The sequence below is a fragment of the Flavobacterium amniphilum genome, from assembly GCF_023634845.1.
GTDB classification, from domain to species: Bacteria; Bacteroidota; Bacteroidia; order Flavobacteriales; family Flavobacteriaceae; genus Flavobacterium; species Flavobacterium amniphilum.
In genome coordinates this window covers 1-54693 of the sequence record NZ_JAMLJL010000014.1, presented here as the reverse complement: position 1 = coordinate 54693, position 54693 = coordinate 1, and the positions used below count along the sequence as shown (strand labels likewise).

General features: G+C 35.7%; 73 protein-coding genes (1 of these 73 only partly in view). 40 read left to right on the top strand and 33 right to left on the bottom strand.

What is annotated here, in order from left to right:
* Positions 1 to 292, top strand: the 3' portion of a protein-coding gene (locus NAT51_RS15095; RefSeq protein ID WP_250600094.1) for an ion channel. Its footprint begins 665 nt before the window's first position; the window shows 292 of its 957 coding nt (coding positions 666–957); its start codon lies off the left edge, out of view; its stop codon occupies positions 290 to 292.
* On the opposite strand, the gene NAT51_RS15090 is transcribed toward NAT51_RS15095, so the two are convergent.
* Both NAT51_RS15090 and NAT51_RS15085 read right to left on the bottom strand, forming a co-directional pair.
* Positions 293 to 835, bottom strand: coding sequence for a YceI family protein (locus tag NAT51_RS15090; protein WP_250600092.1), 543 nt, complete (start codon positions 833 to 835; stop codon positions 293 to 295).
* 30 nt (positions 836 to 865) lie between these two features.
* Complete coding sequence (locus NAT51_RS15085) at positions 866 to 1216, bottom strand: hypothetical protein (RefSeq protein ID WP_250600090.1); 351 nt, start codon at positions 1214 to 1216, stop codon at positions 866 to 868.
* Positions 1217 to 1313: 97 nt separating this feature from the next.
* Between NAT51_RS15085 and NAT51_RS15080 the strand changes: the two genes are divergently transcribed.
* Genes NAT51_RS15080 through NAT51_RS15070 form a run of 3 tightly spaced genes read left to right on the top strand, consistent with a single transcriptional unit; the run spans position 1314 to position 3451 of the window.
* The gene (locus NAT51_RS15080; RefSeq protein WP_250600088.1) at positions 1314 to 1844 is read left to right on the top strand and encodes an ankyrin repeat domain-containing protein; all 531 of its coding nucleotides are present in this window, start codon (positions 1314 to 1316) and stop codon (positions 1842 to 1844) included.
* 2 nt (positions 1845 to 1846) lie between these two features.
* Positions 1847 to 2602 (top strand): T9SS type A sorting domain-containing protein, encoded by a 756-nt coding sequence (locus NAT51_RS15075; RefSeq protein WP_250600086.1) that lies wholly within the window; start codon positions 1847 to 1849, stop codon positions 2600 to 2602.
* 6 nt (positions 2603 to 2608) lie between these two features.
* Positions 2609 to 3451, top strand: coding sequence for a DUF5777 family beta-barrel protein (locus NAT51_RS15070; RefSeq protein ID WP_250600085.1), 843 nt, complete (start codon positions 2609 to 2611; stop codon positions 3449 to 3451).
* A 61-nt stretch (positions 3452 to 3512) separates the two neighbouring features.
* On the opposite strand, the gene NAT51_RS15065 is transcribed toward NAT51_RS15070, so the two are convergent.
* The 7 genes from NAT51_RS15065 to NAT51_RS15035 form a co-directional block, all read right to left on the bottom strand.
* Positions 3513 to 5552 (bottom strand): FG-GAP-like repeat-containing protein, encoded by a 2040-nt coding sequence (locus tag NAT51_RS15065; protein ID WP_250600083.1) that lies wholly within the window; start codon positions 5550 to 5552, stop codon positions 3513 to 3515.
* 36 nt (positions 5553 to 5588) lie between these two features.
* Positions 5589 to 6722 (bottom strand): hypothetical protein, encoded by a 1134-nt coding sequence (locus NAT51_RS15060; RefSeq protein WP_250600081.1) that lies wholly within the window; start codon positions 6720 to 6722, stop codon positions 5589 to 5591.
* Between the two features lie 158 nt (positions 6723 to 6880).
* The gene (locus NAT51_RS15055) at positions 6881 to 7231 is read right to left on the bottom strand and encodes a cation transporter (RefSeq protein ID WP_250600079.1); all 351 of its coding nucleotides are present in this window, start codon (positions 7229 to 7231) and stop codon (positions 6881 to 6883) included.
* Positions 7232 to 7259: 28 nt separating this feature from the next.
* On the bottom strand, positions 7260 to 7808 hold the full coding sequence (locus tag NAT51_RS15050) for an acyl-CoA thioesterase (protein WP_250600077.1): 549 nt from the start codon (positions 7806 to 7808) through the stop codon (positions 7260 to 7262).
* Positions 7808 to 8185, bottom strand: a complete 378-nt coding sequence (locus NAT51_RS15045; RefSeq protein ID WP_250600075.1) for a 6-phosphogluconate dehydrogenase — start codon at positions 8183 to 8185, stop codon at positions 7808 to 7810. The genes NAT51_RS15050 and NAT51_RS15045 overlap by 1 nt, the downstream gene beginning before the upstream one ends.
* A gap of 3 nt (positions 8186 to 8188) precedes the next feature.
* Complete coding sequence (gene rmuC / locus NAT51_RS15040; protein WP_250600073.1) at positions 8189 to 9559, bottom strand: DNA recombination protein RmuC; 1371 nt, start codon at positions 9557 to 9559, stop codon at positions 8189 to 8191.
* A gap of 65 nt (positions 9560 to 9624) precedes the next feature.
* Positions 9625 to 10038: a hypothetical protein gene (locus NAT51_RS15035; RefSeq protein ID WP_250600071.1), complete on the bottom strand. Its 414-nt coding sequence runs from the start codon at positions 10036 to 10038 to the stop codon at positions 9625 to 9627.
* A gap of 67 nt (positions 10039 to 10105) precedes the next feature.
* Between NAT51_RS15035 and NAT51_RS15030 the strand changes: the two genes are divergently transcribed.
* Positions 10106 to 10675 carry a pseudouridine synthase gene (locus NAT51_RS15030; protein ID WP_250600069.1) on the top strand — a complete coding sequence of 190 codons (570 nt, stop codon included), beginning with the start codon at positions 10106 to 10108 and terminating at the stop codon, positions 10673 to 10675.
* 34 nt (positions 10676 to 10709) lie between these two features.
* Positions 10710 to 11174, top strand: coding sequence for a tRNA (cytidine(34)-2'-O)-methyltransferase (locus NAT51_RS15025; RefSeq protein WP_250600067.1), 465 nt, complete (start codon positions 10710 to 10712; stop codon positions 11172 to 11174).
* Positions 11175 to 11319: 145 nt separating this feature from the next.
* On the opposite strand, the gene NAT51_RS15020 is transcribed toward NAT51_RS15025, so the two are convergent.
* The 19 genes from NAT51_RS15020 to NAT51_RS14930 all read right to left on the bottom strand — a co-directional run bounded on the left by NAT51_RS15020 (position 11320) and on the right by NAT51_RS14930 (position 24542).
* A complete protein-coding gene (locus tag NAT51_RS15020) occupies positions 11320 to 11808 on the bottom strand; it encodes a phosphoribosylaminoimidazolesuccinocarboxamide synthase (protein WP_250600065.1) in 489 nt (162 codons plus the stop codon).
* A gap of 167 nt (positions 11809 to 11975) precedes the next feature.
* On the bottom strand, positions 11976 to 12416 hold the full coding sequence (locus tag NAT51_RS15015) for a hypothetical protein (protein ID WP_250600063.1): 441 nt from the start codon (positions 12414 to 12416) through the stop codon (positions 11976 to 11978).
* 83 nt (positions 12417 to 12499) lie between these two features.
* Positions 12500 to 13291, bottom strand: a complete 792-nt coding sequence (locus tag NAT51_RS15010) for a tetratricopeptide repeat protein (RefSeq protein ID WP_250600061.1) — start codon at positions 13289 to 13291, stop codon at positions 12500 to 12502.
* A gap of 113 nt (positions 13292 to 13404) precedes the next feature.
* Entirely contained in the window at positions 13405 to 13815 is a 411-nt protein-coding gene (locus tag NAT51_RS15005) for a hypothetical protein (protein ID WP_250600059.1), read from the bottom strand.
* Between the two features lie 18 nt (positions 13816 to 13833).
* On the bottom strand, positions 13834 to 14349 hold the full coding sequence (locus NAT51_RS15000; RefSeq protein ID WP_250600057.1) for a hypothetical protein: 516 nt from the start codon (positions 14347 to 14349) through the stop codon (positions 13834 to 13836).
* A 7-nt stretch (positions 14350 to 14356) separates the two neighbouring features.
* Complete coding sequence (locus NAT51_RS14995) at positions 14357 to 14800, bottom strand: tetratricopeptide repeat protein (protein ID WP_250600055.1); 444 nt, start codon at positions 14798 to 14800, stop codon at positions 14357 to 14359.
* 4 nt (positions 14801 to 14804) lie between these two features.
* A complete protein-coding gene (locus tag NAT51_RS14990) occupies positions 14805 to 15134 on the bottom strand; it encodes a hypothetical protein (protein ID WP_250600053.1) in 330 nt (109 codons plus the stop codon).
* Between the two features lie 27 nt (positions 15135 to 15161).
* Complete coding sequence (locus tag NAT51_RS14985; protein ID WP_250600051.1) at positions 15162 to 15671, bottom strand: hypothetical protein; 510 nt, start codon at positions 15669 to 15671, stop codon at positions 15162 to 15164.
* Positions 15672 to 15757: 86 nt separating this feature from the next.
* Complete coding sequence (locus NAT51_RS14980) at positions 15758 to 16471, bottom strand: ubiquinone biosynthesis protein COQ4 (protein WP_250600049.1); 714 nt, start codon at positions 16469 to 16471, stop codon at positions 15758 to 15760.
* Between the two features lie 16 nt (positions 16472 to 16487).
* Positions 16488 to 17078: a hypothetical protein gene (locus NAT51_RS14975; protein ID WP_250600047.1), complete on the bottom strand. Its 591-nt coding sequence runs from the start codon at positions 17076 to 17078 to the stop codon at positions 16488 to 16490.
* Positions 17079 to 17128: 50 nt separating this feature from the next.
* Positions 17129 to 17626, bottom strand: coding sequence for a hypothetical protein (locus tag NAT51_RS14970; RefSeq protein ID WP_250600045.1), 498 nt, complete (start codon positions 17624 to 17626; stop codon positions 17129 to 17131).
* Positions 17627 to 18158: 532 nt separating this feature from the next.
* Complete coding sequence (locus NAT51_RS14965) at positions 18159 to 18542, bottom strand: hypothetical protein (RefSeq protein WP_250600043.1); 384 nt, start codon at positions 18540 to 18542, stop codon at positions 18159 to 18161.
* A 113-nt stretch (positions 18543 to 18655) separates the two neighbouring features.
* Positions 18656 to 19243, bottom strand: coding sequence for a GNAT family N-acetyltransferase (locus NAT51_RS14960; protein WP_250600041.1), 588 nt, complete (start codon positions 19241 to 19243; stop codon positions 18656 to 18658).
* Between the two features lie 135 nt (positions 19244 to 19378).
* Positions 19379 to 20473, bottom strand: a complete 1095-nt coding sequence (locus tag NAT51_RS14955) for an alpha/beta hydrolase (RefSeq protein WP_250600039.1) — start codon at positions 20471 to 20473, stop codon at positions 19379 to 19381.
* Positions 20474 to 20628: 155 nt separating this feature from the next.
* Entirely contained in the window at positions 20629 to 21765 is a 1137-nt protein-coding gene (locus tag NAT51_RS14950; protein ID WP_250600037.1) for a helix-turn-helix domain-containing protein, read from the bottom strand.
* A 108-nt stretch (positions 21766 to 21873) separates the two neighbouring features.
* A complete protein-coding gene (locus tag NAT51_RS14945) occupies positions 21874 to 22254 on the bottom strand; it encodes a hypothetical protein (protein WP_250600035.1) in 381 nt (126 codons plus the stop codon).
* Between the two features lie 216 nt (positions 22255 to 22470).
* The gene (locus tag NAT51_RS14940) at positions 22471 to 23019 is read right to left on the bottom strand and encodes an SMI1/KNR4 family protein (RefSeq protein WP_250600033.1); all 549 of its coding nucleotides are present in this window, start codon (positions 23017 to 23019) and stop codon (positions 22471 to 22473) included.
* Between the two features lie 184 nt (positions 23020 to 23203).
* Positions 23204 to 23950 (bottom strand): DUF2625 domain-containing protein, encoded by a 747-nt coding sequence (locus NAT51_RS14935; RefSeq protein ID WP_250600031.1) that lies wholly within the window; start codon positions 23948 to 23950, stop codon positions 23204 to 23206.
* Positions 23951 to 24113: 163 nt separating this feature from the next.
* On the bottom strand, positions 24114 to 24542 hold the full coding sequence (locus NAT51_RS14930) for a hypothetical protein (protein WP_250600029.1): 429 nt from the start codon (positions 24540 to 24542) through the stop codon (positions 24114 to 24116).
* Between the two features lie 348 nt (positions 24543 to 24890).
* Here NAT51_RS14930 and NAT51_RS14925 point away from each other — a divergent pair, with 348 nt between their 5' ends.
* The 28 genes from NAT51_RS14925 (at position 24891) to NAT51_RS14790 (ending at position 42823) form a co-directional block, all read left to right on the top strand.
* Positions 24891 to 26120 (top strand): site-specific integrase, encoded by a 1230-nt coding sequence (locus NAT51_RS14925; protein ID WP_250600027.1) that lies wholly within the window; start codon positions 24891 to 24893, stop codon positions 26118 to 26120.
* Between the two features lie 299 nt (positions 26121 to 26419).
* Positions 26420 to 27316 (top strand): hypothetical protein, encoded by an 897-nt coding sequence (locus NAT51_RS14920; protein WP_250600025.1) that lies wholly within the window; start codon positions 26420 to 26422, stop codon positions 27314 to 27316.
* 526 nt (positions 27317 to 27842) lie between these two features.
* Positions 27843 to 28016, top strand: a complete 174-nt coding sequence (locus NAT51_RS14915; RefSeq protein ID WP_250600023.1) for a helix-turn-helix domain-containing protein — start codon at positions 27843 to 27845, stop codon at positions 28014 to 28016.
* Positions 28017 to 28168: 152 nt separating this feature from the next.
* A complete protein-coding gene (locus NAT51_RS14910) occupies positions 28169 to 29935 on the top strand; it encodes a hypothetical protein (protein WP_250600021.1) in 1767 nt (588 codons plus the stop codon).
* 14 nt (positions 29936 to 29949) lie between these two features.
* Positions 29950 to 30174, top strand: coding sequence for a hypothetical protein (locus NAT51_RS14905; RefSeq protein WP_250600019.1), 225 nt, complete (start codon positions 29950 to 29952; stop codon positions 30172 to 30174).
* A gap of 1 nt (position 30175) precedes the next feature.
* Complete coding sequence (locus tag NAT51_RS14900; protein ID WP_250600017.1) at positions 30176 to 30517, top strand: hypothetical protein; 342 nt, start codon at positions 30176 to 30178, stop codon at positions 30515 to 30517.
* 12 nt (positions 30518 to 30529) lie between these two features.
* A complete protein-coding gene (locus NAT51_RS14895) occupies positions 30530 to 30793 on the top strand; it encodes a hypothetical protein (protein ID WP_250600015.1) in 264 nt (87 codons plus the stop codon).
* Between the two features lie 18 nt (positions 30794 to 30811).
* Positions 30812 to 31024, top strand: coding sequence for a hypothetical protein (locus tag NAT51_RS14890; RefSeq protein WP_250600013.1), 213 nt, complete (start codon positions 30812 to 30814; stop codon positions 31022 to 31024).
* A complete protein-coding gene (locus tag NAT51_RS14885; RefSeq protein ID WP_250600011.1) occupies positions 31017 to 31268 on the top strand; it encodes a hypothetical protein in 252 nt (83 codons plus the stop codon). The genes NAT51_RS14890 and NAT51_RS14885 overlap by 8 nt, the downstream gene beginning before the upstream one ends.
* Before the next feature lie 134 nt (positions 31269 to 31402).
* Positions 31403 to 32257, top strand: a complete 855-nt coding sequence (locus NAT51_RS14880) for a transglutaminase-like domain-containing protein (RefSeq protein ID WP_250600009.1) — start codon at positions 31403 to 31405, stop codon at positions 32255 to 32257.
* Between the two features lie 11 nt (positions 32258 to 32268).
* Complete coding sequence (locus tag NAT51_RS14875) at positions 32269 to 32997, top strand: hypothetical protein (protein ID WP_250600007.1); 729 nt, start codon at positions 32269 to 32271, stop codon at positions 32995 to 32997.
* A gap of 11 nt (positions 32998 to 33008) precedes the next feature.
* Positions 33009 to 33602, top strand: coding sequence for a hypothetical protein (locus NAT51_RS14870; protein WP_250600005.1), 594 nt, complete (start codon positions 33009 to 33011; stop codon positions 33600 to 33602).
* A 37-nt stretch (positions 33603 to 33639) separates the two neighbouring features.
* Positions 33640 to 34209: a hypothetical protein gene (locus NAT51_RS14865; RefSeq protein ID WP_250600003.1), complete on the top strand. Its 570-nt coding sequence runs from the start codon at positions 33640 to 33642 to the stop codon at positions 34207 to 34209.
* Between the two features lie 58 nt (positions 34210 to 34267).
* Positions 34268 to 34642: a hypothetical protein gene (locus NAT51_RS14860; RefSeq protein WP_250600001.1), complete on the top strand. Its 375-nt coding sequence runs from the start codon at positions 34268 to 34270 to the stop codon at positions 34640 to 34642.
* 2 nt (positions 34643 to 34644) lie between these two features.
* Complete coding sequence (locus NAT51_RS14855) at positions 34645 to 34905, top strand: hypothetical protein (RefSeq protein ID WP_250599999.1); 261 nt, start codon at positions 34645 to 34647, stop codon at positions 34903 to 34905.
* Position 34906: 1 nt separating this feature from the next.
* A complete protein-coding gene (locus tag NAT51_RS14850) occupies positions 34907 to 35716 on the top strand; it encodes a hypothetical protein (RefSeq protein ID WP_250599997.1) in 810 nt (269 codons plus the stop codon).
* A 10-nt stretch (positions 35717 to 35726) separates the two neighbouring features.
* On the top strand, positions 35727 to 35912 hold the full coding sequence (locus tag NAT51_RS14845) for a hypothetical protein (RefSeq protein WP_250599995.1): 186 nt from the start codon (positions 35727 to 35729) through the stop codon (positions 35910 to 35912).
* Positions 35913 to 36055: 143 nt separating this feature from the next.
* Positions 36056 to 36553, top strand: a complete 498-nt coding sequence (locus NAT51_RS14840) for a hypothetical protein (protein WP_250599993.1) — start codon at positions 36056 to 36058, stop codon at positions 36551 to 36553.
* A 2-nt stretch (positions 36554 to 36555) separates the two neighbouring features.
* The gene (locus NAT51_RS14835) at positions 36556 to 36978 is read left to right on the top strand and encodes a hypothetical protein (RefSeq protein WP_250599992.1); all 423 of its coding nucleotides are present in this window, start codon (positions 36556 to 36558) and stop codon (positions 36976 to 36978) included.
* A gap of 2 nt (positions 36979 to 36980) precedes the next feature.
* Complete coding sequence (locus tag NAT51_RS14830; RefSeq protein WP_250599990.1) at positions 36981 to 37694, top strand: hypothetical protein; 714 nt, start codon at positions 36981 to 36983, stop codon at positions 37692 to 37694.
* Positions 37694 to 37837: a hypothetical protein gene (locus tag NAT51_RS14825; protein ID WP_250599988.1), complete on the top strand. Its 144-nt coding sequence runs from the start codon at positions 37694 to 37696 to the stop codon at positions 37835 to 37837. The genes NAT51_RS14830 and NAT51_RS14825 overlap by 1 nt, the downstream gene beginning before the upstream one ends.
* On the top strand, positions 37834 to 38457 hold the full coding sequence (locus tag NAT51_RS14820) for a glycoside hydrolase family 19 protein (protein ID WP_250599986.1): 624 nt from the start codon (positions 37834 to 37836) through the stop codon (positions 38455 to 38457). Before NAT51_RS14825 ends, NAT51_RS14820 begins: the two co-directional genes overlap by 4 nt.
* Before the next feature lie 11 nt (positions 38458 to 38468).
* Positions 38469 to 38768 carry a hypothetical protein gene (locus NAT51_RS14815; protein WP_250599984.1) on the top strand — a complete coding sequence of 100 codons (300 nt, stop codon included), beginning with the start codon at positions 38469 to 38471 and terminating at the stop codon, positions 38766 to 38768.
* 111 nt (positions 38769 to 38879) lie between these two features.
* On the top strand, positions 38880 to 39422 hold the full coding sequence (locus tag NAT51_RS14810; RefSeq protein ID WP_250599982.1) for a hypothetical protein: 543 nt from the start codon (positions 38880 to 38882) through the stop codon (positions 39420 to 39422).
* The gene (locus NAT51_RS14805) at positions 39413 to 39883 is read left to right on the top strand and encodes a hypothetical protein (protein WP_250599980.1); all 471 of its coding nucleotides are present in this window, start codon (positions 39413 to 39415) and stop codon (positions 39881 to 39883) included. Before NAT51_RS14810 ends, NAT51_RS14805 begins: the two co-directional genes overlap by 10 nt.
* Before the next feature lie 6 nt (positions 39884 to 39889).
* On the top strand, positions 39890 to 42049 hold the full coding sequence (locus NAT51_RS14800) for an ArdC family protein (RefSeq protein WP_250599978.1): 2160 nt from the start codon (positions 39890 to 39892) through the stop codon (positions 42047 to 42049).
* A gap of 15 nt (positions 42050 to 42064) precedes the next feature.
* Complete coding sequence (locus NAT51_RS14795) at positions 42065 to 42229, top strand: hypothetical protein (RefSeq protein ID WP_250599976.1); 165 nt, start codon at positions 42065 to 42067, stop codon at positions 42227 to 42229.
* Between the two features lie 126 nt (positions 42230 to 42355).
* Positions 42356 to 42823, top strand: a complete 468-nt coding sequence (locus NAT51_RS14790; RefSeq protein WP_250599974.1) for a hypothetical protein — start codon at positions 42356 to 42358, stop codon at positions 42821 to 42823.
* Between the two features lie 105 nt (positions 42824 to 42928).
* On the opposite strand, the gene NAT51_RS14785 is transcribed toward NAT51_RS14790, so the two are convergent.
* Both NAT51_RS14785 and NAT51_RS14780 read right to left on the bottom strand, forming a co-directional pair.
* Positions 42929 to 43495 carry a hypothetical protein gene (locus tag NAT51_RS14785; RefSeq protein ID WP_250599972.1) on the bottom strand — a complete coding sequence of 189 codons (567 nt, stop codon included), beginning with the start codon at positions 43493 to 43495 and terminating at the stop codon, positions 42929 to 42931.
* A gap of 85 nt (positions 43496 to 43580) precedes the next feature.
* Positions 43581 to 44582: a hypothetical protein gene (locus NAT51_RS14780; RefSeq protein ID WP_250599970.1), complete on the bottom strand. Its 1002-nt coding sequence runs from the start codon at positions 44580 to 44582 to the stop codon at positions 43581 to 43583.
* Positions 44583 to 44991: 409 nt separating this feature from the next.
* On the opposite strand from NAT51_RS14780, the gene NAT51_RS14775 reads away from it, so the two are divergent.
* From NAT51_RS14775 to NAT51_RS14750, 6 genes are all read left to right on the top strand, one after another.
* Entirely contained in the window at positions 44992 to 46113 is a 1122-nt protein-coding gene (locus NAT51_RS14775) for a LysM peptidoglycan-binding domain-containing protein (protein WP_250599968.1), read from the top strand.
* 19 nt (positions 46114 to 46132) lie between these two features.
* On the top strand, positions 46133 to 46654 hold the full coding sequence (locus NAT51_RS14770) for a DUF4280 domain-containing protein (protein ID WP_250599966.1): 522 nt from the start codon (positions 46133 to 46135) through the stop codon (positions 46652 to 46654).
* Between the two features lie 25 nt (positions 46655 to 46679).
* A complete protein-coding gene (locus NAT51_RS14765) occupies positions 46680 to 49571 on the top strand; it encodes an OmpA family protein (RefSeq protein WP_250599964.1) in 2892 nt (963 codons plus the stop codon).
* A gap of 12 nt (positions 49572 to 49583) precedes the next feature.
* Positions 49584 to 50573 carry a hypothetical protein gene (locus tag NAT51_RS14760; protein WP_250599962.1) on the top strand — a complete coding sequence of 330 codons (990 nt, stop codon included), beginning with the start codon at positions 49584 to 49586 and terminating at the stop codon, positions 50571 to 50573.
* Positions 50574 to 50662: 89 nt separating this feature from the next.
* Complete coding sequence (locus NAT51_RS14755) at positions 50663 to 51658, top strand: SPFH domain-containing protein (RefSeq protein WP_250599960.1); 996 nt, start codon at positions 50663 to 50665, stop codon at positions 51656 to 51658.
* Entirely contained in the window at positions 51659 to 52726 is a 1068-nt protein-coding gene (locus NAT51_RS14750) for a hypothetical protein (RefSeq protein ID WP_250599958.1), read from the top strand.
* Between the two features lie 165 nt (positions 52727 to 52891).
* Here NAT51_RS14750 and NAT51_RS14745 read toward each other — a convergent pair whose 3' ends face one another.
* The 3 genes from NAT51_RS14745 to NAT51_RS14735 form a co-directional block, all read right to left on the bottom strand.
* Positions 52892 to 53110, bottom strand: coding sequence for an ankyrin repeat domain-containing protein (locus NAT51_RS14745; protein ID WP_250599956.1), 219 nt, complete (start codon positions 53108 to 53110; stop codon positions 52892 to 52894).
* Between the two features lie 193 nt (positions 53111 to 53303).
* Complete coding sequence (locus NAT51_RS14740) at positions 53304 to 53822, bottom strand: DMP19 family protein (RefSeq protein WP_250599954.1); 519 nt, start codon at positions 53820 to 53822, stop codon at positions 53304 to 53306.
* Between the two features lie 174 nt (positions 53823 to 53996).
* A complete protein-coding gene (locus NAT51_RS14735; RefSeq protein WP_250599952.1) occupies positions 53997 to 54407 on the bottom strand; it encodes a ribonuclease E inhibitor RraB in 411 nt (136 codons plus the stop codon).
* Positions 54408 to 54693: the final 286 nt, after the last annotated feature.

Genomic DNA, 54693 nt, shown 5'->3' with positions numbered 1-54693 from the left:
TAAAATTAATGCATTGACATTAAGTTGGACGTTAGTTCACCCAATTACTGAAGAGAGTCCGTTGTTTGATCTTTCCAAAGAGGACTATAAAACAATGAAAGGTGAATTAATCGTTTATGTTAAGGCTTTTGATGAAATGTTCAGTAATACAGTTGCGACAAGGACTTCCTATGTTTTTAATGAAATAGTTTACGGAGCCAAATTTATTCAGATGTTTGAAAACAGTCATAATGATATTACTGTTTTGAATTTGGATAAATTGAATTCATATGAGGAAGTAGTTTTGAATTAACTACTGAAGTTTGTAATCAATCAGCACATTTACTTTTTTAGCTACTTTACTGCGGATAAGAATTGGGAGTTCAATCCCAAAATCATCTGTATTCAAATTAAAATCTGAAGTTAATTGGACAATATTGCCGTTTTTCGAAATTTTGGCAGTAATACTTATTTCTTTTGATTTTCCGTGTATTTCCATTGTTCCGTTAATGGTGAAATCCTGTTTTTGGTTTGTTAACTGATCAAAATTAAAATTGATGATTTTTCCCTTGAATATTCCCTTAGGGTATTTGTCACTTTCCATATAGTTTTCATTGAAATGTTCTTCCATCAATGCCAGTCTGAACTTGAAACCTTTCATTAGGATCAAACCTACAATTTCCCCTGTTTTGGTATTTAATACACAACCTGAGTTTTTATTGGTGGCTTTTACTTCTTCAAAAGAAGGTACCGAAGCTTCAAATGTTGTGGTTCCGGTTTTGGTTAAAACCTTATCCTGTGCGCAAATAGTGTTAAATGCAATTGTGGTCAGAAATAATGTAATTAGGAATTTCATAATTGCTTTTTTATTTAATTGATTCAAAAATCAGTCCAAAAATCCATCATCTCTCCATTTTATTATAATGTCAATACTGGTTTGGGGTAATCTTGTCCCACCGTTGGGCATCATTCCCGGTGCGCCTTGTGGACGTGATATCCGGTCTAATAAACCCCTGTTTTCAATGGCATTCCGTACATCAAGTAAAGTCACTAACGACATCGGAGCGCCGTTTTGTGGTGGATTAGTGTGGCAAAAAAGACAATTGCTTTGAATGATGGGTTTTACGTCACTGTTGTAAGAAATTTTTATGGGTACAGGACCAGTCAAATCAGACTCGCTGTCGTTTGCACAACTCATAAATAAGAAGCTAAAAAATAAAATTAATAATTTCTTCATAAATAATTAAATTAGCTTTAACTTTATTAAAATTAATTTAAAATTGTTATAAAATAATAAAAATAGTGTTAAATTTGAAGGAAACGACTTGCTTGATATGGGGAAAAAAATAGCAAAGATTGTGTTTTTTATAGTATTACTGATTCCGATTGACTGCTTGTCACAGTCTGATGTTTTTGACATAGCAAGAGGTGGTACACTGGAAAACCTGAAAGAATTGATTGCTCAAAAACCGGATGTCATAAATACTTTGAATGATGACCGGAATTCACCATTGATTCTTGCCTGCTATAAAGGGAATTATGAGGTTGCAGCTTATCTGATAAAAAATGTAAAGGATATTAATTATGCAAATGATATGGGAACTGCGCTTATGGCAGCTACCGTTAAGAATGATATTCCTATTGTAAAACTGCTACTTGATAATAATGCCAATCCTGATATTACGGATGTGAAAGGAACTACTGCATTGCATTATGCCACAATTTTTAAAAATTATGAAATTGCCACAATGCTGATGGAACACAAAGCAAACGTTGAATTAAAAGACATAAGACAAAAAACTGCATTTGATTATGCCGTTATTGCAAACGATGATAAATTGATAAACATTCTAAAAACTAAATAAGTATGAAAAAACTTTTCTTTTCTTTTTTGATAGCAGTCTTTTCAGTATGCGGAATTTACGCGCAAAGTTATACGACAGGTGACATGACTTTCTTTGGCAATTATTCTGGTAGGATTGATGTCACCAGTTCAACCGTAACAGTTACTTTGGTTGGACCGAGTACAAGTTGGCTGGGAATAGGTTTTAATGCAACTACCATGGATGACGTGGGAAGAGATGTAATCATTTTTGACGGAACATCTATTACCGACAGAAGTTTTAACGGGATTGGTGTAATTCCTCCAACAGATACCCAAAACTGGTCGCTTTCGTCTAATAATGTTGTAACCGGAGTAAGAACTGTTGTAATGACGCGTGCCCGTGTGGCAACCGAAGGAACTGATTATACTTTTCCATTAGCAGCCCAACCTCTTGATGTCATTTTTGCAAGACGCACAGGTTCTACTGTTATCGGTTACCATGGAGCGGGAAATTGTGGGACTACTACAGCTAATTTTACTTTGGGAACAAATGATTTTGTAATGGAATCCTTAAAAGTGTATCCTAACCCGTCTAAAGAGTTTTTTACTATCGAATTTCCCGATCAGGTAACCAAAGGTGAAGTAAAAGTGTATGATGCTGTTGGAAAATTGATTAAGCAACAAAACGTTTCTACTATTGAAAATAAAATTTCTACTACCGGTTTAAGCAGTGGATCTTATTTTATGATTCTCAGAACAGATTACGGTAACGCTACCCGGACATTAGTGATTGATTAATTGCCTATGAGGTATTTAGCAGTATTCTTTTGCTTTCTGTTTGCCCAGATTGTCTCTGCGCAAGATGATTTATTGTCACAAATTGATACAACTGATGCCAATACTAAAGTCGTAGCAGCTTTTAAAGCGGTTAAAATTGTAAATCTGGAATCGACCAAGCTACTTGGGAAAAAAGATTTGTTTTTTGTTGTGGCGCATCGTTTCGCTTCCGTTAAAGAAGGGTTTGAAGGCTTTTTCGGTTTAGATAATGCTGTAACCCAAATCAAATTCATTTATGGATTGACCGATAAACTTTCTGTAGCTGCTGCAAGAAGTGAACAGGCGTATGATTTTAGTGCTAAGTACTTGATTGTGGCCCAACAGAAAGACCATTCTGCTTATACAATTGTTGGATTTCACAGTATTGGATTCAATAATTTGCTGAAAGAATCCAATTATCCGAAAATGTCTTTTAGTAATAGGTTGATATATGTGAACCAACTTTTGATCTCAAGAAAGTTCAATGAAAAGTTTTCTTTGGAAATGGCGCCAACATATTTCCATGAAAATTTTGTTGTGGATGATGAACAATCCAACAGCCAATTTGCATTAGGTTTAGGAGGAAGGTATAAATTATCAAAGAGAGTTTCGATAAATGCCGATTATGTTCCGCACCTGAACAGAAGTTCTTCTTCACCTTTCAGAAATCCGTTATCCTTGGGAGTAGATATTGAAACCGGAGGACACGTTTTTCAGATGCATTTTACTAACTCACAGGGAATCCATGAATCCGGATTCTTAGGTAATACAACCGGTAATTGGGGTAAAGGAGATATTTTCTTCGGTTTTAATCTGGTACGGGTATTTTAATAAAAGAATAATAGATATAAAAAGCCCCGGATTTACCGAGGCTTTTTTACTTTCAGGATGTTTATTCCTTGATAAATTTACTTGAGTATTTATTTCCGTTACTGTTTTCCAAAATAATCATGTAAGTGCCTTTTTGAAGTTCATGAACAGAAATTGAATTGTCAGTAATGTTCTCTGTTTTGATTACCCTTCCGGCCATGTCAAAAATCGATACGGTCTTAATAAAATCAGTGCCGGATTTATGACTGAAACGGATAAAGTCGTTTGCAGGATTTGGATAAAGGGTAAAACCTCCCAATGTGTTTTCGTCAATTCCAAGTGTGCTTCCTTCCGTGATAAGTAATGTCTGGTTCGGATTTGGATTAGTAATGGTGTCAACTGTTCCGGATGGCCATCTGATGATTACCTGCGTGATTTGTGTTGCAGTTCCAATTCCGAAATGTGCATTTAAAGTACTCATGTATTCAAAACCTTCGCCGCTGCGTACATCTCTTATCTGTTTGCCCCATGCTCCATAGATTTCAATTCGGGCACCAATACCGTTTTTATTACTTTGGATACCTATCAGTGAAACTTTTAGCCAGTTATTTCCATTGGGTGCCGCATAATAGATCTTGTTATTGTTTGCAATATCCAGGAAACCGTCACTGTTTAAATCACCAACAGAGCCTATCGCCATTCCGGGATATCTGATAATCGAAAAAACATTGTTGCCCTGATTGAAGAAAATTTTGTTTCCGCCTCCCATAATATCCACTTTTCCGTCATTGTCAAAATCATAGGCAATATAATCCCTGCTGATTGATGTATCGGTCCCAACTCCTGATGCGGCTGTGATATTTGTGAAAGCTTCTTCAACATTATTTGTGGTATCTAAATTATTTCTGAAGAATTTATGACCGGATCCACCATTGGCTCCCACAAAAATGTCCATGTCCCCATCATTATCAAAATCAGCTACGGCTGAAGACCAGGATTGAACTGGTGTGGTATTGATTTGAGCAATGGCCGAGATGTCTGTAAAAACACCATTGCCGTCGTTTCGGTGTAGCTCACAAGGAGGTCCGGAACATTTTGAAATGAATAAATCCACATCGCCATCGTTGTCATAATCTGTCCAAAGAGAAGCATAATTACCTCCGTTGGATAACGTGCCTACGTTATAAGATCCAGGTGTTACACCACTTTGATAATGAGTAAAAGCGTTTGATCCGTTATTCAGATAATAAACATTCGGAGCGACATCATGACACGAAAAGGCATCCAGGTTTCCATCATTGTTGATGTCGACAAAATTAGTACGCTGGCAAAAAATATAATCTGTTGGGTTGATGTTTGTATAGGTAGTTCCATCATTATTGGATTGCCAAAAAGATAATCCGCTGCCACTTCCTAATACTAAATCATTATAACCGTCCCTGTTGTAATCGCCGGCCGCCATACTCCATGTTGGCATATCGCTTGTTCCGGTAACCGGATAATTTGTAACAGAAAAAGTGGCCGGACCTGTCTGGTGGTGAATTTTTAAATTGTTGGTACTTACTCCCACAATATCATCCTTGTAATCATTGTTCATATCAACAACACAGATGTTATAAGTACTGTTTACAGTAGTAATGGTTTGGGGTGTATAACTAATTGGTGGTGGTGGTGGTGGAATATATGGAGCTTCGGTTAGTTGGAAACTAAAAGCGGCACTGTTCCATCGGTTATCCCATGCAATGTAGTAAGTTGTTCCTGCGTTTGCAACGAATGTCACCACAGAAGAGTAGTTGCTTCCTGTATCATCATCTCCGGCATAGCATGTCAAAGCACCACAAATTCCGGTATAAATATGAACCCGTGTATCTTTTCTGGGTGTATTGGCAGCAATGTCACTTGAGACAGTAACACTGTAAGTAGTACTTGGTGTATAGGAATACCATTCGCCGAACGTAGCTAAATTTCCGCCAGTACAAACCGGAGTAGGAGCCGGTGATCCGTTAACAGCACTGACCGAGTGGATGCCGGCTGTAATTGCAAGAGCTGAAGCACAAGTGTCTTGGGCGGAACTATACCAGCTTGCAGCAATTAATAAAAAAAACAAAGTAATTTTTTTCATGCTTATCGTTTTTTTGGGTTAGTATATAAAGTTAGTTTATTGACATGGGCCTAACGAATTGATCCATTCTTCCATGAGGGCTACACCTTCCGTGTGGATAAGGGTTCTTCCATGTAATGGCATTCTGTACGTTTCGTTAGTTGTATTGATCCGGTAGTACAACATTGATTTGTTAATGTTTCCTGGAGCTATAATTTTTGCTAAAGTTGATGGGAATCCCTGCATGTCCTGGGTGCTTACACAAACTCCCATGTTGGTATTGCCATTTGTGTTTCCTGTCTGGCTGAAAGCAAACCGCATAGGTCTGTAATCGCAGTGCTTATTATCGGTATGGCAGTGTGCACAATTAATGTCTACATAGGATCTGGCTCTTAATTCCAATGATTTGGAAGTGTCTTCATAATTGACTGTGGAATTAGCAACGGAAGGCAACGTAAAATTGTTCTCAAGATAACCGGCTTCAATCCATTTTGTCAATTGGTTTTTGACTTCTGTCCCATAATTATAATTGAAATTCAGATTTTGCGGTTTTATTCCAATTGGGATATGAACAATTTGCTCGGTGTTATTAATAATTTCTTTGGTTTTGTGACATGTTATGCATTGCACTTCTGATGGTATTCTGTAGTTCACATTCATGACCGTGCTGTTTTTATTGATCCAAGTAATGTCTTTATAACTACCGTTCAGGTCAAGAAATGCTTCTGTTTGCTCATCATTCCATACATAATTTGCAAAAATCCATCCGGATGATTTTCGGATCATGATTCTAGTTTCGATAAGTTTGGTTGTATTGGAAGGCTGTACGTGTTCATAATAAAAGTTTTTGATCATGGCTGATCCAACAGGCATTTCAAGAACTTTCCCATCACCGTTGTAAGTTGCTTTTACGCCGTCAGGCATCCAGACAAATCTTTTTTTGTGTGCATAGTCACTGAATAAGGAACTCGCAGGTTGATAAGGAAGTACACCTAAAACCGGAGTCAGGTTTTTGATATCTCCTTTGAAGAATTTGTAATCCGAAAGTTTAGGGTAAGGAACTTTGGTAAGATCCATATTAACGGGAGAAACTGGCGTGTATTCATCTTCACTTGAATTACAGGAAAGCATTGTAAACAAGGTGATTAATAATAAGGAGCCGATAATTTTCAGTAGGTAGTTTTTTATCATATATTTTATTAAATTGTAAGAAAATCTATCAAATATATAATAAAAAACACTTCATGTATGATTTGAAGTGTTAATTTGTTGGGTAGATTACAAAATTTACTGAGAATATTGCAAAGATGTGTTAGTTTGTAATCCTGATGAGTATGTCTGATGTGTTTCTAGGACTTTTTACAGCAACCATCCAATTTTTCATAAGCAGAAGGATCTGCTTTAATATTGTCAGCATCATAGCCTAATTTGGAAATCCCGGTTTTGATTGTTTCCAAATTGGTCTTTGTACCATTATAGTAAACCGTTATGGTCATTTTCTTTTCATCCAGTTCAAACATTTTAAGTCCTTTTATTTTATGCATATTGGCCTGGAAGTTTTTACCGCAGGTTTCACATTCTTTGCAATGATCACAATAAATAGCTGTTTTGATTACTGCTTTTTGGTTCTTCTTGGGTTCTTGTGCAAAAGATGTTGAGAAAGATACAAGTGCGAATAGGAATAGTATTAAATTTTTCATTGGACGTTTTTTACAAATTTAATTGTTTTTAAAGAATATCAATCTGGACATTATAGTTGCCCAATTCCGAAAATGCATCCTCCGATTTATAATCAAAGGTCTCTTCGTGATTTTTTTTATCTTTCTTGTTTGCTATCATTTTGATGCAATTCCAAAAACGTCTGATGTCATCATCAGTAGATAAAATTAATCCGGGAACCGGAACATTATTGCCGGCCTTATCTTTGGCAACCATGGTAAAATAAGAAGAATTGCAATGTTTGATAACTCCGGTTTGTATGTGTTCGGCTTCAACGCGGATGCCGACAATCATGGATGTCTTCCCCACATAATTAACGGAAGCGCGCATGGTTACCAGTTCGCCCACTTCAATTGGGTTTAAAAAATCGACTGTGTCGACCGAAGCGGTTACACAATAATGTCCCGAAAACTTCGATGCACAGGCAAAAGCAATCTGGTCCAGTAATGACAAAACATAACCTCCATGGATTTTTCCACTGAAGTTAGTGTGTGAAGGCAACATCAATTCTGATATTACAACTTTAGAAGACTTTACGGTTTTGAATGTACTGCTCATTAGTTGTTGATTTTAACTTTAAAAGGGGAATCTTCTTTAACAATTTCAGTTACAAAATAAGTTGTATCTCCCCACCACGGAAATGTCTTGTACCGTTCTTCGTAGGTCACTTTTACATATTCTCCCTGTAATTCTTTCATTTGCTGGATGACTTTTTTATCTCGGTCCAAAATTGAAAACTTAAATATATGTGCTCCGGCGACCCCCTGACTTAATTCGCCTTCCCAGGTTTTGAAAACGACTCCTTTGCGGCTAATTTTTATAAGCTCGCCGGAACGGAAGCCTTCACTGAAAGTGGCATAATACAAAAAGGTAAAGTAAAGTGTAATGCCTAAAAATATTGCTGTTATGGTGATGAAAATAAACTTTCGGAACATAGGTTACGGTATTAATTCGTTACTTTCAGCGCGGTTGATAATGTTTTCAGGAAGTGATTTTTTAGCTTTGGCCCCCATCTTTTTCAGTTTTTCAACACTGGTAATCAGGTTTCCTTTTCCGTCAACGAGTTTGTTCATGGCGTTTCCATATTCTGCTTTAGCTTCGTCCATGCGCTTGCCTATTTTGATCAAATCGGAAACAAAACCTTCGAATTTATCATACAATGCACCGGCCTGTCTGGCAATTTCATACGCATTTTCCTGTTGCTTCTGATTGGTCCACATACTGTCTATCGTTCGTAAAGTAGCTAATAGTGTAGAAGGCGTTACAATGACGATGTTTTTCTCAAAAGCTTTGTTGTATAAGGTAGGATCTTCATTAAGGGCCAAAGCAAAAGCAGGCTCCATGGGAACAAAAAGCAATACAAAGTCAGGACTTTCGATTTTGTATAAATCCTGATAGTTTTTTTCGCCCAATTGATCCACATGCCGTTTTAAAGCGATTACATGTTCTTTTATATATTGCTCTTTTAAGCTGTCATCCTCTTCATTAACGTAACGTTCGTAAGCGGTTAAGGTTACTTTGGAATCGATGATCATCTTTTTACCGTCCGGAAGGTTGACTACTACGTCAGGTTGGACCCTGCTTCCTTCATCAGTTACGAAACTTTGCTGTACGTCATATTCACGTCCTTTTTCCAGACCGGATTTTTCAAGAACACGTTCCAATACTAATTCTCCCCAGTTCCCCTGCATTTTACTGTCACCTTTTAATGCTTTTGTCAGGTTTAAGGTTTCCTTACTCATCTGGGCATTCATTTCTTTCAGGCCGAGAATCTGTTGGCGTAAGGCAGCATGGTAATCGATACTTTCTTTGTGTGTGTCTTCTACTTTTTTCTCGAAAAGCTGGATTTTATCCTGTAAAGGTGAAAGTATGTTTTTCAGGTTTTCTTTATTCTGTTCTGTGAATTTTGTCGTTTTTTCTTCGAGGATTTTATTGGCCAGGTTTTCAAATTCCTTGGTGAATTTTTCCTGTAACTGTTCTACTTCCTGCTTTTGTTCGCGGTTGCGTTCCAGTAAATTGTCAAAATCGGTTTCTTTTTTAGACAATTGAATGGCCAGCGCATCTTTCTCGGTTCGGATGTTTTCTTTCTCGCTGATATTTTGGCGCAATTGGTTTTCCCATTGGTTTCTTTCCGACTGGAATTGTTGTTTCAATTGTTCTGTCTGTGAAAGTAATCCGTTGATTTTTTCGTCCAATGATGCTTTTTCCGACTTGGAATTAGCCGAAGAAAGTGCTTTTCCGATGAAAATTCCGATGGTTAATGCGATAACAAATGTGGTAAAGGCGAGTATGAGTATGGTTACTGACATTGAAAATAATTTTGTTGTGTAAAAATAAGGAATAAAAGTTAGCGGCGAAAAAGTATCAATTGACTTTATTCAAACGGATCCAATTCCGGTGGAAGGAATTCTTTTTTTGCAGTTTCTGAATTGAAAATATCAGTCGAATAATGGGTAGCCAGCAATTGCTTGAAATGGGTTTTCAACTGTTGGTTTTCGGTAATGAAATCATAAAAATTTTCCGAAGCTGATTTTTTAATAAAGAAAGATACCGCTTTAATACTGGCTACGGTAATGGTTTCGTGGTATTTGTCTTTGGCACTTAATGAAGCAGCATAGTTCTGGATTTGTTCCCGGATAATGACTATTGCTTTTTCGATACCGTGGTTTTTGATATGGATCCACGCCAGGCGCAAATGGGCTTCATGGGTAAAAAGCTCCGGATTGAGTGTGCAATTTTCAAATTGTTGTTCAAATTCATTGTCGCTTAATTCAAAATGCTTTTCCATACCTGTTTCTTTAGTAGATGTAAAATTATGAGGTTTGCGGCAGAAAAATGTATTTTTGCAGCAGATTATGAAACACCGTCACTTTATTCTTCACAAACCGCATGGTTATTTAAGTCAGTTCATTTATGAAAAGAAACGTCCGAAAAAGAAATTGGGCGAATTGTTTGACTTTCCCGAAGGAACGATGGCCATAGGAAGACTTGATGAAGACTCAGAAGGATTACTGTTGTTAACGACCGATGGCATGATGAGTGAAACCGTACGGAGCAAAACCATCGAAAAGGAGTACTTTGCGCAGGTTGACGGTCTCATTACTGATGAAGCTGTCGAGCGTATCAAGCAAGGAGTCGAGATTGGTTTTAAAGGTATCCGGTATACAACCAAGCCTTGTGAATCGTACAAAGTAACCGAATTGCCAGATTGCATTGGCGAAGGCAGAAGAATACGCGACGAGCGTCATGGTCCCACGAGCTGGGTTTCCATTACATTGACCGAAGGTAAATTCCGCCAGGTACGTAAAATGACCGCAGCCGTTGGTTTTCCTACACTAAGGTTAGTAAGGATTAGGGTGGGAGATGTGACTTTGGGCCAACTCAAAGCAGGCCAAGTGAAAGAAGTGGAAAGTTTTAATATCTGATAGTCTAATAATCTAATAATCGAACAATCTGAATATGTTGAACATTGTTTTAGTAGAACCCGAAATTCCCAATAATACCGGAAATATTGGACGTTTATGCGTGGGTACCGGCAACCGTTTGCATTTAATTAAACCGTACGGATTTGAAATTACCGACAAAAACCTAAAACGTTCCGGTTTAGATTACTGGGTTCACCTGGATTGGAAAGAATACAACAACGTGGAGGAATGGATTGCACAAATTCCGGATCAGTCGAGGGTATTTCTGTTTAGTTCCAAAGCGGATAAATCCTATTATCAAGCAAAGTTTCAGGAAGGGGACTGGTTGGTTTTCGGGAAAGAGAGTGTGGGATTGAGCCAGGACGTATTGGCACGGTTCGAAAATCATTTAACCATTCCGATGACCGACAAAATCAGAAGTTATAACATCGCTAACTCGGTGGCTTTCGTTGTGGGAGAGGCGAGAAGACAGATTCTTTTCGGGGGTGCCAACATATAATACGCTATAATCATTAATAATTAATGTGATTATTTTGTTTGTTCCACCAAAGGCTTTGTCTTGTCATTTCATCTGAAAAGAGTAATTATTGTGAATAAGCAGAGTAGGCTTTCATGGTGTTGAAGTATGTGATTAGCAACAACTATTATTTAAGCAGCCCTTCTTTTTTCATTAATTGTACAGCTTTTTCAGTTTCATTTTGACCGTCACTTAACGAACCCGGAAGCATAATTAAGCTTTTTTTTAATTTTCCTTTATCATCTTCAAACATAACCTTAAACACAGCACGTGTCAGACCGGGTTTTGAATCGATGAATTTGACTTCTGTTATTTTATTTCTGTTAATTATTGGGGTAGCCGAGTTATTTTTACTTTTTACTATTCCGTAAATTAAGAAGAGAGAAAGTAGACCAAAAAAAAGAATTGAAAAATTGTCGCCTTTTTGGTAAGCTGTGAAAGCATTATAGATAAGGAATGCAGAGAGAACGGAATAGATTATTAGGATTCTGTTAATCCCATTTGCAACAGTAATCTTTGAAATATCACCAATGATGCCGTTTCGGGTTAGAATTATTTTGTCAGGCAAAATATGGCAATAACCGGTTTTGGTTTTAAAAGTATTTTCGTTTTCCATTTGTTTAGGGTGTTTATACCGGTTCAAACAGAATTCACTGAAACTGCTATTGTGCCGGTTTTATGCAGTTGGGATTTTAAGGAGCAAATATAATTAAGTTTGGGGATTAAAAGAGGTCGTTTTATTGTATATCTGGAATTAGAGGGGGTAAAAAAGATTATGTATTTCTACAATAATTTTTTTCGGGTAGCATCCCAATATATGGCTTCCCGGCTGTCGTTTTTAAATTCCGGTTCAGCGTTTTCCATTTCGTTGAACCTGTTTTTGTCTGTTTTTTCAATTGCTGTAATGATGTACTTTCTCTCATCAATACTGCCGGCTTTAATCAGTCTTAGGTATTCATCGACACAGTTTTTATCAAGCATAATTTTTCCGCCACCTGCCCAATGCCGGTCTTCACCGTTTTTCTTGATACCCGAAACCCAATATTCTTCGCCGGTTTCAATATCGTAATGATTGCCGCTGATTCCTGTTCCCTTGAGTTTTTTTAAGGCTTTATTGTCAAAATAAACTGTTTGTCCCGATTTTGAAAATTCGGCATAACCAATCCAGGCTTCGCCACTATGACCTTCCGATTTGTTCTCGATGTATAGTATTTTAGGACTCATGTGTGGATTTATTGTTTTTTGGATCAATGGAGTTTTTAATTCATATAACTAAGAGGTTGTAAGCAATCTTAGCTATAAAATCTTTATTGTGTTTCAAACTTAGACTTTAAATAGTCGGTTAATTGACTTTTGTCTTTAACTTTTTGATAATGCTTTTTGGCCGTTTTAAGCATTTTCTCATCGTTATTCAAAATGGCGACCTCATAAAGACTTAAAGCATAATTTCCGTTGAAATTGTCGTCTTTTGAAAATCTGGATCTTACTTTTTCATAGTACTCAAGTGATTCCTTATGTTTACCGGTGAGGGTAAGTAAAACTCCTTTTAAGAACTTGGAGTCATCATTATGGCCGTTATATATTTTTTCTGCTTTGTCTATATTTTCCAAACCGTATTCAAAATCCCCTATCAAGGTGCTCGTAAGCGCAATGCCGTAATAACCTTCAGGATTTCCGGGGAAATAAGTAGTCATTTCTTTAAACTTTTTCCGCGATAATTTGGAATTCCCTACTAACATACTTGCAACGGCTAAATTTTGCTTAAACTCTATTGATTTATTTTGTGCCAGACTATCTGCCATATAATACATGATGACTGCTTCTTTATTCATATTGCTCAAACGGAAGGTATAACCGGCAAAAAAATAAGCATCACAAAAGGAACTGTCTTTTTTTATCAAATCCTGAAAGATTTTATTGGCTGCTCCTATGTACATATTCTGTTTGATGCAATCCATTCCGAGATCAAAAAGTTTTTTGGTTTCACTTCCGGCTGGCATTTCGCAATAGGTCCTTTTACCCTGGAAATAATCAGTTTGTCCAAAAACAGATGTGCTTAGGGTTGTAACCAAAAGGATTAAGAATAAGTTTGTTTTCATAAAGTCTTGTTTAAACAGGTTTTGGCTTCTAATGTTCTTTGGGGAGTAGTTTCTGTGGTTTGTAAATATAACTAACTTTAAGATTAAATATATTTCTGTAAATACTGAAAAGATTAATCGATCTTCTCATAACATTGCCCTAAATCTTCGAATAAGATGATTTTGGGGCTTCCAAAGAACCAAATACGGTTAATATAAGTCACAAACGAATCTTCATTGGATAAAGTAATTACCTCTCCGTTTATGGTGGTAGTTGTATATCCTTCACCATGCGTCATGTGAATTTCTGTACCTTTTAAGGAATAACTGATATCATATTTCCCTTTTCCGTAATACGGACTTTCAAATTCGTTATTTTCTCTAATGATTAAGGTGTCCGGTTTATTTGCAATGTTTCCAATGAACTCATACTTATAATTTTTGTTGGCATATCTGCCGGTCAGCATTCCGTTTGTAAAGAAATTATTGTAGAGATACGTGATTAGTAAAAATGAAATAATTAATGGAATAGTATTTTTTTTCAAGAGGTGTATTTTAAGGATTTATGGATTCGGACAGTCATAACTTCTTTCCGTGGCTTTTTTTACATTGTAAAGATAATCATTCCCGATTCTGTAATCTTTAGGTTTAGACGATTTCATGGCGATGTTGTTGACATATATTTTGTATACCTCATTCTTGAAATCTGAATAGTAAATAGTATCGGCTTCAATTTTTCCTGAATCCCTGCCGGCAGTTTCCCCATTGTCATTTCCGGCATATATTGTAAAATGTTCAATGATTTTGGTTACCGAATCATTTTCAAATTCAACTAAACTTTCTTTATCAGTAAGTTCTCCCGATGTTTCGAAGGTTAAAAACCGCAGTTTACAATCAACAAGATAAGAAGTCTGAGGTGACAGTTTATCATATTGGTATTTGAACGGTTTGGCTTTGGCTTTTCCGGCAGCATAATGAAAATCGTCCTCAAAATCAGAAAACAAACTGTGCTGGCTTTGAATACAACCTTGAAGGGAAAGGATTCCGACGAATAGTAAAAGTTTTTGCAAGTGGTTCATAAACCTGTTATTTATACCCGCCATTCAAAATATCATCTTTCATTTTGACCATGAAACTTCTGTCTTCCCTGCCGCTGTATTGAATGGCTCTGTCCAATGATAACAAGGCCAGTTCTTTACGGTTGGTCATCATAAACAACCGTGCTAAATTCCGGTAGGAAGCCCAATGCTTTTTATCCAGTTTAACCGAATACTGGTATTCCCGGATAGCCGTGTAAATGGCTGTCGAATCAAGCTGGTTTTTTAATCTTTTTGTTCTGCCAGCCGCCGAATAAAAGTATTCATCTGCCGTTTTTAATTTTTTAAAGGGTATCGAATCGCCTTCATAAGGAATAGGAAACTCGGTCAATATCTTGTCCGGTTGGTTTTTGGTTTTTGATTCCTTCTGCTGTGAGAAACAGGCTGCAGAAGCAAAAAATAAAAGCAAAGCTAATGTGATTTGGGGTTTCATAGGCTTAGTTATTTAGGGATTGGTTTTTATATTTTTCAACAAACGCTTCGGCATCCCTTAAATTTTTAGGATAAGGGACATAATTGTCAGTTGGTTTTTTGTGGTATTCATCAGAACCTTCTTTATAAACATGCTGAAAGGGAAAACCGTTTTCAATTAAGAATTTCACTACGTTCCACGCCTGTTTATCCTCTTTTTGGGGTGGCCTGAACCTGTGCGGTAAAAACAGCATGGGAGTGCCGCACTCAGGGCATGGATGTTCCCGTTCAGAATCACTTCCAATATCACGGTTTACGCTTATTCTGCAGCTTATGCATACTCTTTTATATCCCATTTCTTTATTTTGCTGTTATCATATGGGTTAATTCTCTTTTTCAATTCCTTTTCTTAATTCACTTTCCAGCTTTTTCAATTCATCCCTCATATAAGTTCCGCCTGTTAAAATGAAATATAATTTATTTCCTGATTGTAAGACAGTCCATGGAGCTTTGTGGATTCTTTCCAGTACTATGGAATTATTTTTTGTAATGCAGTTTAACGCATAATTTGATTCTGTAGTATCTGTAAATGTCCATTCCTGGATTGCAGCCCTGCCATATGTCCTGGGCAAAATAGCTTTTTTGCCCCGTATATAATAGTTCGTGATTGAAATAAGTTTAGCTGTAGGGATTGTGTCAACAGTTCCATGGAACATAGTTGCTTTGGCTCTGGTATTATACCAGTTTCCGGAAGGCTTAATAGTGTTTTTACTGTCAGTATCTATTGAATAGCCAACACTTTCCAATCCTTTCACAATTCCTTTAAAGCTTAACTGTCCATAAGTCAGTATGCTGAATAGTAATAAAGAAGTTAACAGGACGGTTCTTTTCATAGTACTTGAGTTATGCTCGGTTTCAGAAACTGGTTTTGTTGCGTAATAAATATATGAATTATAGATGATAAAATTTGAAGCATGATTTATTTTATAACAGTAACTACTTGGTTTTCTTTTGGTCTTGATAAATTAGACAGTGCCAAAAGTCCGCCAACCGCTAAAATTGCCCCTCCTACAAATGGGAAACCGGCACCCACTAAATCGGCTAAATTCGATGAGAATAAAAACGGTAAACAAAACAACATTCCAAAAACTCCGGCTGTTATTGATGCAAATGCACCAAATTTTGTGATGGATTTCAAGTTCAGGACAGATGGTCTCATTGCTTCGGGTTTGTTTAATTTCAAACGCAATTCTTCCAGATTGGATTGTGCATGGGTTTCTATGTTCCAACCTGAAACCGGAATTGAATTCCTCCCTTTTTTGAAATCGGTATAAAATGTAAGCCACAAATCGGGTAGGAGTATAGCTCCGAAAATCAAAATGGCAAAACACGGAAGGGTATGGTTTCCATTGCCAAGCATAAAGGCCTGCATCCTGATTTCGTCTTCGGCCGTCATTTTATAATCCAATAAAACATGTTTCAGATCATGGCTTTCATAACCGGGAACCAGAGTTAACCGGTGGCAGTCAAGGCAATCTGCAATTTCTTTCCCTAATGTTCCGTTTTCCAGGTTTCTTAACCCGGAAACTTTGTCCCTGAAAGGTTTCATGTCATTAAAACGCTCAATGGATGAAACGGAAAAATCAAAAGATAGTTTAATAATCTTGCGGGCTGTTTTTTGGAATAGGTTCATCTTGTAGGTAGGTTTTTTATCGCATCATAAATTGTTTCACCATCCAGTGGTTGTGATGATGGAGAAATAAATCTTCTTTCAAGGCTTGATCTTTTGAATTCAGATATTTGTAGATTTTAAGAGGTACAGAATCCGGGTATGCCGATAATCCTTCCTCAATAACTTTTACAGCTTCTTCTTTCTGGCCACCCGAATCTAAAGCCTCATATCGGTAAATGTAAACGATGGCGGGGATTTTGTTATAAATGTTTTTAAACTCGTAGGTTAAATCGGCCGAGAGTCCCAGTTGAAGCCCTGTGTTTGGTTTTTTTCCTGCGGCAGCCGTTTCGGTGATATGGCTTTGATAGGCCATGAACAGGATCAGTAAATGGCGGTTTTTGGTTTTTTCGCTTTGATATAGCTTGTTGGTCTTTTTACCCATGCTTGGATCTAATTCACCCGAATCCGATTGCAGAATTTGTGAATAAAGTTCCTGTAACAAGTTAAATACAGTTTCATCGTTACTGTCGATTGTGGTCATATTCCGGAATTTAACAAGACGTTCTTCATTATGTTGACCAAAGGCATTAAAGGCTAAAAAGAGAAGGAGTAGGGTGATTTTTTTCATGGGTTAGATTATTTAAGGCAGTAATTGTTATTTTTTTAGGACCTGATTAGTTATTGAGTTGAAAATTCCAAAGATTTAATGATTAGATCTTCTTCGGGAGTTTCTTCCATTTGTTTAGGGTAAACAAATTGGATTGTATATGTTGTACTGTCAATCCTAAAAGTATAAGTATTCCATTGAACCATATTCGGAATGAAATCCGAAAGCATAAGTACTTTGTTTACTTTTACAGATTTCAATTCAATAAAGGTTTGTGAAATAATAGTTCCTTTTGCTGTTTCGACCATTCCTTTCTGGAATCCTTTTAGAAAAGTTTCAATTTCTTTTCCATTATTTATTTTTCCTCTGGAATCATTAAACAGAACTGCTGATATGAACCCTTTGTTTAGGGTGCCTCCATAAGTAATGGCTCCCAACGTATCAATTTTTTCAATGTCATCAGGCAAAAGCATTGATAAATGATGATTTATCCGCGTTTGATTTAATTGCTGGCTAATACCCATAATTGGGAAAGATACCATGAAAACGAGGAAGTATATTTTTTTCATTTTATCCAATTATTTAGATTTATGCTTTTGCAGATAATAGGGTAACCAATGTTCCATAAGGACTGATGCCAAATGTATAAAATTGACTTTAGATTTTGCCTGAAACCTGTCGGTAACTGTTAAAGTAAAATACCAAACACATAAAGCCAGAATAATAACGGAATCGCACTGACAGTCAGCAGCAGTAGATTTAATTTCCAATTCCTGTTAAATTCTTTTGCAATCAATATGCAATTGATAACTGACAAAACGAAGACTGAAAAGCTAAATAAATAGCACGAAATCCAACCAATATGATAAAGTAAACGGCAATCAGACATCCTGAACGCAGTCAGTAGGCTTGCGCCATACCACAACACTAAAAGGATAACTATTGCTATCGTAATCTTTTCTGTTGCTGTAAATTTCATGCCGGTTAGGTTAGTAAGTGTTTGCAGTGCTGTCTGTTTTAATGTATTTAGGTATAGAAAAGATTGTAGCGTTAATTGCCAAGCCTCAATTTCATATAGCCACTTTTGTGTGCTGGCCTTTACTATTCGTAACGTAATCCAAATTTATATTTTTTCTCTTTTGGGTTTTTAATTATATAAGTTACTTTAACAACACTCGTAGATGTACAAACTTCATCGGAAGTCAGTTTGTATAGTAAGATAATACTATCTTTTTTTATTTCTAAATCACCTGAATAATTTCCACATGCATTGGCATCAATAGTTTTAGATATATAGATAATATTGTCTATATATTTAGGTTTTATTTTTGAAGTCAATCCGGCTTCATATTTATCATAATTTTCGTCACCAAGTTCGGCAAGAAAATCCGAATTGAAATAAATTAGATTTTGATTTACCTCTTTTCTCTTTTCAGAGCAAGCTAAGCAGAGAATGATAATAAAAAAGGAAAATATTTTTTTCATTTAAAACGTATATTTTTTTGTCTTTACCCAATTTGGCGGTTTACACACAACGTAGTCCGCCTGCACCAAAGGCAGTACCCCGGACAGAGCGGAAAAGCGTAGTTACCTGTAACTCACAACAGTGGATTTATCTGCAAATGTTCCATTTCATGGCCTACCAATACTTTTTTACCCACACTTTTAAAGCCCAGTTTCAGGTACAGTTTTCTGGCATCAGGATTCTCTTTATCCACTAACAAGCCCAATGTTTTCCGTTGCTTAACAGTATAGTGATCGATAAGATACTGTAATAATTGACTCCCGATCCCTTTTCCCTGCATATGGGGAGCAACACCTAAAGTATCAATATAATATTCCCCTGCCTGCGTTTCATTTTCGGGGTTGAACTCCTTATTGAAATTATCCCTCACATAATTCAGGATGGGTTCCCGAAGCTCAATTAATTTCTCGCCTTCATAATAGTTAACCGCCCCAACCACTTCATGTTCGATTTCCGCTACGATACAGTTCTCATACGAATATTGATTGTCCTTTTGCGAAACAAAGTATAAAAGTAAAGCATGGGCGGCATCATAATCCTCTTTGGAAATAAATTCATAAAGGAGTTGTTCCATGGCTAACATCAAACAGTTGGCTATTGAGGCTGAATCAGAGTATTTTGCTTTTCGGATGACCATTTTAATGTTTTTTTTATTACGCATAACGTTCCACGGCTTGGCTGGTAGCGGCTGCGTGGAACGATTTGTTTCTGCTAAGATAAGATTTTCCAACTTCATAACCCGAGCGTAGCGAACAGGCGAAGCAAACCGATGTTGTAGGCAGCGCTTGTTTTTTAGTTACAAAGTTTTTATGCTCTTAAATATTTTATGTTGTGTATCTACAACCGATTGATTAAAACCATGTGCCGCTTTAGGTAATAAATAGTATTCTTTTTTAGGGGCTTGAATTGTATCAAAATATTTTTTTGAGGCTTCTTTTGGCGTCATAATATCTTCATTGCCTTGTATTAAATATACCGGAATTTTAAATTCTAAATTATCTCTCATTAAGTTAATGTTTGTAATCATGGGTTGAACTCCTAATTTCTCATCACCAATATAGTTTACAAACGAATAATCGTCACCATCTTCTCTGTTTTTATTGTCAATATCGTTGTCGTAAGCGGGAGCAAGCACAAACCAATTGTCTGGGGCAGGAGTTGAATTTGCTCTTTCATATTTCTTTAAAACTCTAAATAACAAGCCTACATTTTTCGCTCTGGTATAAGGAGGTTTGCCTATGGAATTTAATATCTCAAGAGCCTCTTTGTCATTTCTGTCTTCAGCCATTTTATAAATTTTAGAATAAAATTCCATATCAATGGTAGGAGTAACAATTTGTGAATGTCCAACATAAGCATAAAAAAGATCGGGTTGTTTGGTAACTATTTTTACTCCAAGTGCAGAACCCCATGACGTTCCGGCAAGAATGATTTTTTGTTTTCCTAAACGTTTTAAAAGATATTTTGATACTTCGACTCCATCGCTGGCCATTTGTTCAAGCGTTAAAGGATTTGCTTTTAAATATTCTGAAGTTAATTCCTTAGGAGGCGTGTTGCGTCCATAAGTTCTTCCGGCTCCGCGCTGATCCCATTGGACAATAATGAAATCCTTTTCCAAATCTTTATATAAAACATCAATGAAAGGACTTATCGGACTTCCCGGTCCTCCGTGAATGAACAAAATAATGGGTTTTGAAGGGTTTCCTTTTATGGTAACCCATTGTTCAATACCATTGATCAAAACGTATTTTTCTTCAGAAATCTGATTATTTAGGACAGAACCGTTTTTACTGGTTTCATTCTGTGTAGTAGTGTCTGTTGTATTTTCTTTTAATTGTGCCAGACACATAAAAGGAAGTAAGAATAAAATAAAGAAGGATGCAATTTTCATAATTTCAAATTTTAATTGTTAGTATTAATTTGAAGCAAAATTGCGCCATAAGTTTGAAGTGGGCGACCGAATGAATAAAGTCGAACCAATTGGGAGTAATTAAATGGGTCCGACTTTATTTCAGCAGCGTTCGACTTTTTGCAAAGATCTAATAATTAGGAGTTTCTGAACTCCGTAGGCGTTTGGTTAGTGTACTTTTTAAAAGCAGTATTAAAAGATGATTTCGAATTAAAGCCTACTTCATAAAGAATTTCTAAAACAGTAAGTTTATTTTTAGACGGGTTTTTTAAAATTTGCATCGCCTTTTGTATCCGGTATTCATTTATAAAATCAAAAAAATGTTGGTTGATATGATGATTAATCAAAACAGATAAATCACGAACGGGAATGTTAACTTGGTTAGCTAATTCCTGTATGGTTAATGAAGGTTCTAGAAATGGTTCGTTTTCTGAAACATACTTTTTTACAAGTTCGATTTGTGAAGCGATTTCTGCCGGTTTTGGAGTCTGAGATGATTCTTTTTCTGTTGGAATAACGGTTTTATTTACCAATACCATATTGGAATCAACTCCTTTAAAAAGATTGGGATTGTTTAACGCTTTTAATACAAACCAACAACTTATAAGCAGTGCAATAATTTCTATGATTACGGTTGACGAGTTCAGAAAGAAATTATAATCGGTATATCGAACCGCCGATCTGAAGAAAACAATACAATGCGCAATTAAAAAAAATACCGTCATCTGAAACAACCATTTGTACGATGAGTCATTGGCATTGGTGTAATTCTCCAAGTAAATTTCTTTATACTTTTTCAGCGTTTTAAAGACTAAAATGATATAGAAAACATATTGCAATTCCACTACAATATAAAAAAAGCGTATTTCAGGCATTTGTTTAAAATGTTCAAAAATGTAACTGTTTTCCATGGCGGTTGCTAAATATAACCTTGGAGTAAACACTAAATTTGCAATTATAAACGGAATTATCAGCAATAAATAGTTTGGTTTTAACCGAAAATCGGAATGACAGACTGCTTTCACATACAAGTAGAATATTGGCATGATGAGCAGACTGATTGTCATTCTGAAAAGCTCAAAATTTAAACTGGCCTCAAAATATTTTTCGGTAAAAAAACTGCTCAAATCAAATATTGTAAGCAGAAGAAAACCAGCAAAAAGCCTATTGGAAAGTTTATTTTTGGTATTTACGGTTAACAGAAAAAAGGCAAGAAGCAACAGTATAAAAATGGTAATCGAACTGATATTGTTTAAAAAGGTTGGCTTATCCATTTAGTTTTTGTTTTACGGTCATAACAATCTATAATTAAATTGGAGAATTGTTTAATTGATCAAAATTTGTTTTGCTCTTATTTCGTATTGCCTGCAGTGGTAGTAGTTTTATTCAGGTTCTTCTATTTCATCCATGTATGGCAATATATTTTCCATCGGAATTTTTTCATACCAATTGATTTCCAACTGTATTTCTGAAACATCATTTTTATGAACTTCTAGTAGATTATCCATATCCTTAGATGCCCAATATATTTCAATTGGAATATGATAAGAGCTAGGAGTTATGAAATCTATTTTCGCAAATACTTTATTGCCGATTTGCTTAATTTCCGGATCACGAAGTCCCACAATCAATTGGAAGTCGTAATTTTCAAAATTTTTAATACCAGTTCCGGCAGTTCCCTTTTCTAATAACTGTCTACTCAGTTCTTTTTGAAATGTCGGATGAAACTCATCGTTTAAAAAAAGTGCCCAATCGTATGCCATATTTTCTTTTTGTAAGGTTCTGAACTATTACCACTAACGCCCAACTTGCTAGGCGCTGTAGCGCTACGTGAGACGATTTATTTCCGGCTAAGATAAGATTTCAGATAGACCCGGACAAGAATTGCGAGCAGGCATAGCAAAATCGAACGTTGTTGTTTATTGATTTGTTGCTATAGCGCTACACGAGGCGAAGCCGACTGACGAAGTAAACCGTTGTTAACTGTTGTTTTTATTGGCATCAATATTTGTCATTAAATCATAAAAGTCTTTATATTCGTCTTGTACATCTTCTGCCATTTCGTAATCCCATAAAACAATTGGATAATTGTGATCCTCTTTATTTCTGTTTGCATCAAAACAAAGTAAACCCCAATCACTCCAACCTGCAAATGGAATAAATCCTTTTTCAATCAAAAATTCAGTGGGATAACCATCAAAAATCATTTCTGTTTGTTTTGCTCTCCAAATATTTATTGGATGGCTGCAAAATGAAACTTCAGAAATTTGAAGTTCGTAAAAGTGTTTGTGTTTTAAAAATATTTTGTAATCGACAGGTAATTTATATCCAAGTTGAGTTTCAAATTCTTCAATTTCAATATCTGTTATTTTACTTTCTATTGGGAGCCAAGTTTGATATTCTTCTTCGCTTTTGTTATCTGGGTGAGACATTTCCCTCTCTATTTTGATAGGTAATTCATTAAACCCCATTTCTAACCAACGTTCTAAATTAGTATCAATTATTGATTTTATTTTATCTTCTTTCATAGTTTTCGATTCTGGGGTAAAATAACAGTTAACGTCACGCCGGATTTAAGAAGTTGGGGATTTTTGCTCCCAAACCATTCCGTTAAGACGGAAGTCAAATGTACAAAAAGACCGTTCATTATACACTAAAGTCCCAATTTCTTAATCCAGGCTGCAAGCTGAAAAGAGCGTAGCTAAACCACTGTTAACGGCTGTTTGTTTGATTTAGTTGTTTAATTAAATCGATGTTTAAAAGATATTGTTCTTCTATTGGGACTTCCTTTCTGGAATTCTTTTCTATTTCTTTACCTTCTTTAGTCCATAGGAAAGGAACAAAATTATATACTTTGTCATAGCTTAGATTTTTTACATCCGTTTTCCAGTTTTTCCAACGTAATCCTTTATAAAAGTCGTTTAAATCATTGTTGAAGCAAAACAAAACAAACTCTGAATATGTAAGATCTAACGGCTCATATTCTAAGCTATCTGGAGCGAAGTAATAAATTTTTCCTAAGTCATTTCCTAAAGCTCCACCGTTTAAAATATAAAATCCACCAATTGCATCGTCTGCAATTAAAAGAAAAGTTGCTGGATTACCATATTCGACAAATGATTTTCCTTTATTCCACATTGAAATTGAACGATTAAGTTTTGAATTTCCAGAACCTAATATTCTAATCCAACCATTGTCAATAATTATTCCTCCTGAATTATAAATTATTGCTCCCATTGGAGAACGTGTTGTTACTTGAGTATTGTATAAAGCTTCTTCATCTGAAGTAGAATCTAATTTTAGAATTTCGACCTTATTTTTAGCAGACTTAGCCCAATCTTCAACAATTGGCCAACCTGAATCCGTTGTATTTATTAATTCAGACAAAGGTTTCATTTTCTGTTGTGCCATTAAGTTTTGAACGATAAAAATTAAAATTAGGATAGATATTTTTTTCATTAGTTCTATTTAGTAAAGTTAGGTTCAAATTGCCGCTAACGTCACGACGGATTTAAGAAGTTGGATATTTTTGTTCCCAAACCATTCCATTAAACACTCAAACCCCAATTTCTTAACTCGAGCGATAGCGACTGAGCGTAGCTAAACCGCTGTTAGGCGACTTTTATTTGATTTCCAATATAAATAATTGCTTATCTTTTTCAGTAAATGAATTTATCATTTCTTTTTTATTGTTTAAAATCAAAGTTTTTGGAGAATGAATTACAATCTTTTTCAAATCCTCAAACTTTGGACTTTTTGCTTTTGTATATTCTATCATCAAGGAATCTTTTGGTATTAGTCTAACTTTTGAAATTAGACTATCTGAATCGAAAGATGTTTGAGAAGTATTTTCAATTGACAAAGTACCAAGCCGATATGAGTTTCTCCCGTATCTTTTCTCTATTGCCTGTTTATCGTACTGAATACTAATAATAATTTCCTGTTTAGTTGAATTGACAATTTTGGCTGTTGAAAAAACATCATCAAGTGATTTTTCCTTTCGACATCCAAAAGCAATAAACACAAGTAAGAATAATTGAAGTTTCTTCATAGTTTAGTTTTTCAAAAATGTCGCCTAACGTCCCGCCTGCTTGGCGAGGTTTGGGATTAAATTAATATATATATGTTTTAAGACTAAAATCCAAATCTTGCCAAACTGCTGTTAGCTATATTATAACACTCCACGTTTCTAAATACTTCTAAAGTGCTGTATTTATTGGGTTTATTTTTTCAATCGATGCAAATGAACGTAAAAAAAAGCAATCAAATGTTTGCTTTGTTGTACCAAATGTTGTACTTTCGTTTCAGGTTGCTTTCAAATGAATCGCTTTATTTTCAAAGACTTCACCCGTTTGCTTCCTTTTGTAAATATAGTAAAACATTTTAATTTTTGCAATTTATGGCATCCATTAAGTTAATTTTAAGAACGCACCAGCAAGACCAAACGGGACATTGCCCTTTATATATAAGGGTTATCAAGGATAGGAAAGCCAAATTTATTTCTGTTGGATTGAAACTCAAAGAAAGCGAATGGGACGAGGCAAAACAAAGGGTAAAAAAGAACCACCCCAACAGTGCAAGGATGAACGCCTCCATTGCCCAAAAAGTTGCCGATGCGGAAGGGCAAGTTGCCGATTTAGAAAGAAAGGTAAAAACGGTTTCGGTAAAGAAACTCAAAGAAGCTATTAAAGGGAAAGAAGTGCCTAATTTTTTTGATTACGCATACAAGCGTTGTGAGAAAATAAAAGGGAGTGTTTCGGTAAGCACTTATAAGAATTATAAAATGTATCTGAAAAAGTTTGAAGACTGGGTAGGGACAAAAGATGTTTTCTTTGATGATATTACGGTTTCCCTACTTATGGATTATATGGCATATATGGTCAATGAATTAGGTAACGGTCAAACTACACAACGTTATTCGATAATGATTTTGGCTATCATGTTCAAGGAAGCCATTAAAGAGGATATTATTCCCGAATATATGTACCCTTTCAGTAAGCTCACTTTAAAAAAGAATACAGCACCTAGAACCTTTTTAAAGAAAGAGCAAATAACAGCCTTTATGGAATATCCAGTAAAAGAGGGTTCACTTGCCGAGCTGGCAAAAGATATGTTCGTGTTTTCTATTTATGCAGGAGGTTTGCGTTTTGGGGACGTGGTGGAATTGCAATACAAACATTTTTTAGAAGCAGATGCCAAGATTAAAAAGACCATTAATAAAACAGTAAACCGAACCAAGGCAGAACACCAGTTTAAAGTTGGGAAATTGGCTTTGGATATTATAGAGAAATACAAAAAAGAAAATCCCGACCCAACGGATTTTATTTTTCCGATTATCAAACACAAAGAGCAATATTTAAAAAACAGGGAATTCCGACAAAAGGTAAAAGAAAACGCCACAGGCTCGATAAACTTTCAATTAAACCGAATCGGGAAAGCATTAAAATTTGATTTTAGCCTGTCGTTTCATTTGAGCCGACACACTTTTGCGACCAATGCTTTAAATAATGGCATGAGAATTGAGCATGTTTCTAAGCTTATGGGGCATCAGGATATTAGAACCACACAGATATATGCAAAAATATTGGGCGAGGAATTGGATAAGGCGGTTGATGATTTTATTTATTAAATCACAAAAAAGTAAGAATAATAAAAAACAATGGTTTTACGTTGTTTTAAATATATAAAATAGTAGTTAAAATCGTAATAAATTTTTAATAAAATATTATGAAATCCTTTTGAAAGAAAGGATTTTTTTTCCTCTATTTTAGACCAAAAGAATGGAGTTCTTTTTTAAATGGAATCCCCTCCAAAGGCGAGTAAAGTGGTATTGAAAGCATTGGCTCAAAAAAAATGAGAAAGGGACAGATTTAAAATTGTCATTCTAAAGAATACGCAAAACCCAAAAACAAACTGCTTTTCAATTTTATGGAGTCAAATTTTCAAACCGCATCGTTTATCGAAATGGCGGTGGTAAGCCCTTCCCAAGCTTCTAAACACAACCTTGATATTATTTTCGAGGGGGAAATAACATTGCAGGACTATTGCAATGCCCTGATGAAAAAGATTTTTGAACTCCACCAATCCGATTACCCAATTTTCCTGAATTATCAAGCTACTTTGTTTAAAGAGCCGATAGTGTGGCTGAATCGTTTTGAGGAATTGATTTCCAATAACGAGGATTTGTTTACCGATAGAAGAGCATTATGCCGTTACCACAAGTTATTCAATCTTATTGAATCCAAACGAAAGGAAGTACAGTTCTCCAGTACAAAGGAAAGTAAGCAGATTGCTAAAAGATATATCAATGCAGAGAGTGAGGACAGGTATTTTTCATTTTGTGAGGTCAAAAAGCAAATTGACTGCCTTGATGATGATAATGAAAAGATATTGTTTCTGACCAAAGAAAAGCACGAATACAGGCAGGCAAACATTGAGTTTATCAATCAGAAATTACCGCTTTTTGACGTGCAGTGCAGTAAGGAGATTGAACAGATTTATGAAATGCAAAGTATCAAAAACACCATTGAGAAGTTTAAGCCGAATGTTTCAGGCAATTCATGCGCACCAATTAAATTGCAATTCCATTGCAATGTCAATCAGTTTGTGGATATATTCTATCAAATGACGTGTGAAATATTTGTGGAGGGCAAGCCGATGATTGAGGGCAATATCAATGATATTGCGGAAATGATTGCAAACACATTTGTGGATAAAGACGGCAGGGAAATAAGCTTGCAGAGTGTTAAAACCATACTCAAGCCCTCAAGAGAAGACAAACGCCCCAACACCAATAAAAGAATAGATATAAGCAAGTTTTTATAAAACTGGAAAAAGTCCCCGAAACTCTCGGGGACTTTTTGCTTTTAAGAAATGACAAAATCCTGTAAAGCCTTTTAAAATAAGGTTTTTTTACAAGAAAAAAAGTCCCCAGCCTTGTCGGGGACTTTTTTCCTAGTGCTATTTTTAAAGCAAAAAACAGGAGAAAAACAAGGAAAAAACAACCCAAAAACAGCTTTTTAAGGCTTTATTTCAGTCCAATACCACCCAAAACAAAAAAGTCCCCAGACTCTTTGAATCACGCCCCTGTTTTGGCACAACCCTAAATTGTAAAATCCCTTTAAAACAGGCACTTCCCAAAGCCTTAAAAAAAAACTTAGTCCCCTGGGGACTAAGTGGGGACTAAAAGACTTTTTCATATCCCACACATTTGCTCTATAATTTTTAAATGAGCAAAGACATGGAGGTATTTATCTTATCCAAAGCACAATTTACAGAGCTCACTTCAAGGCTCGATACACTGCAAGAGTTACTTACTGCTACGGAATCCAAAGGCTCTAAAAAATCCTTTATGGATAACGAGGAGTTCATACAGTTTATGGGTATCTCCAAGCGCACCGCACAATGTTGGAGGGATGAGGGCAAAATCTCATTCTCACAGGTAGGAAACAAAATCTACTACAAAATGTCGGATGTGGATAAGCTATTGGCAGAACACTACAATAAATCATTCAAGAGCAAATAAACCATTGCAATTGAATTGCAATTATCAAGAAAACCATTGCAATTGAATTAAAACAAAAGAGAATAACGATACCCAACGGCAAATATGCTGTATTCCCTTGACGCACAGGCGTAAATATTTACGCCTTGCCGATAGGTTAAAAGACAAATACTATGAGAGCCAGTACACCACACAAATTAGACGATAGGGTTTTCTCCCTTGCTTGTAATCTCTTTGGCTATGGAACTACACAGGAGAAAAAAGACATCGAAAAGACCATTGCAATAGAAAATAAAGTATTGCAATTGGAGGGCAGAATCATTGCAATTTATCCAGCCATTATTGAAGAAGCCTTTGCCACGACTATGGACAACTACCGTAAGTATATTGCCAGTTATAATTTCAAGACACAGGCAGAAAACGAGCTTATCCAAAAGCACAATACAACAGTTGCGGAGTTTTGCAGACAAAACCCGCTTACAGCCGTGCAGACAGCCTTTAGAAAAGTTTTTTTAAGCAGTAAGAAGAACTTAAAACCCAGAGCCTACAACGAAGCAGTAAACGAGTTTTGTGAGTCTTACGGGCTGATTGTAGAGAAAAAGAAAATCCAAAGCGTGAAATACGCCACGGAGATTGTTTTTCAAAACCTCTTGCACCTGTACAACTCGCAACTGATGAAACGCAATGAAAAATTCATCAAGGCTGGTATTACGGCAAAGCGACCGATTCAGGAGTTTAAAATCAATTCCTTTTTAGTTACCCAGTTAAAGCGAAAAGAGATTAACAGCATTGACATCTGTTCTAAAACGGTTCGCAATCACAGACAGCGTTTGGAAGAGGCGGGCGTGTTTGTGGAATATCATTTTGCAGGACAAAACAAACCAGTAGAGGTGCATATCAATCCTGAAATCTTAACGGTTTTGGATATGAAAACCTCAAAATTAAAAAATACTGAAAATAAGACATTTAGAGTTGAATATTGGAATCTTTTACCTGATAACAATGAAAGTACTGGAACACTATTAAATGAATATCAAAAGAATGAGAATGTTGAAAACATTTCTCAATCCAAAAGGAGTTCGGGACAAGCCCTCACGCCTTCTTATTTGTTTTTTACAGGAACACCCAACAGCAAACAGGATATTTCAAACCAAGGGGCGGGCGCGAAAATCGGAAAAACAAACAATTCACTATCAGAAAAACTGCAAGAGCTGATTATCCACCCGCAAGAGCTGGCGGTAAACCTTGCCAGTGGGGAGTATTACAATTACAAGCCTATTGACATCCGCTATCTGTACAAAGAAGCCTTTTCGGGAACGCTGACCAATGATGAGTTCAGGGAGCTTGCAATACAGGATTTTTTTAAATCCATATCCAAGATATACCGATTTTCCACGCCATTTGCAGGGAGTTGGAAAAAGGCAATTACCCTGTACTATCAAAACAAATGGATAGCCTTTACAGGCAACAGTTTCAATAAAAGCGTACTGGTGGACGAAATACAGCAGATGCGCTGGCGTATCGAATGGGCAAGAAAATGGTTTGCAAAACACCAGTTCCCGCCACTGTTCCCATTTGATTATTTCGATATGACCCGCAAAACCTCGAAAGAAGTCGGTTTTGAATACACCAAAACCAAATGGAACGAGCATTTACAGGCAGTAGCCAAATACGATGCCCTGAAAAAGAAACAGGAATGTAATGCCGTGAGAAGAAAAGAGACGATTAACCACGCCAAAAAGTGTGAAACGGCATTAAACCGCTTTTTCAAAAACAAAGTGACTTACACGCAATTGTATGATTATGTAGAGAAGAATCTGCCTAAAGAATACATCGAGAAACTGCCTGATTTGATACTTAAAAAATCATTGCAAGACAATGAAAAAACCATTGCAATTAATTGCAATGATGCGGTAAAGTATAGCCTTTTTGAATTTTAAAACCAGAAAACGATATGGAGGTATTTGACAAAGAAAAATCAAAAATTAAAATGGTCATGCTGACTAAGGGTAAACATAAAAATAAGGTTTGGTGGTCTCCCATCAAGTATAACAAGCGTAAGAGTGAAGTGGTCATTGGGAAAATGCTCAAAAGCTTTGAAAAGAGTAAATATTTAGCCATTACCAACGTGGTACAGTTCTATGAAAACAATGTGTTAATCTCAAAAATCAGATATTAATATGAAAATAACGGTAAAAAAAGTCAAGACAGCGGACATTGAAATCATACAGTCCGAACTATTAAAATTCATCAGGCACAAAATTGACAATTTAGCCCATTGCAATGATTATCAAAACTATTGCAATGATATTATTGTAATCGACACACTTCAAAGTATGTTTTTCCTTTTCAGGGCAAAGATTGAAAGCAAAAAACAGGAATCAAGCCTAATCCTTTCACCCACACAGGCGGTTATTCTTCTTTTTTGCGCCCAGTGGCAAAGAGAAGAAAGAACCGAGGTACAGAGAATTGCAATGCAAAAGGTCTCGGATGTATTGCACGAAAAATTGGTTAATATTTAAAAAGACAGGGCTATGGAGCAAAAACTTATTGCAGGGAAGAAATCACACTATCCCACCAATGCCATTATCAATAAGAATTTCATTATTAGGGTACTGGAAAACCCCAAAGAAAACCCAGTTAAGAATACCAAACTAAGGACGGCAAATACCATTTCAAAAATGATAAATGACGACAAACTGAAAATGAAGCTTTTTGCCAAGGTTTTAAATGGTCAGAAGCACACCTACACCTTTCTGATAAGAAACCGCCTGAGAATTGATTTTTGCTCAAAATAACTTTTAAAAACAGATAAAATGAAACTCAATATCCGTCTTCAAATCCTGCTATGCAATAGCTATGTGTTATTGTTATTTATTGCAATTGTTTTGACAATACCATTGCAATTTGTTGTTTTCCTCTTTAAAGGCAGAAAAAAAGCAGTCAGTCCTTTGGAAGACAGGCTTTTTAAAACCTTATTTCATATCAATGATTTGCGTAGAATTTTAAAGAAACCCAGCGATGAATAAGAAAGATAAAAAACCAATGCCTAAAGCCGTAACCAAATCGGAACTGGTTGTTATGTACATGAAAAACAAAATGAGCGAATCCACTATAAAAAGAGGTGTGAATACCATAATCGAAGCCAAGATAAAGGAGGAAAAAAAGTGTGGGTATTCCATAAAGATGCACAGCGTACCACCTGATATTTTAGAGGAATTTATCGCCATTTACGGGTTGCCCGTAGGCTATTATTTAGAGGACGATGATTGATAAGAATTGCAATTGTATGGAAAAACAATTGCAATTAAACCTAATCAGTCGAAATCACCGCTAACCCCTGTCAATCAGCCCGACAGGGGTTTTTTATTTCAAACCTTTGTCCAAGAAAGTTAGAGAAACTAATAATGACAAAGGAACAAATCAACTTAGTACTCAAGCGTAGGATAAAAAACGGTGACGAGTTCAACCACCTCATTGAAAAGCCCAAAGGGCAAAAGGTAAAACTTAAAGCAGGTGATACTTTTTATTCGGTTTCGATGATGAAAGTATGGGTGGAGACATTTTACAAGCAGGTTGCCAAATTATCGCAAATCCTAAAAGGGAAAACCATACAGGAGACCTGTGATAAGATCCATTACTTTTTGTATTACGACATCCAGTATCAGGCGGACGGAATGACACAGAATTTAAGAAGTCCAGCCAATAGTTGGTTTAATAGACGGGAGGGAATTGACTGTAAAAGCTATTCGATTTTTGCCAGTTCGGTGCTTATGAATTTAGGAATCAAACATTACATCAGGCAGATTAAACAGCCCAATTTCAACCCAAGGCAGTACACCCATGTTTATGTGGTTGTGCCAACCGACCAAGAAAGCGGGAAACTTGATAAAGGTCATTGCATTATTGACGGAACGATACAGAGTAACAAAGAGCCGAGTTATACGGATAAAAAAGATGTTTTTATGAATCAGAAACTGCCACACGTGGGACTTAACTGTCCCACCCCTAAAAAGAAAGGTTGGTATGTAACCAAAAAGCCCTGTAAAAAAGTGTACGAGCTATATGATTTTGCCAGAAATGCTGTCCAAGCCAAGAGCATGTTAAAATCATTAGGTAATGATGCAATTGCTCATAAATCAACAAGCCAAGGGGGAGCATATAATATTTATGTCAAGATTAATAGTGTTTATGGAAGTAAAAGAGGGCTTAAAGGTGTTTCCAAAAAAACAAGTTCAGTACGTGGGAGGTTTCCATTTTAAAAGATAAGGATATGTTGATATTAGAAGAACAAACAGGATTAAATGCAGGATTGAACAAAGGGCTTAAAATCGGCAAAATGCTTAAAAAGAACGTGAGATTAAGAAACGTGTCGATTAAGAATGCGGTTAAAGTCGGTAAAAAGATTGTCCCGATAGCGACCACCGCCATGAGTTTTTTTCCTGCCACAGCACCCATCGGGGTAGCTTCCAAGATTACCAAGGCAGGTAAACTGGTAAAACTGGCTTCCAAAGCGGGCAAGATTGGAAAAATTGCAATGAAAGTCAAAAAAATTGCAGGTACGAAAGTCGGAAAGTTTGCCATGAACAAGATTATCAAACCAACGATAAAAAATGCCATCGCACCCAAACAGGTACAACCTGCACAGGTCGAAGCACCACAAAATGAAACTACCACGCCAGTCGAAATGATGCCAAATGCGACTCCGACACCTGCTCAATTACAAACTATTGCAGAGGTAAAAGGAGTTTCGGCGGAATCCTTAACTACAGGCACAGAGACTGGCGGGGAAGTTCCAAACGATGCACAGCTTGAGACTATTTCCAAAGTCAAGGATATTCCCGTGGAGAATTTAAAGGAAGAAGTACAAGCGCAAAGGGAAACCGCCCAAATCGAGAGCGGGACAACCCCGACGGATAAACCCAATTACACCATCCCTATTGTCATAGGTGCGGTAGCGGTTGGCGGAATCCTTTTAGCTACAAGTTCAAAAAGTAATTAATAAACATAGAAATGAAACAGGAATTAATAACAATCAGTTCTGCCGTAGTTGTAGGTGCTCTTTCAAGAGGTCTTACAGGCACTATGACCGAGACATCTTCCAACACGGTAAAGGGTGTTGTTAATGGGGCGGTTGCTGTTGGTGCGGGATTTTTGGCAGTAAAGGTAAAAGGGAGCGATACAAAGAGTTCGCTTTTAAGAGGTTCGGCAATCGGGATATCGATTGCACACGGTCTGGAACTTGTGAAGAATGTTTTTTCATCCGAAAAAATCGCTTCCAAGCTAAACCCTGAAACAGCCGTTGGAAGATTCATGCAAAAGGCAGCGGGTCTTTCGGGAGCGGTAAACGGTCTAAACGGCTATATCGATGCTAACGGCAATTACCACGAAGACGGATTGGGCGGTTACATCGATGCCAACGGGAACTACATCGAAGACGGCTTAAACGGTTATGACGAGGAGGGTCTTAACGGGTATTTTGACGATGCTGGCAACTATATTGAAGACGGACTAAACGGGTACGACGACGAGGATGGTTTGGGAGCTTATGACGATGATGAGGGCTTAGGGGCTTATATCGACCAAAACGGGAATTACATACTGTAACCCAAAAAAGAAGTAAAAATTTAACTGATAAAGAAAGATGGAAAATAGAAATCCACAATTGCAACGAGCAATTAAAGTATTAGGGGCAAGACAACGCCAACACCAACAAGCTGTAAGACCACAGCCGACAAAATTGGTCGATAAGACTTTTTACCTGAATTTAAGAGTTGAAGGAATGAGCGGGATTAACCAACTGGTTGATGCCAACACCAAGAAAATAGTCGGGATAACCAATTTTGACGGAAACCTTTTAAACTCTGGGCGTGATGTGGTTATTGATGCCATCCGCGTGCAGTTTACCACTAAAGGAAACAGGATTGAGAATGCCGACTGGCAAAGCAGGGACACACTTCCCGCAGAATTGCAGAACGCCGATTTAAGGCTGATTCAAACCAACGATATGCTCATTGATTTACCACTTACGGACATTCAGAATTTCAAGCAAGACGATTACCGTCCCATTGCGACCACTCCTCTTTTAAGAGCAAAAGAGGAGTTTAAACTGGAGTTGGAATTTCCAAAAGGTGTTACTGTTCCTTTCACAAAATTTGAAGGAGGCGGATTGTTTATGCGATTGGAGTTCCGAGTAACAGAGGCAAAAAAATAGGAAGAAGTAATTAAAAGCCGAAGTCAAAGGGCTACGGCTTTTTAAACCTTAAAGAGTTATGCGACAAATTCAACATGTAGTAAAGGCAATCATAAGACCAGGAGAAAGCAACACTTCGGAGAATTTCAAACTGCCTATAGGATTTACCACAGGAGTTGCGGTGTACACCAATGGAGTTGAGAAAACGGCAAATGTAATGACAACTATCGAAATGAAAGACGACAACAGTATTGCCATTGTTCCTGCGGTTCATATCGACAACTGGAGACAGATGAGCGCAGGTGAGTATGAAAAGAGTTTCAAACCCCTGAATTTCGATACAGGCAATAAGGATTACTCTCTCATTTTTGCCTTGGAAGAACCCCTTAGCGGAGTAGTCCCTCTGAAATTTCATGTGGTGTTTTTATACAACAATACCATTAAAAAAGTATAGTCATGTTTGTGGAATCTGCTTTTATAACAAGGGAGTTCAAAGAAGAACAAATACCCATTTTAGAGGGAGTTACCTGTCTTTCGGTGTTAAATACAGGAACTACTGTTGCAGTTATCAACGGAGTTACAATTTATCCGACACAAAAGCAGATTTTAATCCCTCCAGACGGTACATTTTCAAAGGTACAGTTGGAAGTTGTTTATCCCCAAAAGACCCCAAGAGTCAGATGTAAAATAGTACTGATTTACAAGAAACTAATTTAAAATGGAGCAATTAGATGATTTGATAGAAAGACTGGGGAGCGACAAATTTTGTGCTGTCACAGTTACGGACAGACAGAGTGAAAAACCGATCTATAGAAACCTGACCCATGAGCAGATAAAGGATGAATACGGAACACCCGAAAGCTTTTTTGAAAAACTCTACAGCGAGGGTTATACCAAACTGACCATTCAGGAGAAACGAAAAAACGGGGTGAATGCCTTTAAGATTGAGGGAGAGCCTTTCGATGTCACTTTTGGAGAAACAGGCAATAAATCAAAAACTAACGAATCAGAACAGATGCAGACCGCTAAAAAGAAGAAGAAAAAAAAGAAAAAAAGCGGACTGATGGGGCTTGGAATCGCCGAGATTTTTGATTTGAAACTGCAAGCGCACGACAGAGGCGAACTGGCTCGCAAGCTTGAAGAATCCGAGAGGGAAAACAGGGAACTCAAAGCCAAAAATGACCAGCTCAACGAGGAGAAGTTACAGAAGAAGTACACCAAGGAGAGCAACGACAGTTTGAATAACATGCTTTTGGGTGTGGTCAAGCAAGCACCGCTTATCTTAAAAGGACTGGGTTTTAACGTGCCTGTTGAATCATCAGGTTTGGCAATGGCTTCGGGGGAGGATTTGGAAAATGAAAACTATTCAGATGCCAAAAAAGCATTTTTGGACATCATCAAAACTCTTGATGATGATACCATAACCCTGCTTTCGGTCATTTATCAGAAAATCAACGAGAAAAGCGAAAACAATGTTTTCTCACAGGAATTGTTCGGGTTATTACAAAAACATCAAATGCTAGTATAAAATGGGAATATTGAATATAAAAACAAAGGAAAGCAACCCTTTCAAAGTGCAGAAAAAGACAAAACTGGTTCAGGAACTGGCGGATTTGGATAACGAGGTTTTGGAAAAACTGGTGGAGCTGAAAAAATCCAAAAAAGCCATTGCAATGGTAAACGACCCCCAGAGCTGGCAGACAATTAAGGAGTTCATAATGTAGAGAAGTTGGAGTACCCTGCCCGTGCGCTCCATTTGCGGGCGGGAGAAACAATGATAAAGTATAGCTGTAAGACCATTGCTCCTAAAGATGAAATTGAAAAAGTGAAATGAAATCGGGAGCAATACTACAGCCAATAAACGACTATGAAAAGACAAGGTTTACATAATCCCGCAGTACTCACCGCTGTTGCTTCAACGGACGCAGGACAGAAAGCAATTGCCAATACACTGGAAAATGCAAATGCAGGGGTAAATGCCACCGCTTCAATAGTGAAAGGCGTTTTGAAAACAGCCCTGTTTGTAGGAATTGGAGTTTTTGCCTACACAAAGATTTTTAACGGCTTTTCACCGCTTAAAGAAAACAAAAGGGACAAGCCGAGTAATATATCAACAGGCATGGCAAAGAACAAGGCAGAGGCTATTTATAGTGCGATGTATGGAATGGGAAACGGTTTTAAGTCAGTAAAGCAAAACCTTATGGGAGTTAATCCCAATGGGTTTGTGAGGATTCATAATGAATTTGGACAGCGCAAAGGCATCAACCCGTTATCAAAAAAAATGACTTTGCTTGAATGGTTTGCTGACCAGTTCAGCCAAAACGAACTGATGGAATTACGCTTTTTAATCCCCAACTTTTTTTAATCATGGAAAGTTCAAAAATACTGCCTATCTCGGTAGGAGTTGCGGGATTCACAATACTGCTTTTTTCTATAGCACAGGCAAACAAGACAAGGAAAGGCAAAGCCTATCAGGACGGGAACTTAACAGCCCAGAGTATTAACGCCAAAGATATTGCCACCACGCTTTACAATGCAATGAAACAAGCCAATTTCACCAATACCGAAAAGCGCAAGACCATTCTGACGACCTTAACTGGAATCAATGAAGCCCAGTTTTCATGGATAGTCAAAGCCTTTGGAAAGCGGTATTACAACAGGTTAACGGGCAATACCTATTTCGCACTATGGCAGACCCCAGTAAAGCACCCTTTGAAAGTGTGGCTCAAGGAAGAGTTAAGCGATAGCGATTATCAATTATTAAAATCAAATTATCCAAAATATTTATAGCAATGACCACAGAAGATAAATTATGGATTGGAGGCGGTATCGCCCTTGCCGTGGGAGGTGGTATTTATTATTTCGTACAGAAAAGCAAAGATAAACAGGCGTTGCAGGAGGCAGAATTGGAGTATGCTCCCGATGAAATGCAAACCAGTGGAAGTAATACAGTACCCATAAAAACACCACCGCTGTCAACCACTCCGATAATCCCTGTTAAGACAGTTCCCGAACAGCCAGTTAGGGAGGCGGATTCGTTCCGATACAGCGTAGGTCAACAAGTCATGGCAACGGGATTTAACGGGACAAAGACCTATGATGCGCGAAAAATGGCAGACGGGAACTATACCAGTGAGGGCATTAGAAAAGCCACTTTTAAAAAAGGCGACCGAATTGGAAGGATTGTCTGGGTAGGGAGAAAACCCGACGGAACATACCGCTATGTAGCCCAAAGAAACGGTGCTTTTATGAATGACATTTACTGGATTCCCGACCACAGCGTCATAAAGCCAGTGGGTAAGATATTGCCGAGAGTTCCTGCCGTATCAACCACATCGGACATTGACAAATCCAAACTGCTTAAAAAAGGAAGCAAGGGCATGGAAGTAAGAACATTGCAGAAGCTACTTAAAATCAAGGCGGACGGTGATTTTGGAAGAAATACGGAAAATGCCCTTTTCACCCAAAAGGGAGTTAAACAAATCAGATTAAAAGACTGGAGATAATGAATAAAAGCACAGCAGTATGGATTGGTTTAGGGGTATTGGGCGTAATTGTTGTCGCTTCAATGGATAAAGGAGAAAGCCCGAAACCCGAAGTAAACCCTAAGAGTAAACCAAGCGTTGAACCCAAAAAAGTAGTATTATGACCTTACCTATTTTCCTTTTAGATAATGCAGTTTCATTAGTTACAAACCTTGTCAAGTATGATATAACCACTCCTTTACGTGTAGTTCATTTCATTGCGCAACTGCACCACGAAAGCGGTGGATTTAAGGCAAACGTAGAGAAAATATCGTATCAGAAAGCACAGGAAAAATACCAAAACCACAAGTATTTGGGAAACAGATTACCAGGAGACGGGTATCGTTTCAGGGGTCGTGGGCTTACCCAATTAACTGGCAGGGGCAACTACGAGAAATTTACGAAATATTCGGGGATTGACATTGTGAGCAATCCTGATTTGGCAAGCCGAATTGATATTTCGATACAGATTGCCTGCTGGTATTGGACAAAAGGGAGCGCATGGGGCAACCTGAATAAGTATGCGGACAAAAACGACATCGTTACCATTACCAAGGGCATTAACGGAGGACTCACAGGACTTGAAGACAGAAAAAAACAATATGCGTTTTACAAACAGTTTGACCTGTTTGCGATATTAAAAAAAAAAGCGATTCCGAGACCAAGCAAAAAGACAAATAAACCTGTTTTTAGCTTCTACAACCCTTTTACTCGGATGCTCGATTTTGGTTTTAAAATTAAATAAAGGATAAAGATATGCCACCGATAGAAATCATATTAAACTACTTTTTAGGTTCGACAACACTGGTTTCCATATACATTGCTTGGAGGTCAAGAAATTCGGAAATAAAGAAAACGGAAGCTTCGGCACTGGAAGCCATAGATTCGATTTATACTAAAATGTCAATTGTGACGGATAAGAAGTTTGAAGAAATGCAACGGATTATAGATGAAAACACCATTGAAATCAAAAACCTCAAAGAGCAGTTGCAGGAATATCAAAAGAGATGTGCAGGCTGTTTAAATAGCAAGGGTAATGAAAAAACAGGCACTTAATAAAATAATTGAAGCAGTCGGGGTCTATTACGGAATCGATTTGTTTCAGGTGATAGAGGCTTCCGAACTATTGCTTTTTAAAATAAAAAACCACTTTAAAAAATCCAAAATATGAAAAAATCAATCACATATTTAGTCCTTTTAACTGCCTTTTTTGGATTGCTTGCAGGCTGTTCTTCAGCTAGAAAATTAAAACAGGAAAACACCATTGTCAAAAACGAGGTTCAGAAAAACGACAGTATAAAAAATACCGTAATCAATCAGGCAATCGACGATAAACTCATAACCCCGATTGTGCAGAGTAAAACAGGAAATGCGGTTTTTGACAGTTTGGTAAATGCCAAGGTTGATGAAATATTATCCAAGCTTAATACATCAAAGAACTCTGGAGACAACAGTTATAAACTCATTTATGACAGGCTTACCAAACAGTTGGAGTTTTACGCCAAGATTGCCCAGACTAAAAACGAAAATACGGCGGTAAAAAACGAAAAAGCAAAGACAATTATACAGGTTAAAAAAATACCTGTGGTGGTAGAAAAACCACTCTCAAAACTGGAGAAATTTTTCATCGGATTGGGGATTTTGGCTGTGGTTTATATCGGTTTTAAAGTAATTGGATTTATCCGAAAAAAAACAAGTGTATGGGGTTAAGGGCAAAACATATCGTAATGGCAGGGGCAGTATTGGGAGCAGGGATTTTGTGGTATAGCACCAAAGTAAACAAGTGGAAAGAAACAATGAAAAAACTAAAAGCAGTACCGACAGGGATAAGGAATTTCGATATTAATTTCAAGCGTTTGCGATTCAATTTAGATGTAACGCTCTATAATCCGACTACGAGCAGTTTCAGTCCCGACGGTGTTATTGCGGTAGTGAAAAGAATCATCCTGAAAGATAAGACTGCCAAAAGGATAGCCACCATAACGGTAAACAAGTCTTTTGTCTCCATTCCCGCCAAAGGCAAATTCGTGTTAAAGGATCTGATAGTAGAAATCCCTATACTGGAGAATCTTTCCAACTGGCAAAGTCTTTCACAAATAACAGGAGTAAAAGACATTCAGACCGAAACGGTTTTAGGTGTTTTGGGTAAAGAATATTCAATAATCAAATAGAGCAAAATGGATTTAGTTACAGTATTTAATGGTCTTGATGGTCAAATGGTTAAACGCTCTGCTTTGAAATCACTACTGGCAAGAGCCAAAAAACATGAGCATAGACTTATGGCAAACCGAATCCAAAAGGTTTTGGATGAGAATAAAGATTTATATTTTGATATTGAGATAAAGGATTTTATAGAACCTGCGGGACTTTCGGGAGCAGAGCAAAGAATCATACTGCCGACTTTGGAATATATCTCGGAACAAGATAACGAGGGTTTAAACGGGGTTGCGCAGGATGATATTTACAGCTATATCACGGATTTGATTATCAATACCATTGAGAAAGTCGGGCATTTGCCTTGGCAAAAGGATTGGGTCGGTTCTGGAGCTGACGGTGCAGCCAAAAACTATATGAGCAAGAAAGAATACACAGGGGCAAATTTTCTTTTGAATTTCGATGTAAAATTTGATGAAAATGGAAAACCCTATTTAGTACCGATTAAATTCATACAGCCGTATTATTTAACCTTCAATCAGATTAAGGAAACAGGCGCAAGTTTAAGGGAGGGTAGCAAGGCAAGACGTGTGATTTATTACACGATGATTTTCAGTTTTGATAACGGGACTTTGCAGTTTAAAACCACCGACAGGGAAAAGTTTACCGAGTTTGTAAAAACCAACGGACTAACCAAAGAGGATTTAAAGGAGCATCTTGTTAAAATTCCAGTAATTAAATATTACAATGTTTTCAGGGCGGACGATTGCACAGGATTAAAATTCCCTGAACCTACTGGCAATAAAAATGTGAATCCCATTGAACAGGCGCAAAGTTTAATTGACGGATATAAAGACCCACCAACTTACACTTTTGTCGGAGATAAAGCCTATTATCAGCCCTCAACCGATAAACTTAATATGCCCAATATTAAGGCTTTCAAAAAGGAAGCTTCGTATTACTGTACTTATTTCCATGAACTAACACACTCCACAGGAGCTAAAAAGAGATTGGACAGGGATATGAGCGGAACTTTTGGGAGCAAGTCGTATGCCTTTGAGGAACTCATTGCAGAACTCGGAGCGGTTTTTATGTGTAGTGAATCAGGAATATTATTCCAGACCAAAGAGAACTCGGCAAAGTACCTGAAAAGTTGGAACAAGGTTTTAGTGAATGAACTGGAGAACGACAACCGTTTTTTTCTTAAAGCTTCGGCACAATCACAAAAGGCGGTCAATTACATATTAGGTAGAAATACTGAAAGTGAAGAAGTAGAAACACCTAAAGAAAGCCCTAAGAAAGTTGCAACAAAAAGACCAGGAAAGAAAAAGGTAAAAACCAAAGTAGTCAAAGGTAAAAAAGTAGGGCTTTCGGCATCATTAGGGGTAACAATTGATGTACGTAAAAATATGCAAGAGAGCAAAAAAAGAACTGTGCCGGTTGTTGTAAAAAGCCCCATCACAGAAAACAAAAAAATGATTGCTTCAGGGCAGAATAAAAGTCTTAATGAATTGGAAAAGTTGGGCTTTGTTTCGGCGGGTTCTGCCCCGCAAGAGGCGAAAGATGTTTTTGTATTGGGCGGAGAGATTGGGAAGTTTCTGCAAAAACAACAACCCCATAAAGCACTTATCCTGATAAAAGGAAACAAGCACAGTTCAAAATCACAACTCGCCATGCAGATTGCCAATGCCTTTGGAGAACAACAAACCCCAGTTGCTTATATCGATTATGAGCAGGGCGGAATTGAAAGCAAGGACACGGTTGACAGCATCAACCGAAATACATCGGAAGCAGGCAGGAAATATATCGCCATTAAAGGCTATTTGGAAAACCCTTTTGAGGAATTACAAGGATTCTGCAAGGTGGTTAAAGTAATCATTGCCGATTCGGTTACGGATTTGAAAATCACAGCTGACCAGCTCAATTACTTGCGCACTAAGTACCCGAAAATTATTTGGTGTTTCATATCACAGGTAAAGGAAAACGGAGCAATGTACGGAGGTAATAAAATGGCGCACAATCCGACATCGGTAATTCATTGCTCCTCGCATCCCGACCCGAAAGAGCGGTTTGCCACACTGGAGAAAAACAGAGGAAACGACCTCACTTTAAAATACTCGATGTACTACCAAAAAGTAGTAAATCAACACAAAAAAGAAAAATTATCATTTAAAGTCAAATAACTAAAATCAGAAATCATGGTAGCAAAAAAAGCAAAATCAAAAGGAAAAAAAAGAATCTCGGCTAAAAAGCTTTGTAGCGGAGTTATTAAGCGTGAGGGAGTAAAAAGAGACGGAACGCTGAAAAAGGGGTATCGCTACGTCAAAGGTGGCAGAGTGGTAAAAGCGAAAACAAAGAAATAGTTTTTGATTTGGTTGATTGGGAAAGCCGTGTTGCAGAAATGTAATACGGTTTTTGCTTTTTAAATCATAAGTTTTTATTTGTTAAATTCATATCTTCGTAAATTGTAAAATATGAACACTAATACTATGAATCCATTAGACAAAATTTTAAACTGGTACATTTCCAATCCAATCCAAATACAAGAGGAATTGGCTTTTTTAACAGGACATTTTCACATTGACGAAACTATTGATTTTGAATTTACACTTGATGAAAAAGTTGAAAAATTCAAAAGCTATTTAGATTCTACTTCAATTAATAATCAAGAAATAATCCGTAGAACTTTATTCATAACAAGGTTAATCAAATTTTCACTTTCTGGTCGTGATACTGAGGAAGGTTGGATGAAAACTTATGATAGACATCTTGCAATTAAAAATATTAAAATTAAAGAAAATGGTTCAACTCAAATTTTAGATAATTTTTTTGAAACTTATGAAGAAAGAAAGAAAGTTTGGATAGAAACAAGCAATTCGTGGAATGAATTTAATAAAAATGAATTAACCGATGAATTAATTTCAAATTGGTATTTTTCCAATATCGTAGCGGGTTAATTTAGTAAGTTCAAAGAAGGATAAAAAAGCGTGCTTTAAGCACGCTTGAAATATTTTTAAAATACTCTTGAATTAGTTTTTTCACAACTTCAAATAGTTCTAAGTTTATTGCATTTCATCCCACTCACATTTTCGGGTTAGTTTTAAATTTCCATCACCATAACCTTTGTATGTTTGTTCAGAACCACAACCAGCCCCACAACTTCCTAAAATTTTTATTGTTTTATCTGCTTCATTAATAACATATTCTCCTCTATGGGTATTAATGAAATTTTTAACATCAACTACTTTAGATTTTCCATAGCCAGCAGTTTTTTCAAATAGATTTTTTTCTTTGCCACTTTTTCTGTCATAAATATAAAATCCATTGTTTAAGGCATAAATTTTTATTTCTTTTTCCTTGTCAAAATTGAAATCCTCAAAGCTTACAACATCACCTGCTGATTTTAAAGTCGAAAAGTCAATATCAACATTATACACAAAAGGTTTTATACTCCCATCTTTTGTAATTTGGATAATTCCAGAAAAATCTCCTTTACCTTTTAAAATGCTGATTGTGAATTCTTCAATTCTTTCATTTTTAATTACTGCCTTGAAATTTTTTGGAGTTTGCGAATAAATAAAGTTTGTTAATAATAAAATTACCCCTGTCTTTAAGATTTGTTTTTTCATAGTTTGTTTATATTTTACTTTTATATGTTTTTAGAATTTTATTTTCGGATATTTTTGATATGGGAAAAGGTAGTAGTTTTTTTGTTTAAAATGGAACGTCAGAATCTTCCAAATCATCATTTAATGAACCAAATGGATTTTGATTTATTTCGTTATCTACTAATACATTAAAAAAATCTTTAAGAATATCTTCTACTAATTTTGGTTCATTCTCAATTTCACTTTGAATTGGTTTATAAGGAATACTTCCTAATGGGGTAAATTTTAAATTTATTGAATCGTCGGTTTGTGACCAACCTCCATACAAATATTTGACTCCTGCTTTTAAAACAACATCGTTTTTTAATATAAATGTTCCTGAATAATCGGGTTGATTTTGTTTAGTTTTATTTAGTTTTTTTGAAAGAGAGAAACTCAAAGTATCTTTGATCTCTATTGTGCTATTTCTTGGAATTATATTTTCTATTCTGTTATTTCTTGAAATTATATTTTCTACTCTTTCATCAAAATAAATATTTAAGACTGTTTTATAACTGTCTCTTTCAATTATTATTAAATTTAATTGTTCTAATTTATTGAAAACTGACCAAGTAGATTGACAGTAAAAATCGTTTTTAAAAATATTTTGTTTAATGTTTTTTAAAGTTTTATTAGCAATGATTTTTTCATAAATTTCAAATTCATTTTGATTCAATTTCTCCCAATTCTTTTCATAAAATGATTTATTGAATATGCTTAATCTATTGTTTATTTGATTTTGCTTTTCATCATTTATTTTTTTTTGCTCTTCTTTTTGTATTTGCTCACAGTTTTCACATAAAACATTCCAAAAATCTCCTTTAAGTTTTCCTCTTGTTTCAATTTTTTCAAAATATTCTATTCGACATCTTTCACAAATTTTAGATTTGAAATATGAGGAATGATTTTTTGCTAATTCAGTAATTTTAAAACTTGTTAAGTTATATTCTTTCGATAAATTATTTACTTTATGGATAAATTCTCCGTTTTCATTCAACCAATATTTATCCAAAATTTCTCTTGATATTGCATCAATATCTTCTGATATATTTAAGTGATTTTCTCCCATATCTAAGTTGTATTTTTTTCTTTTCACTAACTCTTATAACACTCACAAATATATATTATGTTTCTTTAATAAAATTCGTAATATACCAGTAAAACAATATTCATCATTATAAGGGCTATGTAAATTAAGTTCATTGTGTTCACATTATTTTTATATACTAAATTTTCAGCAGTTTTTTTGCCTTCAAAAATCAGGAGAATGATTAATGAGAAAAAGGGTATGGATTCCATTTTTTTTTGCGCGAATTTACCTACTTTATAATTATCAGTCAATCCCTAAATTAGTGTATTTTTCTTCTCACCAAATTTGGTGATGCGCTTAAAAATAAGGGGTTAGAGAAATTTTAATTAAAATTTTTTGATTTTTTTTGTAGTATAATTCTTTATATTTGACCCATAAAAAAAAACACTTGGAGTCAAAACATAAAATATATACTATACAAAAAGGAGACACATTACAGAGTGTTGCCAAGCAATTGAATTTAACTACTGAAGAGATAAGAGCATATCATAATATTTATTGTGAACTTCCTGATTTGATTGGTTATGATTTTTCAAATAACCTAAAAACACTTATTCTTTCTCAGACCCCTATAGAAGATAAAGAAAATGTTTCTAAACGGTCAGCACCTAATTTTATACAACTAAAATCAATACTCAAAAAAATAAATTATGGGGTGATGTTTACTGTTACTACGGGTGATGAAGTTACAACGATGCATTACGAAGTAAGTGTACAATGTGTGGATAAACAGCCAAGTGAACACCATTTATTTGAAATAAACAGAGCTTCCAAAATTTTTATAAATCATGTTGAGGCTGATACCATAATCAACGAACTTGCAGAAAAAGTATCCGAATCATTATATCCACTTGTCCTTGTGGTCAATAAAAATGGAAGATGGGAAGAGGTTTATAATACCGCTGAAATAAAAAAACGATGGGCAAACCATAAGCAAAAAATATTAGACGAATACCAAGGAAGGGAAATTGAAAATTATTTAGCAGTTTTTGAGCAAAGTATCGATAATAAAAGCAGTTTAAATGAAAGCTTGCAAAAGGATTGGTTTCTAAATGCTTTTTTTAGTGGCATCTATATGAAGCACAATGAAGAATTGACCTCTGAATCTACTGTTGATTTTCCACTACTCGTAAATTCTAACCCGTTAAGATATTCCATTAACCAAACCATCGATAAATATTTAGATGAAAGTAACAATATATGTCTTAGTAGGGATGGAATTTTGAAAGATGACAGATGTAAAGCGGATTTTGAGAATGAGTTAAGTTTTTCCAATTATGATAGTCAAATGGGGCTGGAACTTGAAAAGGCAACGGGTAATTTTAAGGCTAACTATTTTTTAAACCCTAACAATAATACCATCAAGACTATGTTAATGGAATGTGATGTTAAGTTAGACGTTCCTAAAAAACTGGAAATTGTAATTGCAGTTATTAATGATAACGAAATGCAGGAGAACAGACCAATAGAAATGATTGCGCCTGCAAAGAAAAAAAGCTGGTTCTTTTAATAATATAACCCTATAAGCAATGAGTGAGAAGCACGTGGTTGTACAAGGTGCAACCGTAAAATGTAAATTTAGCGTTGAACCTAAAACAGATGTTTTAAAGGTAAAGACACAAACAAAGGTTTACGCCAACGATAAAGAGGGCAAAGAAAAACTTGTTGCGAGTGATAAAGACATAGGGCAAACGCTTGAAAAAAATACTTTTGGTAAATGCAAAAAGCAACCCAATGGAAGTGGTGATTATTTGCCCTGCAAGGCGGTTATTACAAAATGGAGTGGTACTTATGAAAAAATAACGTTGTCAAATCAAGGCAAAGCATTGCTTGAAGACAGTAAAGCAACCTGTCCAATGGGTGCGCCTGATTGCATAACGATAGATAAACACGGGCAAAAAACAGAAGCAGGAAAACAAAATATTAAAAATGCAAATCCCGAAATTCACAATCAAATAAATCCAATGGTAAATATTACCGATTTACAGAAAAAAAAGTATTCATTCGAGGGTATAGAACGGGCGCAAGCACAATCACAATCACAAGGATAGTCTATTATTCTTAATAATTATAAGTATGGCAAGAGGAATAGCAAAAATTAAATGGTCAGGAACTGGAGAAGTAATACCGAGGTTGTCTGTGCCTAATGAAAAATTAACGATTAAAGCAGACCAATTTGTTTATTTTACGGTAGCTGAATGGTTTAAGGACACCACTCCTACTGATAAAACAAGTAGAAGATTTTGGACGTTTCACGCCCATGATAAAAAAATAGTGTTATTGCAACAGGTACTGGCACACGACAAAATATTTGGGGTAAAAATTGCCAAAAAGTTTTGTGGTCCTTACTGCTATTACCTGCAAGCCAACCTATCTGAAAACAGGGAGTTTATAAAAACAGGTTTAAGTATAAGCGGTTACTGTCCGCCACGAATAACCACAAGTAAATGGTGTCTTAGCAACGATGGCGAAGATGTGCGTAATTCGCACATTTTTTCGTACGGAAATATCATTTATCTAACTGTAAATACTGAGGGGCTTAACGGTTATAAAAATCTTATTGTAGAAGTGTACAGACAGTATGGTGGCTCGTCAACAAGCGATGATATACCAGTTGCAGTAATCACAAGAGTAGCTGTTACCAATGGCGAAATTGATTTAGAAATTAATAATACTTCATCTTGGTACACTAAAATTAGAAACAGGCAAGATATTGAGCAGTTTTATATAAAAGTAAAAGACCCTGCAACAAATAAATATATCCTAAACGATAGAAATGAAACCGCGCATGCCGAGTTTTTAAGAATTAAAAACAAGCTTCAACCTCAGTTTCCTAAACCTCCCGAAAATCTTACCCCGCTCAAAGTAGGTGAAGCAGAAGCCAGTTATAAAAAATATCATTTGTGTAAGTTTCCCAAAATAGTTATTTATGAGGATAATGATCCTGTAACCATATTTGACGAGGGAAAATTTAACCGACAAATAGACGGCAAGGAGCGATTTGCCGTAACCAAAAAAATCAATTACGATTTCGACAAATACAATATTCGCCCAGATGCAAAATCGGTAATAGACGAAATAACCACTTTTTTACTGGAATCACCGTATTTGCCAGTAGAGATTGGGTCGCATACTGATTGCAGGGGAAGCCATGACTATAATATTAAATTATCATTAAAGAGGGCGCAGACCATTGTTGACCATTTGATTGAAAAAGGCATCGACCCTGATAGGATTTCGGCAAAAGGTTATGGAAAAACGGCACTTATACATCATGGTGAAGATATAAGCGAGGCACTTCACGAGCAAAACCGCAGAACTACCTTATTATTTAAAGTATATGGCAACAACGCACAGCCTATAACTGTCGATATTATTACGCCCACGTATTCACACGCCAAGAAATTAAAAATAAATGTACCTAAGCAGTCTTTTGATTCCTGTTTCAAGGAGCATAAGGAAAAGCACAGTATAAGAAAGACTGTATTTGAGCATACACAGCATTCTGTAAACAAGAAAACGGTTTATAACGCTGAAATTATTGAACACCCAGTTTTCTCTGTTATTGGTTCAGATTTTAAAACAAACTATTTAAACTATCTTGCCAAATACCTGAATCCTTTTTCAGACAAAACAACGTCCTATTTTGACATCACAAACGATTATTATTTTCATATTAATTCGTGTGCGTATTATTCCGATAAGAGCAAACCCACACTACACATAAAAGCTTTTCCTGATGTGGTTTGGATTGGACATTTTCAATACAATTATAAAGATGCTGGAGATTACTTTTTTCATAAAAAAGCAGTAGCTTTAAAAAATGGAATTACAGAAGAAATAAAGGAGTTAACTGATAGTACTGTTTTTAAAATAATGAAAGTATTGCCAAGCACTTGGATAAACGAATATGTGCTTTTTCCTTATGTAGAAAAACAGGCAAAAGATTTCTCAATTGGTATGCACGCTTTTTATGACCGAAAACTTGAAAAAAAGAATGAAGAACTAAGTCTTACAGGAACGCAGGTCGATTTTATAAAAGAAAATAAATATACCCGCTACCTTGTGGCACTTGCAATTTATGAAATGGTTGCTGTAGGTATTATCATTGACTTATTAATGTTATACTTGACAAAAGGCAGGAACATACCAGGTAAACTTAAAAAAGTAGCAAAACTTGCCAAAAAAGCAAAACAATTATCTAAATATCTTGACGATTCAGGTGTGGAAATTGTACCGCCTGCCATTGCCATGAACGCAGGGATGTATTATAAAATGCAACCTGACAGCAGACTGGCACTTATTTTTGAAGCCAATATAAAATGCTCCCCTTTGGTTGCGGTAAACTTCGAGAAAAGTTTTGACCTTATTGAAGATTATCTTAAAAAAGAAAGTGAAAATCCGCCTAAAGATGAAGAAGAAAAGAAATTGAGGGAAAATAAAAAAGTGGTTGCCACGGCTCTTGAAACAATTGGAGTCAGAAAAATAGGGGGAAGTATAACAGTTAAAGGAGATATAGAATTTGAACAGAATGTCAAGTACAATTTCTTGACTAAGACATATAATATTATTGATACTGCTGAGAATTATGTTAATAATAAATTAGCGGTGTCAATAATTAGTAAAACAATAAAAGCAGAAGTGACCATTGAGGCAAAGTATGAAAAAACTTTTGCTAAATTTAAGGCTTATGAAACTAAGTTAGAGGGAGGTGTTGTACTTAAACTTAATGGTTTAGCAATATTAGTTAATCAATATGGTATTGACCCTAAAAAAGGTCTGTTCATGGAACAATATCTTGTTTTTTCGGGAATCAAAGGAAAGTATTTAGCTTATGCAGAAGTAAAAACAAAATCTGGGTTCAAAATAGGTACTTCTGAGAAAGAAGCTAAACCTGTACCGTTTATTTTAATAGATCCTTCAAAAAAAGTACTAATGCGGATTTATTTTTTTAATATTAAGCCTTAAATTAAATTTATCATGAAACTTAAACTTATAGCAATAGGAATATTCATTTCCTTAAATTCATGTTCACAAAAAAAAGAAATAAAAATGATACAAAACCCTGATATTACGGCAAATAACATTGTAGATAAAATATATGCCGAAGTAAAAACTTATACAGATTATACAAGATATTATTTAGACGTCAAACAAGGCTGGTGTCAATCTGAAATTTTTGTGAATGATATACCTGTATATCAAGATTATAGTAATGGCGGGCATACAGGTGTAAGTATAAATCATGTGATTTTAAAAAGTGGTTTGCAAAAAGTGAACTACAAGTTATATCCTGTTGGTGAATACGAAGGTGAAAATTATCCAACTTTTATCAATGAAACCGAAATGGAAGTTACAGCAGAATGGCAGGATTTTTACAAACACGAAAAACAGGGAGAATCAGGTGTTCATATTGCACCAATGAGCAAGCCTGCAAATTCTATGGTAGAACCAGTCTCATTACTTTCAGGTAAAAAATATTATGAGGGTAGTTTTACTTTTAATGCAGTAGTCCCTTACGAATTAAAAGGCTGGAGTGAGAGTCAAGATTTAAGAAAATTAGACCCAAAAGATTTAGAAAAAAGAGTTTTGGCAGAATTTGAAAAAAATAAAAGTATATATCAAAGTAAGAATTTAGATGCCATTGCAAAAATTGAGTTTGATAATATGAGAAATCAATACGTTTCAGAATATGCAACAAGAAAAGATATTCAACGAGGTTGGGACGAAACAGTGAATGTTGTAAAAAGTCCTGAATTTGAGATGCAACCTATTAAAGACTATAAAATGGTATTTTATGCAGAGGGAAGATTAGTTGGATTGGTTAGTACTTCAAATGATAAGAATTTAAAAGATAAGTCGGTTTTAGTTTGCCATTATAAGGATAAAGATGGTGATTTAAGTGGTTTTGTTTTTAGCTGTTTTCTACATATTCCAAAAGGAAAAACGGAATTAGAAGTTGTGAGGTAGTAATAATGTGATTAGAAAATATGAACAGTTGTTTTAATTAACTATTTTTACTTATTAGGAGGGAGAATCGGAATTTAAAAATAAAAAAAATGGGGATATTTGATTTTATAAAAAACGAATTTATTGAGGTCATTGAATGGGTTGACCAATCCAACGACACAATTATATGGAAATTCACTGACCAAGGCAACAAAATAATGAATGGGGCAAAGCTAACAGTGAGAGAATCTCAAAATGTGGTTTTAATGAATGAGGGAGAGTTTGGTGATTTATACTTACCAGGTTTGCACACACTTTCAACAAGTAATATGCCCGTAACGACTTCACTGGAATCTTGGAAGTATCTTTTCGATTCACCATTTAAAGTTGATATTTATTTTATAAGTACAAAACAATTTACCAATTTAAAATGGGGAACTTCGGGAGCAATTCTTTTGCGGGATGAAGAATTTGGACAAGTACGATTAAAATCATTTGGTAATTTTAGTATTAGCATCATAGATAGTAAAAAATTTATTAAAGAATTTTCAGGAACTAAACCATATATTAAAGTTGATGATGTTGAAGGTCAATTGAAAGCAGTAATAGCCAGTAAATTTGCAGAAGGAATTGCGCAAGCTAGCATCCCCGTTTTAGATTTAGCGACCAATTATACTGAAATAGGGGATAAATTAATGCCTGTTTTTCAACAGGAATTTGATACTTGGGGGATTCAACTCGAAAAATTTTATATTGAGAGTATAATGCTTCCTGAAGAAGTCGAAAAAATATTGGATAAAAAGACAAACCTCAATATTTTAAAAAACAATTTGAATGAGTTTAACCAGTTTCAAGCAGGAATATCCATAGAAAAAATATCTGAAAACCCAAGTACAGGAGATAGTGCAGGAATTGGAGCAGGAATCTTATTAAATAATTTAATGGGGCAAAATATTCAAAATCAACAGGAAAATACTTTGTCAAAGGAATCAAGTAGTTCGCAACAAATTGAGTTGTTAAAACAACTTGGTGAATTAAAACAAGCAGGAATCTTAACCGAAGAAGAATTTAATATTAAAAAACAGGAAATATTATCAAAATTGTAAATGCAAAATTTTTTAGAATATCCATGTCCAAATTGTAGTGCAGAACTTAACTTTGACCCAATTGTTAAAGATTTAAAGTGTAATCATTGTAATTCTGTTATTCCAATTGAAAAAAAGTTGGAAACCATAAAGGAAAAAGATATTTCAGGTTTTTTATCCACTTTGGTCAATCCTAGAAAAGATATTGAAATAATTTTATATGCTTGCTCGAAATGTGGTAAAGAAAATGAAATAAAAGAAAACACCCCCTCCTTTGAGTGTATAAATTGTGGGAATAATGTAGTGAATTCAACTGCTTTTCAATTGCAACCCATCAACCCAAGCGGTTTAATCCCGTTTAGTATTTCAAAAAATGAGATTCAAGCACTTTTTCAAAATTGGGTGAATAAAGGGTTTTGGACATCAGATGATTTTAGAAAAATTAGTGTTTTAGATAATTTAAGAGGTATTTATGTTCCTTTTTGGACATTTGATGCTCAAACAGAAACACAATGGAGTGGTCAAGCTGGCGAGTATTATTACAAAACCGAAACCTATACTGATAGTGAGGGAAATTCAAAAGAGGAAAAAGTACAGCACACTAGATGGCATTATAGAAGTGGTCATTACAGTAAATTTTTCAATGATATTTTAATCTGTGGCAGTGATGAAATTTCTCATTCAGAAGTCAGCAAAATTTTCCCATTCAATTTGGATGAGCTTGTACCGTTCGACTACAAATATCTTACAGGTTGGGAATCTGATACCTATTCCCCTGAAATAAAAAAATGTTATGATTTATCAAAAAGCATTATTAATGAAAAAATTTATAGAGAATGTGGTAATCTTTGTAAAATAGATACTTATACAGATTTGTCTTTAGTAACTGCATTTGAAAACGAATCATATAAACATATTTTACTTCCTGTATGGATTTGTACTTATGTTTATAAAAATAAAAAATATAATTTTTCGATTAATGGTCAAAATGGGAAAATTGACGGTAATAAACCAATTTCTTCAACAAAAGTCGGTCTTGTAATTCTTTTGGTAGTTGTATTATTAGTCGCCATTCTTTTTTTACTGTAAAAACAAAATAGACTAGATAAAAAGATTTTTCAATTTGTTGTACTTATGTTGTACTTATGAAATTTAATTTTTTAAAATACCAATAAAATAAAGGGGTTTCACTTGCTATTTATCTAAACCGCTGTTACATGCCGTAATTGTACTTCCCAAATTAACCAATCAAATTTACTCCAGTTTTGAGTTTTGATTTTCTTTAGCCCCAACACTCATAAGATACTCAACTATATCATTATTTTCTCCGTCTTTGGCCGCATCTAATGGCGACATTCCATTTTTTCCAATTTCATTAACGTCAACACCTTCTTCAACTAATCTTTTAACTTGATCAATGTGACCGTAGTAACACATTTCAAGCAATTCCCATATTTTATCTTCTTTTTCCAAAACTAATTTTATTTGAGTTATTTTCCGGGCGAGTTGTCATTCAGCAGTTTCCAATTATGGCATATAACCTCCCGCGGCTTGGCGCAGTAGCGGCAAGTTAAGGATAAATGTAATAAGAAATTTTGATGTTCAGCGTATTTTCCAAGAAAGCCAAAACCAGCTATGGCGCGAAACCGCTGTTAGCGGCTGGGCGTTATTCTATGTTTACAAACTTATTTGGATTTTGTCTCGCATACTTTTCTATTAAATCCATTGTTTTATCATGCTTGTCATAAAATATTCCATCAAGATCATCAAACTCAATTAAATCATCATAGAGTTTTGAAAAATCTTCTTGAGTTTTCCCAGAATCAAACTTCTCTTTGTTTTCCATATAAAGTTTATCAGCTTGGTCAACCAGGTTAAGCATATCTCTATCTCCAATCAATTCTAATCCTTTTATGATTGCCGGCAAATACTTTCGCTTTCCATTCCAGTAGAATTGTATAAATCCTCCATTTGTAACTTCTCCATCAAGATACCAAAAGAAATATAAAGCTTTCTGTCCAGGTGATAGTCGTTTTGATAATCCAATTTCATCATTTGCGCCAAGATTTATTGGTTCAAGAATTGCCCAGCCGAAATCCCAAGAACTTAGTGAATCAAATTCTGATTTAGCAAAATTTGGTTTCAAGTGATTTTCTTCTTCAAAAATCTCGTAATTATTAGTCATATTTCTTTTTTGCAGTTTTGTTTAGCCTTGCCACTAACGTTAGCTCGCTAACCGCGGTGCGGAATAGCGGAGAAAGTTCTCTCGGCTGCTTGGAACGAATATATGAAAAATAGGCGAGCGGCAACCCAAAACCAGCACTGGCGATTAGCGAGGGTTAGCGGCTGTTGCTGTTTTTTATTTTTCTACACTTGTTTCCCAACCATCATAATCCCCATTATATTTTAATGCGGTTCTCCAAAGATATAATACATATTCATTTACTTCTGACTCTGTAACTTTATCTTTTCGCACTAATTCAAGTTGGTACGGAAATTCACCATCAATTTTATTTGAAAGAACCAGTTTGAAATTTTTTGACTGGACTTCTTTGAAATAATTATGTTGATCAGATTTTGATTTAAAGTAAATCCAATGAAAAACATCCCGCTCTATTTCAAAATTATTACCAGCATTTTTTAGTGCATTTATAGTTTTGCGATTCGCCTCAATTTCAACAAGTTTTCCTTTTTCCAAATCTTGCTGCTGAGAATTACCACATGAAGTAAGGCCCAAAATTGAACAGATAATAGATATAAGTTTTTTCATTAAATAGTTGAATTTATTGGATTTTGAATGGAATAGACGCTAACATCGCGCCGGCTTTAAGAAGTTGGGAATTTTTGTCCCAACTCATTCCGTTAAGACTGAAGCCAAATATACGAAAAGATGTTCCATTATTCACTAAACCCCCAATTTCTTAAAACCGCGGTAACTGTTGCACAACTACTATTTTTTCAAAATAACTCCAAAAAACATTTTATAAAACCTCTTTTTAAAGCCATTTAAAGGAGGTTTTTTTTTACCTTACTGCTACAATTTCAAAATTGGAATG

Bases quoted from the DNA above. Each gene is read 5' to 3' on its own strand.
- NAT51_RS15090 (WP_250600092.1), bottom strand. From the start codon at position 835: ATGAAATTCCTAATTACATTATTTCTGACCACAATTGCATTTAACACT.
- NAT51_RS15085 (WP_250600090.1), bottom strand. From the start codon at position 1,216: ATGAAGAAATTATTAATTTTATTTTTTAGCTTCTTATTTATGAGTTGT.
- NAT51_RS15080 (WP_250600088.1), top strand. From the start codon at position 1,314: ATGGGGAAAAAAATAGCAAAGATTGTGTTTTTTATAGTATTACTGATT.
- NAT51_RS15075 (WP_250600086.1), top strand. From the start codon at position 1,847: ATGAAAAAACTTTTCTTTTCTTTTTTGATAGCAGTCTTTTCAGTATGC.
- NAT51_RS15070 (WP_250600085.1), top strand. From the start codon at position 2,609: ATGAGGTATTTAGCAGTATTCTTTTGCTTTCTGTTTGCCCAGATTGTC.
- NAT51_RS15065 (WP_250600083.1), bottom strand. From the start codon at position 5,552: ATGAAAAAAATTACTTTGTTTTTTTTATTAATTGCTGCAAGCTGGTAT.
- NAT51_RS15060 (WP_250600081.1), bottom strand. From the start codon at position 6,722: ATGATAAAAAACTACCTACTGAAAATTATCGGCTCCTTATTATTAATC.
- NAT51_RS15055 (WP_250600079.1), bottom strand. From the start codon at position 7,231: ATGAAAAATTTAATACTATTCCTATTCGCACTTGTATCTTTCTCAACA.
- NAT51_RS15050 (WP_250600077.1), bottom strand. From the start codon at position 7,808: ATGAGCAGTACATTCAAAACCGTAAAGTCTTCTAAAGTTGTAATATCA.
- NAT51_RS15045 (WP_250600075.1), bottom strand. From the start codon at position 8,185: ATGTTCCGAAAGTTTATTTTCATCACCATAACAGCAATATTTTTAGGC.
- rmuC (WP_250600073.1), bottom strand. From the start codon at position 9,559: ATGTCAGTAACCATACTCATACTCGCCTTTACCACATTTGTTATCGCA.
- NAT51_RS15035 (WP_250600071.1), bottom strand. From the start codon at position 10,038: ATGGAAAAGCATTTTGAATTAAGCGACAATGAATTTGAACAACAATTT.
- NAT51_RS15030 (WP_250600069.1), top strand. From the start codon at position 10,106: ATGAAACACCGTCACTTTATTCTTCACAAACCGCATGGTTATTTAAGT.
- NAT51_RS15025 (WP_250600067.1), top strand. From the start codon at position 10,710: ATGTTGAACATTGTTTTAGTAGAACCCGAAATTCCCAATAATACCGGA.
- NAT51_RS15020 (WP_250600065.1), bottom strand. From the start codon at position 11,808: ATGGAAAACGAAAATACTTTTAAAACCAAAACCGGTTATTGCCATATT.
- NAT51_RS15015 (WP_250600063.1), bottom strand. From the start codon at position 12,416: ATGAGTCCTAAAATACTATACATCGAGAACAAATCGGAAGGTCATAGT.
- NAT51_RS15010 (WP_250600061.1), bottom strand. From the start codon at position 13,291: ATGAAAACAAACTTATTCTTAATCCTTTTGGTTACAACCCTAAGCACA.
- NAT51_RS15000 (WP_250600057.1), bottom strand. From the start codon at position 14,349: ATGAACCACTTGCAAAAACTTTTACTATTCGTCGGAATCCTTTCCCTT.
- NAT51_RS14995 (WP_250600055.1), bottom strand. From the start codon at position 14,800: ATGAAACCCCAAATCACATTAGCTTTGCTTTTATTTTTTGCTTCTGCA.
- NAT51_RS14990 (WP_250600053.1), bottom strand. From the start codon at position 15,134: ATGGGATATAAAAGAGTATGCATAAGCTGCAGAATAAGCGTAAACCGT.
- NAT51_RS14985 (WP_250600051.1), bottom strand. From the start codon at position 15,671: ATGAAAAGAACCGTCCTGTTAACTTCTTTATTACTATTCAGCATACTG.
- NAT51_RS14980 (WP_250600049.1), bottom strand. From the start codon at position 16,471: ATGAACCTATTCCAAAAAACAGCCCGCAAGATTATTAAACTATCTTTT.
- NAT51_RS14975 (WP_250600047.1), bottom strand. From the start codon at position 17,078: ATGAAAAAAATCACCCTACTCCTTCTCTTTTTAGCCTTTAATGCCTTT.
- NAT51_RS14970 (WP_250600045.1), bottom strand. From the start codon at position 17,626: ATGAAAAAAATATACTTCCTCGTTTTCATGGTATCTTTCCCAATTATG.
- NAT51_RS14965 (WP_250600043.1), bottom strand. From the start codon at position 18,542: ATGAAAAAAATATTTTCCTTTTTTATTATCATTCTCTGCTTAGCTTGC.
- NAT51_RS14960 (WP_250600041.1), bottom strand. From the start codon at position 19,243: ATGCGTAATAAAAAAAACATTAAAATGGTCATCCGAAAAGCAAAATAC.
- NAT51_RS14955 (WP_250600039.1), bottom strand. From the start codon at position 20,473: ATGAAAATTGCATCCTTCTTTATTTTATTCTTACTTCCTTTTATGTGT.
- NAT51_RS14950 (WP_250600037.1), bottom strand. From the start codon at position 21,765: ATGGATAAGCCAACCTTTTTAAACAATATCAGTTCGATTACCATTTTT.
- NAT51_RS14945 (WP_250600035.1), bottom strand. From the start codon at position 22,254: ATGGCATACGATTGGGCACTTTTTTTAAACGATGAGTTTCATCCGACA.
- NAT51_RS14940 (WP_250600033.1), bottom strand. From the start codon at position 23,019: ATGAAAGAAGATAAAATAAAATCAATAATTGATACTAATTTAGAACGT.
- NAT51_RS14935 (WP_250600031.1), bottom strand. From the start codon at position 23,950: ATGAAAAAAATATCTATCCTAATTTTAATTTTTATCGTTCAAAACTTA.
- NAT51_RS14930 (WP_250600029.1), bottom strand. From the start codon at position 24,542: ATGAAGAAACTTCAATTATTCTTACTTGTGTTTATTGCTTTTGGATGT.
- NAT51_RS14925 (WP_250600027.1), top strand. From the start codon at position 24,891: ATGGCATCCATTAAGTTAATTTTAAGAACGCACCAGCAAGACCAAACG.
- NAT51_RS14920 (WP_250600025.1), top strand. From the start codon at position 26,420: ATGGAGTCAAATTTTCAAACCGCATCGTTTATCGAAATGGCGGTGGTA.
- NAT51_RS14915 (WP_250600023.1), top strand. From the start codon at position 27,843: ATGGATAACGAGGAGTTCATACAGTTTATGGGTATCTCCAAGCGCACC.
- NAT51_RS14910 (WP_250600021.1), top strand. From the start codon at position 28,169: ATGAGAGCCAGTACACCACACAAATTAGACGATAGGGTTTTCTCCCTT.
- NAT51_RS14905 (WP_250600019.1), top strand. From the start codon at position 29,950: ATGGAGGTATTTGACAAAGAAAAATCAAAAATTAAAATGGTCATGCTG.
- NAT51_RS14900 (WP_250600017.1), top strand. From the start codon at position 30,176: ATGAAAATAACGGTAAAAAAAGTCAAGACAGCGGACATTGAAATCATA.
- NAT51_RS14895 (WP_250600015.1), top strand. From the start codon at position 30,530: ATGGAGCAAAAACTTATTGCAGGGAAGAAATCACACTATCCCACCAAT.
- NAT51_RS14890 (WP_250600013.1), top strand. From the start codon at position 30,812: ATGAAACTCAATATCCGTCTTCAAATCCTGCTATGCAATAGCTATGTG.
- NAT51_RS14885 (WP_250600011.1), top strand. From the start codon at position 31,017: ATGAATAAGAAAGATAAAAAACCAATGCCTAAAGCCGTAACCAAATCG.
- NAT51_RS14880 (WP_250600009.1), top strand. From the start codon at position 31,403: ATGACAAAGGAACAAATCAACTTAGTACTCAAGCGTAGGATAAAAAAC.
- NAT51_RS14875 (WP_250600007.1), top strand. From the start codon at position 32,269: ATGTTGATATTAGAAGAACAAACAGGATTAAATGCAGGATTGAACAAA.
- NAT51_RS14870 (WP_250600005.1), top strand. From the start codon at position 33,009: ATGAAACAGGAATTAATAACAATCAGTTCTGCCGTAGTTGTAGGTGCT.
- NAT51_RS14865 (WP_250600003.1), top strand. From the start codon at position 33,640: ATGGAAAATAGAAATCCACAATTGCAACGAGCAATTAAAGTATTAGGG.
- NAT51_RS14860 (WP_250600001.1), top strand. From the start codon at position 34,268: ATGCGACAAATTCAACATGTAGTAAAGGCAATCATAAGACCAGGAGAA.
- NAT51_RS14855 (WP_250599999.1), top strand. From the start codon at position 34,645: ATGTTTGTGGAATCTGCTTTTATAACAAGGGAGTTCAAAGAAGAACAA.
- NAT51_RS14850 (WP_250599997.1), top strand. From the start codon at position 34,907: ATGGAGCAATTAGATGATTTGATAGAAAGACTGGGGAGCGACAAATTT.
- NAT51_RS14840 (WP_250599993.1), top strand. From the start codon at position 36,056: ATGAAAAGACAAGGTTTACATAATCCCGCAGTACTCACCGCTGTTGCT.
- NAT51_RS14835 (WP_250599992.1), top strand. From the start codon at position 36,556: ATGGAAAGTTCAAAAATACTGCCTATCTCGGTAGGAGTTGCGGGATTC.
- NAT51_RS14830 (WP_250599990.1), top strand. From the start codon at position 36,981: ATGACCACAGAAGATAAATTATGGATTGGAGGCGGTATCGCCCTTGCC.
- NAT51_RS14825 (WP_250599988.1), top strand. From the start codon at position 37,694: ATGAATAAAAGCACAGCAGTATGGATTGGTTTAGGGGTATTGGGCGTA.
- NAT51_RS14820 (WP_250599986.1), top strand. From the start codon at position 37,834: ATGACCTTACCTATTTTCCTTTTAGATAATGCAGTTTCATTAGTTACA.
- NAT51_RS14815 (WP_250599984.1), top strand. From the start codon at position 38,469: ATGCCACCGATAGAAATCATATTAAACTACTTTTTAGGTTCGACAACA.
- NAT51_RS14810 (WP_250599982.1), top strand. From the start codon at position 38,880: ATGAAAAAATCAATCACATATTTAGTCCTTTTAACTGCCTTTTTTGGA.
- NAT51_RS14805 (WP_250599980.1), top strand. From the start codon at position 39,413: ATGGGGTTAAGGGCAAAACATATCGTAATGGCAGGGGCAGTATTGGGA.
- NAT51_RS14800 (WP_250599978.1), top strand. From the start codon at position 39,890: ATGGATTTAGTTACAGTATTTAATGGTCTTGATGGTCAAATGGTTAAA.
- NAT51_RS14795 (WP_250599976.1), top strand. From the start codon at position 42,065: ATGGTAGCAAAAAAAGCAAAATCAAAAGGAAAAAAAAGAATCTCGGCT.
- NAT51_RS14790 (WP_250599974.1), top strand. From the start codon at position 42,356: ATGAATCCATTAGACAAAATTTTAAACTGGTACATTTCCAATCCAATC.
- NAT51_RS14785 (WP_250599972.1), bottom strand. From the start codon at position 43,495: ATGAAAAAACAAATCTTAAAGACAGGGGTAATTTTATTATTAACAAAC.
- NAT51_RS14780 (WP_250599970.1), bottom strand. From the start codon at position 44,582: ATGGGAGAAAATCACTTAAATATATCAGAAGATATTGATGCAATATCA.
- NAT51_RS14770 (WP_250599966.1), top strand. From the start codon at position 46,133: ATGAGTGAGAAGCACGTGGTTGTACAAGGTGCAACCGTAAAATGTAAA.
- NAT51_RS14765 (WP_250599964.1), top strand. From the start codon at position 46,680: ATGGCAAGAGGAATAGCAAAAATTAAATGGTCAGGAACTGGAGAAGTA.
- NAT51_RS14760 (WP_250599962.1), top strand. From the start codon at position 49,584: ATGAAACTTAAACTTATAGCAATAGGAATATTCATTTCCTTAAATTCA.
- NAT51_RS14755 (WP_250599960.1), top strand. From the start codon at position 50,663: ATGGGGATATTTGATTTTATAAAAAACGAATTTATTGAGGTCATTGAA.
- NAT51_RS14750 (WP_250599958.1), top strand. From the start codon at position 51,659: ATGCAAAATTTTTTAGAATATCCATGTCCAAATTGTAGTGCAGAACTT.
- NAT51_RS14740 (WP_250599954.1), bottom strand. From the start codon at position 53,822: ATGACTAATAATTACGAGATTTTTGAAGAAGAAAATCACTTGAAACCA.
- NAT51_RS14735 (WP_250599952.1), bottom strand. From the start codon at position 54,407: ATGAAAAAACTTATATCTATTATCTGTTCAATTTTGGGCCTTACTTCA.